Below are 56070 nucleotides of genomic sequence, written 5' to 3'. Positions count from 1 at the left end.
CCTTGAGGGTGTCCTGCAGCGTGGCGACGACCCCGGTTGGTCCGCGGACTATCTGCGGTCCCGGCTCGTCGAGAAGCCGGCCACCGGCTACCGGGCGTGGGGTGAGCGGCCGTGAAGAAGCGGTGGCCCATCCCGCGTCCGACGGAGTACGCCGCGCTGCGTGCCTGCGACCGCACAGCTCGGCCGGCGCCGAACGTTCCGGCGATCCTCGCCGACCTGATCACCGCGAAGCGGCTCGGAGACCAGCACGGGATGAACCTGTGCGGTCACCGCGTCGCCCGCGCTGCCCTCCCGGAGGTGGGCGAATAGTGAAGCGACTCAATGCACGCCAGACTCTGGCCGGCGGTGCCGGTCTCGTGACCGTCACCCTGACGGCCGCCGCGTTCTGGCTGTCGTATGAGCACCTGCACGACGTCGCCGACGACAACGGCCTTGACGACGCCCGCGCATGGGCGTGGCCCGGCACGGTCGACCTGTTCATCGTCGCCGGCGAACTGCTGATCCTGCGGGCCGCACTCCGCGGCCGCGCGGACTGGTTCGCCTACCTGCTCGCCGGGGTCGGCTCGCTCGGCTCCATCGCGCTGAACGTCGCCGGAGTCGGTACGGGAGCGGACCCGCTCGAGTACATCGTCGCCGCCGTGCCTCCGGTGGCCGCGCTGCTCGCGTTCGCCGCCATCATGCGGCAGGTACACGAGCAGCTGGTTCCGGACGTCGACGAACCTGCTTTGGATGTTATCCAAGGCACTCCGGACGTCGAAGTCGAGCGCGTACCCGAGGTGTACCCGGAGATCGAGGCGGCTGTACCTGCCGTACCCGAGGCCGTACCCGCGGGGGTCCGAACGTTGCCCCTGATGACCGTCTGCGGGCTCCCCCCTGAGCCGTCCGTGGACCCGGAGCCGGTGCCCGTACTCGCTGCCGAGCAGCCGCGTACCCGCCCCGAGGTGCACGCCGAGTACGTACCCGAGCCTCCCGAGGAGGACCCGCTCACCGCAGCCGGCCTCGGCCTGGCCGCGGAGCACTTCAAGGATGAGCTGTTGGCCGGTGAGATCCCGTCCATCCGCGACATCAAGTCCTGTCTGAAGGTTGGCCAGGACCGTGCCAAGGAGATTCAAGACGGCTTCCGTGAGGCCCTGCCGAAGCTCGTCGGAGCGGGGGCGACGTCATGAAGTGGATCCTCCTGGGCATCCTGCTGGGCCTGCTCCTCGCCTTCCCGTCGCTGCTCACCGCCATCGTCGGCGCGGTGGCGTGGCTGGCCGTAAAGCCCGTCGTCGTAGCGTTCGCGCTCGGCCTGATCGTCCGCCCGCATCTGCCGCGGAGGTGGGCCCGGTGAGTGACGCTCTCGACAAGGCCGAGGCCGCGGTGAGGGAAGCCTCGACGGACACGGCCGCCGTGCAGCTGGCGTTCGCCGCGATGGAGTTGGCCAAGCTGTCCGCTCAGCAGCCGCAGCACCAGGGCTGCCAGCACCAGGCGCCGAAGCCCGAGTTCAACGCGAAGAAGTGGCTGACGATCGGTGGCCTGGCCATCGTCGGCGGCTGCGTGGCCTGCGCACTCGCCCTCGCGTTTGCCCTCGCCTCCATCGCGGTCGCCATCGGCGGCACCTGCGCAACCGTCTGTCTGCTCGTCCTGCGCTCGATGTGGCGCGACTTCACCAAGACCCGCTGACCGGACAGCCCACAACCCGGGAGGAAGCCAATGACCGACACCGAGACCTTCGAGACCATCCGCTACACCGCCGACGTCGTCGTCACCACGACCGACAGGTACGTCCTGTTGATCGAACGCGGCTGGGACCCGTTCAAGGGCCAGTGGGCGCTGCCCGGCGGCCACGTCGACCCGGGTGAGACGAGTCGCGCCGCCGCTGCACGTGAGCTCGCCGAAGAGGCCGGTGTGCACGCGGCACCGGAAGAGCTGGACCAGATCGGCACGTTCGACCAGCCCGACCGTGACCCGCGCGGCAGGTACGTCACCGTCGCCTACCACCTGACCGTCATCCCCGGAACGACCGTCGAGGCAGGCGATGACGCGACCAACGCTCAGTGGTGGCCCCTGAGCGACCTGCCGCCGCTCGCGTTCGACCACGCCGACATCCTCCGCGCCGCCCGCACCGAGACGGAGCACTGACCCATGGCCGACGACCTCAAGTTCTCCGACTTCACCACCGGCGAGAAGGTCCGCATCGCTGGCTTGGTCGCCCGCATGGGCAAGCGCGGCCTCGCCGACGACGGCACCGGCAACGTCGACCTCAGCGACCTGCAGCGCCGCGTCGAGCGCATCGAGAGGGCCGCCCTCCGCCGCAAGCACAAGAAGTAGCTACGCCACGGGGCGCCCGTACCCGGCCAAGGAATCCGGGCGCCCCGTGTACCCGACCGCCCATCGAGCAACCGGAGAGATCAGCATGACGGATGTTCACGCACCCGCCAACGCAGAGGCGCCAGGTACACCTGTACCCGTCGTACTCGACAAGCCAGGTACACCGAGTACACCCGTACCCGAGACGCACCCTGCGGCCGTCGAGGACAAGCCGCGCGCCCGCCGCCGGGTACGCATCGACCACCTTCGCCGGGTCGTCGTCGAGACCCGCTCGAACCCCGTGTACCGCTTCACCGTCCGCCACGGATCGTACGTTTTCGGCGGCACCCGCATCCTCACCCGACGTACCTGGGACGCCCGCACCACGGCCCGGCACGAGCGGTTCATGCGCATCGCCGAAGCCTCCGGCAACGAGGAAGTTGCCCGCGACTGGGAGCAGCGCGCGTACATCTACCGCATGTCCCGGCACCGCCGGCGTATGGAGCTCCTGCAGCTGGCCATCAACGCCCCGAAGGCGGTCGCCACGGCCACGGCGGCCGGCGCGGGCGTGCTGCTGATGCTCGGCATCATGCTCGCCTGGTACAACCGCGATCTCTCCGATGTGCTCACCCCGTTGAACACCGTGGTTGAGCTGATCGGCTGGGCTGCGTTCATCGCCGGCATCGTGTGGGATCCGCTGCTCGTCTCCCTGCCGTTCATCGCGCTCGCCGGAGTGTGGGCGGTCGGCCGCAACCAGAAGACTGCACCGGTGTGGGCGCTGCCCGTCGATACTGGCGAGCAGGGCGTCATCCCCGACGAGAACGCCATCAAGCGCGCCCTAGGCAAGCTGGGCATCGCGCCACTCAACGCGGCCATCAAGGAGGGCTGGCAGCCCCGTTGGGTGCAGCCCACGACCCGGCTCGGCAACGGGTACCACACGCAGGTACAGCTGCCGCTCGGCGTCACTGTCGAGATGGTCAACGGCAAGAAGAACGTGCTCGCCCACAACCTGATGCGCAAGCCCGTCGAGGCGTGGCCGACCGAGCCGCCCAACCAGCCCGGTGTGCTTGACCTCTGGGTTGCCGACCAGGGTTCCTTGAACGGCCCCGTGCCCGACTGGCCGCTGCTCACGGAGGGCACGACCGACTACTTCAAGGGCGTCCCGGTCGCTGTCAGCCAGCGCGGTGAGCCGATCATCGGCAAGCTCATGGCCGCGAACTGGATCGTCGGCGGAATCATGGGCTCCGGGAAGACGTCCATCGTCGTCTCGCTGCTGCTCGGCGCGATCCTCGACCCGCTCGTCGAGGCCGAGGTGTACGTGATGGCGACGAACATCGACTATGACCCGCTCAAGCCGCGGCTGAAGACGCTGGTCAAGGGCGACGACGACGAGCAGTTGAAGGCGGCCCTCGACCGGCTGCGGAGTCTGACCAACGAGGTGACCGAGCGCGGGAAGCTGCTGGAAGAACTCGGCGGGGAGTCGCCCAAGCTCACGCGTGAACTGGCCCTGAGGGACAAGCGGATGCGGCCCCGGGTGGTCGTGTTCGACGAGTGCCACGAGCTGTTCATGAGCAAGGAGTACGGCAAGGAGGCTGCTCAGCTGGCCATCCGGGTCATGAAGAAGGCCCGCAAGGTCGGCATCACCCTGATCTGGGTCACGGTCTCCCCGACCGCTGATTCGATTCCGCGGGATGTCACCCGCAATACGTCGCATCGTGTGGCGTTCGCGGTGGGCGACCAGGTCGCCAATGACGGTCTGCTCGGCTCCGGCAAGTACAAGGCCGGCATCCGGGCGACTGAGTTGGTTCCCGGCCAGGACGTCGGTACTGCGGTCACCTACGGGTTCACGAGCAAGCCGTTCGAGGTGATCCGGGCGCACTACGTCCAGCGGGACCCCGAGAAGGGTGTCGACGAGGTGACGCCGGTCGTCGAGCGGGCCATGGGCCTGTACGAGGGCGGGCCGGCCGACACCGCTACGTTCGCCCCCGTCGACCATCTCGCCGACATCGCGGCCGTCCTCGGACACGAGACGAAGATGCTCACCCTGGACGTGCTGCACGGCCTCAAGGACCGCAACACCGTCACCTACGGGGACTGGTCACCCCGCGACCTCAAGGCCGTCCTGGACGACGCCGGACACGGCGACTACAAGACCAACGGCGGCAAGATGCACGTCAGCCTCGACCGGATCCTCGACGCCATCGCGGCCAGGGATGACGACGATCTCGACGAGGGAGCCGGCGAGGACTGAGGGAGTTCTCCCTACCCGCCTCCCTGCACCGCCTCCCTGTACATGGCCTGCAGAAATGGCCAGTCAGGGAGGCAAGGGAGGCAGCGTCGGAGAGACGTCGAGACCCCCGAAAACGGGGTCTTGGCCTCCCCCTCGCCGCCTCCCTCCCCCGTCCAACTAGCCGAGAACCACTACACGAATCGGCTTCCCTGTAGTACGGTACGCGCCAAATAGAACACCGAGTTCTAGCCCCCAGGGGCATCCCCCGGCCGACATGGGCGGGAGCCGCGATGGCGACAGGATGCAGGCAAGGGCGAACGGTGAAGCGGCGTAGCGCGATGCAGCCGTAGTACCTGACACAGGGAGCCGAGACGACTTAGACCCGAGATGGGTCAGTCGTGCTCGGCGTTTGTGTTTTCAGGAGACCTACACCATGGCTCGGTCATTCTCTGGCCGGCGGCTCCGTAAAACCCGGAAGGCCGCAGGCGTATCCGTCGAACGACTCGCTCTCAGCATCGGCCGCACCTCCTACTCGATCCACGAGTACGAGCTCGGCCGCGTCACCCCGCCCATCAACGTCCTCGCCGCCATCGCCGACATCATCGGCAGCTCCGTTGACGACCTCCTCGACGAGGAGGAAGCCCATGCCGCGTAGCCAGACCGACATTCCAGCGTCCGCGGCCCTGAAGGCTCGGCCCACGCTCGACGACATCAAGGGCTGGCCCGCAACCGTCAACGTGCCGCAGGCCGCGCTCGCCCTCGGCATCAGCGAGCGGCACCTGTATTACCTGATCAAGCGTGGCGAAGCGCCCATCAAGGTACTGCCGTTCGGCACCCGCAGCGTCGTGACCACGCAATCCCTCGTGACTCTCCTGGAGTCTGCATGACCATGAACGCAGAGAAGGGCCGCGTCCTAGGCGGCCCATCTCAGGAAGTCCTCGACATCGGCGGCGACGCTCAGACCGATGTCATCGTAACGCCCATCGCCCGCCCGGTACCCGTCCAGACGTCCGGCCGGCTGGAGTTCGCCGCCCGCTGCCCCAAGTGCCGCGACTGGCACCGACACATCGGATTGGGCGAAAAAGACGCGCCCTGCGGTGCGCACTACCTCCTGCAGTTCAAGACCAAGCTCAAGGGGGCGGCATGAGCAACCACGACAAGGCCCGCGCCGCCGCTCTGCACGCCGCTCGCGAGTGGGGCCACGAGGTCTTCCCGCTCAGCATCCACAAGACGCCCATCATCCGATCCCCGCACGAGAAGGGACACAGTTGCCCGGGTCGCGCGTTCTGCGGTTGGTGGGGGCACGGGGTCGGCGACTCCAGCAACGACAGCGTCACGATCAACGAGGGGTTCGACCAGGCCCCCAAGGCGGTCGGCTACGGCACCGCCTGCAACAACATGATCGGCCTCGACCTCGACAAGAAGAACGGGGTCGATGGCGTCGCCACCCTCAACCGGCTCGCCGCAGAGCACGGGTTCAAGGTTCCGCGGACAACGACCGTGTGCACTCCGTCCGGTGGCTTCCATCTGTGGCTGGCCATCCCGGAAGGCATCGCCGTGCCCAACTCCGTGGGCCGCCTCGGACCTGGCATCGACGTGCGTAGCTCCCGCGGCTACGTCGTCGGGCCCGGATCGATCGGCCGCGCGGGTGAGTACGTCCTTCACCCCAAGGTCGGGTACATCGAGCCCCAGCCGATCCCCGAGCAGCTGCTCACGCTCATGCTGCCGCCCGCGCCCCGACAGCAGCCACAGAGGCGAATGGCGGCTATGTCCGTCGACAGCTCTACCCGAGCGCTGCAGGGACTCGTCGACGTCGTCCTCAAGTCCTCCCAGGGCAACCGGAACTCCGCTCTCTACTGGGCTGCCAGCAAAGCGTGGGCGCACGTAGGGGACGGACATGTCGCCGCAGCAGACGTCGAGGCTGAGCTGATCGGAGCGGCTATCCAGATCGGACTCAGCGAGGCAGAAGCACACCGGACCGTCGCATCAGCCGGCCGCGGAGCGGGGGTGACCGCGTGACCGACGAAACGACCGAGCAGGCGACCAAGGAATGGACGGACAACCGTCTCGTTGCCGAGGGCGTCCGCATGCCCGCCGGCTACACCATCAGCTACAGCGGTGTGTGGGTCGAAAAGCAGGTCGGCAAGGAAATGGTCAACGTCCGTGTGGCGTGGGCGCCCTTGGTCATCAAGGCCGTGTACGTCGACCCGATCGGCGACCAGGCCGTAGAGCTGGCGTGGGTCGACCGCGGGCAGGTTGTCACCAGGACCGTGCAGCGCTCCGTCGTAAGGCGGGGCCGCATCCTGGTGGCCACCCTCGGGGATGCGGGCCTGCCCATCATCGAGTCTGACGCCAAGCTGGCAGAGCGGTACCTCGCCGCGTTCGAGTCCATCAATCAGGGGAAGATTCCGCGCGTCCACCTCGCCCGACAACTGGGCTGGCAAAGGGACGGCACGTTCGTCACCGCACAGGACACCCCGCACCGCGTTGAGGTCAAGTACGACGAGCAGAAGCCCGCGCTCGCCGCACACGAACCGGCGGGAACTTTCGCCGGATGGCAGGCCGCCATCAAGCGCATGGAGTCCTACCCGCCCGCACAGATGGCGCTGTACGCCTGCCTCGCCGCACCACTGTTGCAGATCGTCGGTGTGAACTCGTTCGCGGTCGACATCTGCGGACGGTCAACCCGGGGCAAGACAACAGCGGCGGCCGGCGGGATGAGCGCGTGGGCCGACCCGAGCGAGAAGGCTGACGGTCTCTACTCGTGGCGGACGACGATGCTGGCCGCCGAGAAGCGGCTGAACCTCGTCAACGGCCTGCCGGTCGTCTTCGACGAGACCAAGCTCGTCCAGAACCCGGAGATGGTTCACGGCCTGCTCTACGCCATCCCGAAGAACCACGGGGCGGCCCGCGGCGGGGGGTGGCCGTCCGGGCTTCCCTGGCGAACCGTCGTCGTGTCGACCGGCGAACAGTCGGTGCTCACGTTCACCACTGACCAGGGTGCCGGGGCGCGTGTCCTGAGCATCAAGGAAGCCCCCTTCGGTACGGACGGAGCGGAGTCAGCCGCGGCAGCCATCGAGGTACGGGACGGGACGGCAGAGAACTACGGAACGGCTGGCCCCCGGTACATCGAGAAGCTGCTTGACGCCATGGCGGGCGACGGAAAGCGGCGACTGGTCGCCCGGCACAAGGAACTGACGGAAGCTCACCGGTACGACAGTGACATGTCGGCCCGCCGGGCGCCGTTCGTGGCCTGCCTGGCCCTTGCCGCCGAACTCTCCCACCAGTGGGGCATCGTGCCCTTCCCGCCCCCGGAGATGGACGTCTGGCAGCGCCTGTTCGCCATGACGGACCAGACCGACAACCGGGGCGAGATGGCGCTCGATGTCGTACGCGAGTACGTCGCCTCGCACGGCTCGGAGTTGTGGAGCCCCCACACGGAGGAGAAGGCGCCGTTCAGCGGATGGATCGGGAGGGATCTCCAGATCGACGGGGTTCCTACGGTGGCCCTACTTCCGCAGCGTCTCCGTGACGTTCTGCAGCGAGCGAACTACGACCTCGACGCTGTACTGCCCAGCTGGCTGGAGGCGGACGCGCTCGTGAAGAACGAGAAGTCCCGACCGGCCTACCTCATCCCCAAGAAGCTCGGTGGTCGGCTCGCTCGGATGCTGGTCTTCGTGCCCGGCCAGATCGTCAGCACCGAGACCGACCCCGGCGACGGGGAGTGACCGATGAATCTGATCGCTCAGAAAAACGCCCTCTCTCGCGGGCCACATTGCGTAACCCTGCCCGGCAGACGAAAACCCCCAGCTCGGCGCACAAGTGCTGGGGTTACGCAGCCATGCGTAACCCCAGCACGGGCAAGCCCGGGTTACGCGCGGCTGCGTAACCCGCAGGAATCGAGATCAATGCAGGTCAGGGACCCGCTTTCGATCGATAAGGCGGGTTACGCAGATTCGCTGAGAACAGAGCCCGCATTTTCAGCGCCAGGGGAGAGGAGTCACTCAGCGTGAGCCGCAAGCAGGACAAGAAGAGAAGCGGCCGCACATGCCGCCACTGCCACCAGTACGCCGGGAATCGCGCCGTCTGCTCAACATGCAGCCCGAAGCGCGGCACCCGAACCCACCAAGACAAGTACGCACAGACGGCAGCCACCGAAAGGAACTGACATGGCCCTCGACGACACCTCCTTTGCCCGCATCAAGAAGCTCGTCACCGACTATCACGCCAAGATCGGCGACGTCCGCAACGACGACAACCTCAGCGCGACCGGCCAACGCCGCGCCCTCGCCAAGCTGCACGTCACCTACCGCGACGAGATCAAGGGCATCCGCGACAACGCCAACGCCGCGTACCAGGACCGCAAGGGCTACCTCATGGGCGAAGTCTTCGGCGTCCACGGAGCCACCAACCCCGCCGAGATCATGGCCATGCGCGACGCCATGACCCGCGTAGCCGACATCGCCACCCCCGACCAGGCCCGCCGGCTCTTCCAGCAAGCCCACCTCACCGGCGACGAATACATGCGCCGAGCGATCGCCGCCCACGCCTTCTCGCAGCGCAGCGGTGGACCGTTCGGCGGGGCCTGGGAGCAGGTGTTCACCGACTACGCGGGCACCCAGGACGAACGACGGCAGGGCCACATCGCCGAGCTCGACCAGCTGCACCAGGCCGACAGCAAGCGGGCCCGCTTCCAGGAGCAGATCCTGTGCGGCATCAGCCGGCCCACAGAACTCGACGGCTACGGCGACATCGACAGCGTCGCCACCGGCACCACCGACCTCGGGATCGAGACGGAAGGCGACGCCGCATGACCGCCGACCCGGTACGGCAGATGCTCGCCACCCAGCGAGGCATCGTCCGCTACCAACTCCCCGACAGCTACAGGCTCGACGAGGCCGCGCCCGTCAACATTCACGGGCTGCGATCCCCGCTCACACCACCCGCTCAGCCGACCGTCCGCGAGGTGTTCGACAACCACCTCAACAGCTGGCGAGCAGGCGTGTACGGAGCCTGACCCAGACCCTCGCGTGTCAGGCGCGAGAGGCGGCAGTGCAGGCCTTACTCCTTTCACCTGCACGTGGCCGTCAGGGGCGCCCGGTATGCCGCGGCGACCGGGCGCCCCGCACACACAGACAGGAACACGGCATGCAGATCCCCGACCACCTCATCACCTACGACGAGACCCGATGGATGCCCGAGGTCGAAGACGGCATCTGGCTGCCCATGCTGCGAGCCCGAGAGAAATGGCGGCAAGCACAAGACGCATGGGCCGGCGAACACGGCCTCGACCGCACCCAGTTCGAACAGCAGATGCGACAGCAAAAGGATCACCCTGGGGAGGGACCCAAACGATCTTCAAATCTCGGGGATCGGCCACGTTAGCACCTCGCTGTGGATGGCACCTGAAAAGGCCCTACGCGCGCGAGGCTGACCTGCGGAAACGTAACCGGACGGTGAGATGATCACCTCAGGAGCTGACTCGTCATTCAGTAGCCAACGGAGGCCATCTGAAGAATCCGCAGGTCAGAGGCATATAGCCGTAACACATCGGGAGGCAAGTCATGCAGGAAGCGCTAGCGGCGCTCGGCGAGTCAGGCCGCGCCTTGTGGGAGTCGGTCGCGGGGAAGTTCGGCCTGGAGGTGTACGAGCAGCAGCTGTTGCTGCAGGCGTGCCGCTCTGCTGATCTGCTGGACCGGATGGCGGAGAAGACGGCCGTGTCCGGGCTGACGGTGACGAACGCCAAGGGCGACGAGGTGACCGCCCCGTGGATCACGGAGCATCGTCAGCAGTCGGCGAACCTGGCCCGGATGATCGCCTCGCTGCGGATCCCGGACGAGGAGGATGTGCGTCCGCAGCGTCGTGGTGCGGCTCGGAAATCGTACGGAATTCGGGGGTCGGTGGCGTGAGGCGCCTACAGCCCGAGCCGTCCACAGACGAGATCCCGGAGCATCTGCGGGAGTTCGATCCGGAGCGCTACCGGCAGACGGCCGCGCAGTCGCTCAGGGAGCATCCGGGAGACGTGTGGTGCGCGGCAGTGTCCGTCTGGCGGGCCTGGCAGCACGAGGCGCAGGCCTGGCAGGCCGAGCGGGCCATCGTGCGGGGCGTGAAGGGCTTCAGGAAGCAGCTCGGTCCCGGCCGGCCGCCCATGGGGTGGGTGTGTGACGAGTTCGCGCTCACGGTGAACGAGGACTCCACTGCCTGCTCGCCGCGGTGCCGTACTCACGAGCACCAGCGTCCTGCGGCTCGGCTTTAGGGTCGCGTCCGGATGTCTCCGAGGCGTTGTTCGACGACGGTTCCGACGCCGAGGTCGGCGGCGAGTTCCAGGGTGTCGACGATGAGGTCCTCGACTTCCTCGGGGTCCATCAGGCTGACGAAGTTGGACTGTTCGAGGGCGGACCGGACGGCCAGGGCGGCATCGTCGCGTGTGAAGTCGAGATCTGACACCACAGCTGTGGTGGTGGCTTTGCCGCTGTTGAGTCCGCCGAAGGATCGGCCGCACCCACAGCCTCCGTCCGGATTCTCTTCGTCTTCCTCGCAGACGAGCGGGGCGACGATGACGAGTTCTCCCTCGATGCAGAACGTGAAGTCGTTGTCGCGCTGGCCCTGGGTGCGACTGGTCGCCGTAAGAAGCTTCATGCCGTCATCGTGCCAGTGAGGTGCGACAGCGAGAGGAACCAGCAATGTCAGACGGGATCAAGAAGATCACGCTGAAGAACGGAAAGGTCCGATACCGGGCCGTCGTCGACGCCGGCCGTGACGCGGACGGGCACAGGAAACAGATCACCATCACCAAGGACACCAAGACGGAGGTCAAGGAGGAGCGCGCCCGGATCATCTCCCAGCGGGCCGCGGGCACCTTCGTGGCGCCCAACAAGCTCACCGTGAACTACTTGGTCGAGGCGTGGCTGAAGTCCGCGACGCGAGACGTCGAGGCAGCCACGAAGCGCTCTTACGAGGACGCCATGCGGTACGTACAGACGCACCTCGGCGGGAAGCGTCTGCAGGAACTCACGGAGGACGACGTCGAGAGCCTGATCGACTGGATGTTGACAAGCGCACGCCGCCGCGGCGGCAAGCCGGGAACCGGGGTCGGCGAGCGGACCGTGAGCCTCACCCTGGGACGCCTGCGGGCCGCGCTCAACCTCGGGGTGCGCCGCCAGCTAGTGGCCCGCAACGTGGCCGAGCACGTCACCATTCCTCGCGCTGCCCGCAAGGAGGCCAAAGCGAAGAAGAAGACGTACATCCCGTGGACCCTGGCCGAGGTTCAGCAGTTCCTCGGGCACGTCGCCTCCGACCGGATGTACGCGGTATGGCTGCTGTCGCTGATAGGGCTGCGCCCCGCCGAAGTTGCCGGGCTGCGTTGGGTCGACGTCGACCTGAAGGCCGGAACCCTGAAGATTGAAACCACGCGCACCCTGGTTGCCGGGGTGGTGGTCGAGAAGGACGCGAAGTCAGGATCAGGCGAGCGTGGGCTACCGCTGCCGGAGATCGTCCACAAGGCACTGAAGGCTTTCCACAAGCGTCAGATCGCGGAGCAGCTGGCAGCCGGCGAAGGCTGGCACGCCTCCGGCAGGGTGGCGTGCGACGAGCTCGGCCGCGCCGTCAAGACGGACTGGCTACGGCGCCGCGCGTACAAGGCGATGGAGACCGCGGAGGTTCGCAAGGTCCGGTTGTACGACGCCCGGCACGCTTGCCTGTCCTGGATGGCGAACAACGGCGTCCCCGATGTCGTCGTGAGCGCATGGGCCGGACACGCAGACCTCGGCTTCACGAAACGAATCTACGTCCACAGTGATCCGCAGGCTCTCAAGGCCGGTTCGGACAAGCTCGGCGAGCTGCTCGGCTGAGGGGGTCCATACCGGCCGCCCGTGAGAAAATGTGAGACAACGAAACAGGGCCCCGTATCACACGGGGCCCTGACCTGTGCACTCGGCAGGATTCGAACCTGCAACCTTCTGATCCGTAGTCAGATGCTCTATCCGTTAAGCTACGAGTGCTTGTCTGTTCTGTTGTGTTTGCTCTTCCTTCCGGGCTTTTCGGCCCGGTCGGCGTTGCGGGAACAACATTACATGACTGGCGGCGTGAGGCGAAATCCGTTTGTCGAACCCGGCCTGACCTGCGGAAATGGCCTGGAAGTGACCCTGGGAGCGGTCCCGTGAGACCCCCGGGAACGATCAAGGAACGGCCGAAGCCCCGGTCGTCGGTGACCAGGGCTTCGGGATCTTCGGCGGAGGCGGAGGGATTTGAACCCTCGATGGGATTGAAGTCCCAAACCGCATTAGCAGTGCGGCGCCATAGACCGGACTAGGCGACGCCTCCAGCACAACCGCCCGCGCGAGCGCGAGTGGTGCGTGCAGATGATGACACAGCCGAGTGGGGTGTCACCAATCGCCCCCTACGGTACTAGGCGAAAAGGGCCGAGGGCAAAGCACGGCCCCGTGGCGCAACGTCATGGGCCGGACGGCGTTAGAGGAGTGGGGGCGCGCCCCCGACGGAGAAAGAACGGAGTGGGGCGGAAGGAGGACGGCGAGAGATCCGTCAGGACCCGCCAGGACCCGTCAGAGCTGATCAGGACCTGCCGCCAGGGCCGATCAGGTTCCGTCAGGGCTCGCCAGGGTCAGTCAGAGGGTCCGCGTGGAACGCGTGGAGAGAGCTCCTCAAAGGTCCCTCCGGCACCTGTCCACGGTTCCTCCGCCATCCGTCCAAGGTCCCTCCCGTGTCCCTCCGCCGCCCGCTGCCCACTTCCCCGGTCCATCCCGGGCCGACACTCACGAATCCGCCCGCACCCCGTGGAGCCTCCATGCTGCGCCGCCTCGCCCTCACCGTCGCCACCTCCGCCGCCGCTTCCTTCGCCGCGCTGTCCGCGGCGGCCCCGGTCGCGTACGCCGAATCGCTTCCCCTGATGCCGCCGCCGGTGAGCGGTGCGGACGGCACCGACCATCTGACCGTGACCGTGAGCCAGGCGGGCGACGGCATGGACGGGACGTACGAGCTGGACTGTCATCCCGTGGGTGGCAGTCATCCCGACGCCGCGGCCGCCTGCGAACAGTTGGACCAGAAGACTTCGTGGGGCAATGACCCCTTCGCGCCGGCCGCGCCGGGCGGGATGTGCACGATGCAGTACGGCGGTCCTGCCACCGCGCGGGTCACCGGAACCTGGGCCGGGCGGCCCGTCGACGCGACGTACGAACGCCGTGACGGGTGCGAGATCGCGCGGTGGGACGCCCTCGTGCCCCTGCTTCCGGAGCTCGGTTCCCAGGAACGGCAGAGGAGTGACACAGGAATGGCACAGCGCGCTCATGGTTCCGGCGGATGAAAATGGGTGGTCACAGGTTCTCCGTGCCTTCTGCGTCCGTTCTGCGTCCCCTCTGCGTGCGACCTCCCTCTCATCCGGCGTCGCGAGCGCAACCACTGCCCGTAGACTCCCTCGCGTGACACGTCGCGGACCGGTTGGCAAGATGGCCCCCGCGGTCGGCAAGGTGCGGTAACAGGGAGGAAGCGTCTCGTGAGCAGCAGGCCATCCCGAGGCGCTGCTCGCCTCGCAGCCATACTCGACGCGCTTCCCGACGCGTTGGTGCTGGTCAACGCCAATGGAACGGTCGTCAACGCCAACACCATCGCCCTGGAGGCCTTCGAGGCCCCGGGCACCGCGCTCGTCGGACGCGGACTGCTCGATCTGCTGCCGCAGTTCGACTCACGGCTCATCCCCGGCACCATGCGGCGGCCCGACACCGTCGACGCGAGCGGCCGTACCCGGCCGACCCGGATGATCGCCCGCCGCACCGACGGCAGCGAGTTCCCGGTCGAGGTCACGAGCGCGAATCTGGAGAACGGGCAGCAGGCGTACGACGGTTACGGCTACACCAGCGATGAGCTGCTGATGCTCGTCGTACGGGACCTCTCCGGCACCGTCGACACAGAGGCCGAGCTGGCGCGTTCTCAGCGGCAGACGGAGATGATCCTGCGCGCCGCCTCCGAGGGTGTCGTGGGGACGGACACCGAGGGACGAGTCGTTCTCGTCAACCCGGCCGCCGCTCAGATACTCGGCTTCCGTGCCAGCGACCTGGGCGGGCAGGAACTGCACCCGCTGATGCTCCACTCGCGTGCCGACGGCGAGCCCTTCCCGTACGAGGAGTCGCCGCTCGCCGACACGCTGCGCTCCGGGCGCAAGCACCGGGTGCGCGGGCAGGTGGTGTGGTCCAAGAGCGGCGACAAGGTGCCGGTCGATCTGACCACCGCGCCCGTACGGGACGGGGACCAGCTCGTCGGGGCCGTGATGACCTTCACGGACCGGCGTGCGTACGACGCCCTCGCCCAGGAGAAGGACACCGAGGCCAAGCGGCATCAGGAGGAGCTCGCGCGGGCTGCCGAGGAGCACACGGCGGAGCTTGCCTCGCTCCGGGAGGAGCGCGGCAGGGAACTCGCCGAGCTGCGCGAGCAGCACGAGGAGGAACTGGCCGCGGGCGACGACCGGTACGCGGCGCTCGCCGAGCGCGAGAAGGACCGGTTCGAGGCGCTGGCCGCCCGGCACGAGCAGCTGCTCGCCGTCCTGGGGCGTTCCCTGCGCGGACCGCTCGACCAGCTGCGGAGCGAGCTGTCGGCCCTCGCCGCGGACGACGCCGGGCAGTTGTGGCCCGAGGCCAACCAGGTGCTGCACCACCTCTCGGCCGGCTACTCGCGGATCACCACGCTCGTCGACAACGTGCTCGCCTACCAGCGCCTCGACTCCGGGACCGAGGCGGTCACCCGTACGAAGGTGATGCTGGACGCGGTCGTCGCGGCCGGTGTCGACGGGGCGGTCGAGCTGATCGGGCCCGGGCGGGTGCAGTTCGCCGTGCACGCGCCGCCCATCGAGGCCGAGGTCGACCCGCAGCGGCTCGCGACCGCGCTCGCGCATCTCGTCGCGGACGTCGCGGGCGTCGACTCCACGGGCAACGCCCCGGTCTCGGCCGGCGGCTACATGGACAACACGGTCGTCGTGGCGGCCGCGCAGCGCGGTGAGGTCGTACGGATCGAGGTGCGCGGGCCGTACACCGGGGGAGACCCGGTGCACGAGCCGATCGTGCGCGGAATCGTGCGCGCGCACGGCGGGGTGCTGCAGACGCATGAGGTGCCCGGGATGAGCGGCAGTGCGTTCGTCCTTGAGGTGCCTATCGGGGGTGGGGCCGGGGCGGTTCCTGCTCCCGGTGCGGGTGCCGACGCGAGTGTGGGTGCGGACGCGGGTGTGGATTCGGGCTCGGCGTCGGACGGCGGCGGGGCCGGGGGGTCGGGCCCCGGTGGTGCGGTCGGTTCCGCGGTCGCGCTGCCCGAGCAGACTTCCCCGCAGGGGGGCGGGCGACGGCGGGCCAGGCGGGCTTCCGTCGATGCCTTCCTGGAGAGCGAGGTCGGGCCCTCGACGGAGACGGCCGTGCCCACCGGACGGCGCAGGCGCGCCGCCGGGGACGGGGCACAGCCGGCGCTTCCGGCTCAGGCATCTGCGGATGAGGGCGGCGCCGAGGGCTCCGGTGGGACCGGACGGAGGCGTGGGCGGCCCAGTCCTGCCGAAGGCGGTGGAGTCTCCGAGGGCGCGGTCGTGACCGCGGCCGAGCATGCGGCGGGTACCGCGGCTACGGGGCTCGGGGAGACCGTGCCTCCGCAGGGCGTGCCCGCACCCGGTGGCGGACGGCGTGCGCGACGCGACGTCGAGCCGCAGGCACTGCCGGCGGCGTTGCCCGCGGCTCCTTCTCCCTCTGCCTCTCCCTCTGCCTCTCCGGAGGCGAGTGCGGGCGGCAGTGGTGGCGGGGCTGCTCAGCCGACCGGGCGGCGTCGCCGTGCGCTGGCCGCTGCGGCGGAGCGTGCGGCGGCCCAGGAAGCGGGGCCGCGTTCGGTGTTCGCACTGCCGCCGGCCGAGGCGGACCGCTCTCCCGAGTACGCCGCTCAGCACGCCGAAGCCCACGGCCAGGCTCACGCCCAGGCCCAGGCCCAGGCCCAGGCCCAGGCCCAGGCCCAGGCACACGCCCAGGCCCAGGCCGACAACGGGCGCCACGACGCGGCGTTGCACGACCCGGCCGAGGACCACACTCCGCCCCAGCCGCATCCGGTGCAGGCGCCCGGTGGGCGTCGGCGAGCTCGCCAGGGGGCGGGCGAGGGCGATGGGGCCACCGCCGCTGCACCGGGGATTTCCGGGCAGGTGGGCTCGGTGCAGGGTGCTCCCCCCGCGCCCGGTCCGTCTGGTGTGCCCGGTCAGGGCATTCCTGGGCAGCTGATGCCAGGGCAGGCGGTTCCCGGACAAGGGGTGCCTGCGCAGCTGGGCCCCGTGCAAGGCGATCCCGGGCAGGCCATGCCCGGACAGCTGCCCCCCGCGCAAGGCGTCCCCGCCGAGGGCACACCCACGCAGGCTGCCCCCGGACAGCCCGCACCCGCACCCGTACCCGCGCAGGGAACCCCAGGTCAGAGCACCCCTGCCCAGGCCGCTCCCGTTCCCGGGCAGGCCGTTCCTCCGCAGGGCATGCCCCAGCCGGGCACCCCAGGACAGGCTCTCCCGCCGCAGGCTGCCCCTGGTCAGGCCATCCCAGCAGGACCTGTCGGCCCCGCGGGCGGAGTCCCGGTAGCCGCTACGCCCGCCCAGGGCGCTCCCGCGGCCGCGCAGACCGCCCAGCCGCAGCCGCCCCAGATCCCCGCGACCGCAGCCGCGGCCGCGCCCCCGCAGCCCTGGCCGGGCGGCGCAACCGACTCTTCTGGCGCCGGGGTCCCCGTGCAGCAGCCTGAAGCCGCCGCGGCTCCGCAGCCCTGGCCGGGCACGGCCGATGCTCCGGCGGACCCGGAACCCGCTCCCGCCCAGGAGCAGCCCCGCGCCGCCCAGCCGCTCCCCGCCGAGGCCATGCCCCCGCCGGCCATCGACCCCAACTCGACACAGGGCCGCGCGATCAGCGTCCGTACCCTCGGGCAGGGGGTCCCGTTCGGCCGCCGTATGAACGACGCGCAACAGCCCCGGCCGAGCCGGTCCGCGTCCCAGGCGCCCCAGCCGCTGCCCCAGGTCCAGGCGCAGGCCAAGGCCCAGGCCCAGCCCGCGGCGCAGACCGGTGCCGCGCCGCAGCCCCAGGCACCCACGCCTCCCCCGCACGCGACCAACGGCTCCGGGCGTCGCCGTAAGCTCGGCACCCGCACCGAGCCCGTCACCGACGGTGCCGAGCAGACGGAGACGGCCGCCCGCCCGCACCCGCAGGCCGCAGGGCCGCAGTCCCGGCTGGCCAACGCGACCGAGGGCACCGGCCGTTCGTACGCCATAGGGGCCCCCGACGAGAACGCCGACGAAGGCCCCGAGCCGCTCGACGGCCCCGGCGGCGCGGTCGAGGTCGCGAACCAGCCCCAGCCGCAGCCGATGGACGACGAGCTTCCCCCGGAGCCGCTGGACAACCCGCGTCGGCTACTGGTCTGGCCCGCGCCGGACGTCACCACCCAGCAGGCGCTGAGCGACCGCGGCTACCGGCCCGTCATCGTGCACTCGCGCGAGGAGGTCGACGCGCAGATCGCCGCCTTCCCGGCCGCGCTGTTCGTCGACCCGCTCACGGGTCCGATCACGCGTACGGCGCTCCAGTCGCTGCGCCAGGCCGCCGTCGCCGCCGAGGTACCGGTCCTGGTGACGGCAGGCCTCGGCCAGGCGACGCGTGAGGCTGCGTACGGCGCCGACCCCGCCGTACTCCTCAAGGCCCTTGCGCCCCGGGACAGCGAGCAGCACCCGCCGCGCGTCCTGCTCATCGAGGAGCACGCGGAGATCGCCCTCGCGCTGACCTCGACGCTGGAGCGACGCGGGATGCAGGTCGCGCGGGCCTCGTCCGACGCGGACGCCGTCACACTGGCCTCGCAGATGCGGCCGAACCTGGTCGTGATGGACCTGATGCAGGTACGCCGCCGCCGTGCCGGAATCGTCGACTGGCTGCGCGCGAACGGCCAGCTCAACCGCACCCCACTCGTCGTCTACACCGCCGCCGTCGATCAGACGGAACTGCCGCGCCTGGCGGCGGGGGAGACGGTCCTGTTCCTCGCGGAACGGTCGACGAGCGCCGAGGTACAGGGGCGGATCGTGGATCTGCTGGCACGGATCGGCACGAACTGAACGTGTGCTTCGGCACGAACTGGGCGTGTGCGTCGCAGGAACTGAGCGTCGGCTCGCCCTGATCGTTCGCATACGTGGGTTGGGGCGCTGTTTCACGTGAAACAGCGCCCCAACCCACGTACTGGCCTAAAACGCCTCGGAAAACAGGCGGTTCAGCAACCCTCAGATCTGCGTGACGTCCAGCTCGCCCGCCGCGTACTGCCTGCGCAGCACCTTCTTGTCGAACTTGCCGACGCTTGTCTTCGGTACGGACTCGATGATCGTCCAGCGCTCGGGGAGCTGCCATTTGGCGATCTTGCCTTCGTCGGCGAGGAAGGCACGCAGGGTCTCGAAGTCGGCGCTGGAGCCTTCCTTCAACACGACGGTGGCGAGCGGGCGCTCGCCCCACTTGTCGTCCGGGACGGCGACGACGGCGGCCTCCGCGACGTCCGGATGGGACATGAGGGCGTTCTCCAGCTCGACCGAGGAGATCCACTCGCCGCCGGACTTGATGACGTCCTTGGCCCGGTCGGTGAGGGTCAGGAAGCCGTCCGGGCTGATCGTGCCGACGTCGCCGGTCTTGAGCCAGCCGTCCTCGCTGAACTTGTCGGCGGGGCGCAGGACCTCGGCGCCCTGACCGCCGTAGTACGCGCCCGCGATCCACGGACCACGCACCTCCAGCTCACCCGCCGACTCGCCGTCCCACGGCAGCCGCTCGCCGCCCGGGCCGGTCAGCCGGGCTTCGACGCTCGCCGGGAAGCGTCCCTGCGTGAGGCGGTACGCGAACTCCTCGTCCGTACCGATCACATGGGCCGGCGGCCGCGCGATCGTGCCGAGCGGCGAGGTCTCCGTCATGCCCCAGGCGTGGCAGACGCGCATTCCCAACTCGTCGAAGGCCTTCATGAGGGCGGGCGGACAGGCGGAGCCGCCGATGGTGACCTGGGTCAGCGAACTCACGTCCCGGGGCTTGGCGTTGAGCTCCGCGAGCAGGCCCTGCCAGATCGTGGGGACGGCGGCCGCGTGCGTCGGGCGCTCGCTCTCGATCATCTCGGCGAGCGGAGCGGGCTGGAGGAACCGGTCCGGCATCAGCACATTCACGCCGGTCATGAACATCGCGTGCGGCAGGCCCCAGGCGTTCACATGGAACTGCGGGACCACGACGAGGGACGTGTCCTGGTCGGTGAGACCCATGGACTGGGCCATGTTGACCTGCATGGAGTGCAGGTAGATGGAGCGGTGGGAGTAGATGACTCCCTTGGGGTCGCCGGTCGTGCCGGAGGTGTAGCACATGGCCGCGGCCTGGCGTTCGTCCAGTTCCGGCCAGTCGTAGCTGTCCGGCTTGCCCGCGATCAGGTCCTCGTACTCGTGCACCTGGACCGTCGTCCCGTCCAGCAGCGAACGGTCGCCGGGGCCGGAGACGACCACGTGCTCGACCGACTTGAGGTGCGGCAGCAGCGGCGCGAGCAGCGGGAGCAGCGAACAGTTGGCCACGATCACGCGGTCGGCAGCGTGGTTGACGATCCAGACGAGCTGCTCCGGAGGCAGCCGGAGGTTGAGTGTGTGCAGGATCGCGCCCATGGCGGGGATCGCGTAGTACGCCTCGACGTGTTCGGCGTTGTTCCACATCAGCGTGGCGACCCGGTCGTCGTCCCGGACGCCGAGGTCATCGCGCAGCGCGTGCGCCAGCCGGGCCGCCCGCACCCCGATCTCGGCGAACGAGCGCCGTTGCGGCTCGCCCTCACCGGTCCAGGTGATCACCTGAGATGAACCGTGGATCGTCGACCCGTGGGTCAGGATCCTCGAGATCAGCAGCGGTACGTCCTGCATCGTGCTCAGCACGGCGTCCTCCCGGGGGCGACATTGCCTACGCGGTAGTAAGGGTTGGGCTGATTCTGCTCACATACCGCGCGGTATGTCACTAGTCCAGGATGATCGATCACGTCACGACAGGATTGCTTGCCCCGGGATGAGCTCTGTGTTGGGTGCGCCTGAGGTGGGCTCTGTCAGCCCGACGGGCGGTTGAGGACGAGGCCGTTCGGGTCGAACGGGGGGGCCGGGGGGGCCGGGGCGGAGCCCCGGCAGCGGAGCCGGACCAAGGCAACGGCACCGCGCCGTTCAGCGCACTGGGCCGATCACGCGCTGGACCGATCAGCGCACCGGGCCGAGCTCGGGGTCCTCACGCAGCTTTCCCAGCGCTCGCGACACGGCCGACTTGACCGTACCGATCGACACGCCCAGCACCTCCGCTGTCTGCGCTTCGCTCAGGTCCTCGTAGTACCGCAGCACGACCATCGCCCGCTGCCGCGCGGGCAGCTTCAAGATCGCGCGCCACATCGCGTCATGCAGCGCCTGCTGCTCGGCCGGATCCCCCGCCGGCGGAGCCTCCGGCTCCGGCAGCTCGTCGCACGCGAACTCGTCGACCTTCCGCTTCCGCCACTGCGACGTCCGCGTGTTCAGCAGCGCCCGCCGCACATAACCGTCGAGCGCCCGGTGGTCCTCGATCCGCTCCCATGCGACGTACGTCTTCGTCAGCGCGGTCTGCAGCAGATCCTCCGCGTCGCTCGGATTCGCGGTCAGCGAACGCGCGGTACGCAGCAGCACCGGTTGGCGAGCCTTCACGTACGAGGAGAACGACGGGTACGCAAGGGTCCGCGTCGCCGCATTCGAAGCGCTGGTGCAGACGGGTGTGGTCATGGCTCCACGCTAGGAGCGACCCCTACTCCAGCGGATCGGCCGCAGGTCCCGAAGCCGTGTCCGCCTCAGGTTGTAGGAGGGGGGCTGGCCCCACCTACTGAAGGTGGACGCGAGGCCCCGGCCCTCTGAGGGTTCACCCCTGAGAGACGGCTCCCCTGGGAGTAGCCCGGGCCCCGGAGTGGTGCAGGAGTAGTACGGCCGCGCTCCACGGGCAGTCCAGGGGAGTACGGCTGTGCGCCGGCTGTGCAGTACCCGCCTGCCCGCCGGTAGGGCGCCCCGAGGCGGCACGCCCCTCTCACCTCAGCCGATGCGCGCGACGGGCGCGTCCACCAGGTTGTGGTCGATCACCAGCGTACGGTCACCGTGCCGCTGGCATACATTCCCCGCGTACGAGTGGATGCGCCGCACCGGCGCCCCCCGGGGACCGCCGCAACACGGGCTCCCCGTACAGGCGCACGGGCTCTCCGTACAACCCGGCCCACACTCCCCACCGCGCGAACCACATCACCGACGGCAGATCCCGCACCACGCCCACGCACGCTCTCCACAGGGCGAACGCCCACGCACCGCATGCATCCGTCCCACCCTGGAATCAGCCCCGATCGTCCGATCCCAGGATCAGCCCCGATGTGGGAACCCCCGTCCCCGCGGTCACCAGCACCCGGCGGGCGCCGGCTATCTGGTTCACGGACGTACCGCGGAGCTGTCTGACTCCCTCCGCCACCCCGTTCATCCCGTGCAGGTAGGCCTCGCCGAGCTGCCCGCCGTGCGTGTTCAACGGCAGCCGCTCCTCGGCGACGAAGTCCGCGGCCTCGCCCGGCTTGCAGAACCCGAACTCCTCCAGCTGCGTCAGCACGAACGGCGTGAAGTGGTCGTACAGAATCCCGACGTCGATCCCGGCCGGCGTCAGCCCGGACGTGCGCCACAACTGCCGCGCCACCACGCCCATCTCCGGCAGCCCTGTCAGATCGTCCCGGTAGAAGCTGGTCATCTGCTCCTGCGCCCGTCCCGCGCCCTGGGCTGCCGCGGTGATCACGGCGGGCGGCTGCGGCAGGTCGCGCGCCCGCTCCACCGAGGTGACGACCAGGGCCTGACCGCCGTCGGTCTCCTGACAGCAGTCCAGCAGCCGCAACGGCTCGACGATCCAGCGCGAGGTGGCATGGTCGGCGAGTGTGATCGGTTTGCCGTGGAAGTACGCCGCCGGGTTGGTCGCCGCGTACTTCCGGTCGACGACCGCGACCTGCCCGAACGCCTCGGGCGTCAGCCCGTACGTGTGCAGATACCGCTGGGCCGCCATCGCCACCCAGGACGCGGGCGTGAGCAGTCCGAAAGGCAGCGACCAGCCGAGCGCGGCTCCCTCGGCCGACGGCTCCCGCCGCTGTACCCCGGAACCGAATCTCCGTCCCGACCGCTCATTGAACGCCCGGTAGCACACCACCACTTCGGCCACCCCCGTGGCCACCGCGAGCGCGGCCTGCTGGACGGTCGCGCAGGCCGCCCCGCCGCCGTAGTGGATCCGCGAGAAAAAGGACAGCTCGCCCATGCCGGCCGCTTGCGCGACGGTGATCTCCGGGCTGGTGTCCATCGTGAACGTCACCATGCCGTCCACATCACCCGGCGTGAGCCCCGCGTCGTCGAGTGCGGCCCGCACCGCCTCGACCGCCAGCCGCAGCTCACTGCGCCCCGAGTCCTTGGAGAACTCGGTGGCCCCGATCCCGACGATCGCCGCCCGCCCGCCGAGGATGTCCCTCGTCCGTACGCTCATGGCCGGCTCTCCGCTCCCTGGACCGCGGTGCCCTCAGCACCGGCTCCCGCTCCCGGGACAGTGACCGTCACCGTCCCCGTGACATGCCTGCCGATCCCGTTGGCCCCGACGACTTTCACTGTCGCCGTGTCGCCCTGGACGTCCTCCACCGTGCCGGTCAACACCATCGTGTCGCCGGGGTAGTTGGGGGCCCCCAGTCTGATCGCCACCCTGCGGAGCACGGCCCCGGGCCCGAAGTGGTCCGTGATGTAGCGCCCGACCAGCCCGTTGGTCGTCAGGATGTTCATGAAGATGTCCGGCGAACCCTTCTGCCGCGCCAGCTCCGCGTCGTGGTGCACGTCCTGGTAGTCGCGCGAGGCGATCGCCCCGGCCACGATGAGCGTGCGGGTGATCTCGATCTCCAGCGGCGGCAGCGCGTCCCCGGCGCGCACCGGCCCGACCCCCGTGTTCATGCGTCCCCCTCTCCGCGCACGATCAACTCCCCCAGCTCCTGGAGCACTTCGCTCCCGCACCCCAGATACGCGTCCAGCTGCCGCCCCCACAGAAAGTGGCGGTGCACGGGATGGTCGAGGTCGGCTCCCGTGCCGCCGTGCAGATGCTGGCCGGCGTGGACGACGCGGTGCCCCGCCTCCGACGCCCACCAGGCTGCGGTCAGCGCGTGTGTGGCGTAGTCCAGCCCCTCGTCCCGTCGCCACGCCGCTTCGTACGCCGTGACCCGTATCGCCTCCGTGTCCATGTACGCGTCGGCCGCCCGGAGTTGGACTCCTTGCTTGGCCGCGAGCGGCCGCCCGAACTGCTCGCGGGTGTTGGTGTGCGCCACCGCCCGAGCCACCGAACCCGCGCACACTCCGGCCTGCAGCCCCGCGAAAGCAGTGCGGGCGGTGGCCAACACGTCGTCGTATGCCTCTGCCTCCCCTACGTCCCCTACGTCCGCTTCCGGGCCGCCGAGCCGCTCGCCCGACGCGGCGTCCAAGGTCAGCCGTCCCGCCGACCAGGGCGCCATCAGCTCGACGGGTTCGCACCGCGCGTCGACGGTCCGTACCAGCCACAGCCGGCGCTCGTCGTCCGCGACGAGGACATGCGTGGCGTCGCGGAGCCACGGCACCACGGGGACGACACCGCTCAACTCCCCAGCTCCGCCCGCCCGTACGGCCGCCGTGGGCAGGGCGCCGGTCACCACCACCGTCCCGTCCCCGATCCCCGGCAGCAGCCGCTTTCGCTGCTCGGCCGAACCGTGGGCCGACACCGCCAGCAGCCCGTACACACAACTCGCCGCGAACGGCACCTGGGCCGTCGTCCGCCCCTGCTCCTCCAACAGGAGCACCAGCCCGAGAAGCCCTATGTCCTCGACGGCGGCCAGGAGCCCGGCCTCGCACAACGCCTTCCACAGCTCGGCGTCACTGCCGGTACCAGCGGCGGTCAGCCGCTCGTGCGTGGACAGGTCGCCGAAGATCCGCGCGGCCAGATCGCGGGCCGCCGCCTGCTCCTCCGTGGGCGTGAAGTCCATGTCAGCCCCCACTCCCCTCGACAGCCCGGAAGACCGGCAGCTCCAACTCCTCGTCCACCCGCTCGAACTCCAGCCGTACCGGCATCCCGATCCGCACCCGGTCGTGCGGCACCCCCACCACATTGCTGATCATCCGCACCCCCTCGGCGAGTTCGATCAGCCCCACCGCGTACGGAGGATCAAAGGCCGGGAAGGGCGGGTGATGCATCACCACGTACGAGTAGACGGTTCCCTCGCCGCCCGCCTCGACCGTGTCCCACTCCAGGCAACCGCACGCGTTGCACCCCGGCAGCCAGGGGAAACGCAGCGTCTTGCACCCGTCGCAGCGCTGTATGAGCAGCCGGTGCCGGGACACGCCCTCCCAGAAGCCGGCGTTGTCGCGATTGACGACAGGGCGAGGTCTCCGGGGCGGGGCAGCCGTCGCGTCCGCTCCGGCCGCCGGTGCCACCGAGGCCTTCGAAGCCACCGGAGCCACCGGAGCCACGGCCACTGTCGCTGCTGCCGCCTTCGAGCCTGCCGCAGCTGCCGCCGAGCCCTCTGCCTGGAAACCTGCCGCGCCGGCTTTCCCCGTGCCTGCCGCCGCTTCCGCCGAGTCTGCCACCCCCGCTGTCGAGCCCGCCGCCACAGCCCCCGAAGCCGCCGCTCCCCCCGTCCCGCCTCCTCTCCGAACCGCAGGCATGTACTTGAGGATCCGGAACCGATGCGTCCCCGCCGGCTCGCCCCCCGCCCGTACCTCCATCCGCGTCGTGACGAAATACCCCGTCCCCAGCTTGGTCGTCTTGCGCTCGGAGACCGACTCGATCAGCGAGTCGAAGGTGATCTTGTCCCCGGGCCGGAGCGGTCGAAGATACTCCTGCTCGCAGTCGGTGGCGACCACCGAGGTGTATCCCGCGGCGTCGAGCAGCCCGAGCAGTTCGTCGTGCACCTTCGAACGCCCGCCGTGCCCGGACAGACCTCCCATCGTCCACGCCTGGAGCATGGTGGGCGGCGCTATGGCGTCGGCACCCACATACGCCGGATTCGTATCCCCCATCGCCTCGCACCAGTGCCGGATCATCGGCTCGTTGACCAGGTCCTTGCCCACGCCTTCGACGGCGGCCGCCCGCCCCTCGTACGCCTTCGCCCGCGCATACACGTCCTCGTACTCGTGCTCGTCATCGTGCTTGTCCTCGTGACCGCCCTCGCCCAAGGCCGCCGCCCCCTCTCCGCTCGAGGCGGCCCTCTCGCTCACCGCCGCCCCCTGGTCATCCCGAGCCGCATCGTCGCCACGATCTCCCGCTGCACCTCGCTCACCCCGCCCCCGAACGTGTTGATCTGCGCCGCTCTGTTCATCCGCTCCAGCTCGCCGTCCCCGAACACACCCGGCGAACCGGAGCGGACCAGCGCGTCCGATCCGACGACTTCCTGACACATTCGGTACACCGCGACGGCCGATTCGGTTCCCACGACTTTCACGCCGCTCGCATCGCCGGGCGCCAGCCGGCCGGCCCCCACGTCACCCACCAAACGCCAGTTGAGCAGGCGTGTTGCCGCCAACCGGGCATGCACTTCGGCCAGCCGCGATCGCACCCATGGCTCGTCAACTCTGCGCCGCCCTGTCACCGGATCGGGGGTGCGGGCCGCGGCCAGCGCGGCCGCGTAGAAATCCTCGGCCTGCATACCGATCGCCGCGAGCGCGACCCGCTCGTGGTTGAGCTGGTTGGTGATGAGCCCCCAGCCGCCGTTCTCCTCGCCGACGAGGTTGGCCGCCGGGACCCGGATGCCGTCGTAGTACGTGGCCGTCGTGGTCAGCCCGCCCACCGTCTCGATCGGCGTCCACGAGAACCCGGGGGTGTCGGTGGGCACGAGCAGGATCGAGATGCCCTGGTGTTTGGGCGCGTCGGGGTCCGTACGGCAGGCGAGCCAGATCCAGTCGGCGTGCTGGGCGTTGGAGGTGAAGACCTTCTGCCCGTCGACGAGCCACTCACCGCCCCCCTTCCCACGCCCCTGCTCAGCCCCCACTCGTACGGCCCGAGTCCGCAGCGACGCCAGATCCGTCCCCGCCGACGGCTCGCTGTACCCGATCGCGAACACGAGTTCCCCGCGCAGGATCCGCGGCAGGAAGAAGTCCTTCTGCTCCTCGGTCCCGTACTTCATGAGCGTCGGCCCGACCGTGTTCAGCGTGACCATGGAGACCGGCGCGCCAGCCCGGTATGCCTCGTCGAAGAAGACGAACTGCTCGTCGGCGCCGCGTCCCTGGCCCTCGTACGCAACGGGCCAGCCAAGCCCCAGCCACCCGTCGGCACCGATCCGGCGCAGCAGCTCACGCTGTCGGCCCGAGGCCTCAGAGCCCCCTGGGTCGCCCGAGTCCGTGAGCGGCGGCCCGTCCGGCATCAGGTCCCGGAAGTACGTGCGGAGTTCGGCGCGCAGTCGTCGCTGGCGCTCGGTGGGGGCGAGATGCACGACGACGGCCCTCCCGGACCTCGTACGAACAAGGGTTTCTGACTGTCCGTCAGATACGGTCGACTGTCAAGGTCACAGACCTCGCCCACGGAGCTGCGGGCGCCCTCCCGGGCCCACGCACGGCCCGCGCACGGCACATACGCGGCACATACGCGGAAACGTCTGCGCGGCGGCACCGAAGTACCGCCGCGCAGACGTGTTACCACCCCACAAAGCACCCCACTAGGGAGGCGTACGACCGCCGGGGGTCTCCAGTCCCCGGCAGCCGCCGGCTCACCAGAGCTCGGTGAAGTTGACGGCGGTGTTCTTGTTCGACTGGTCGATGGCCGTGAACTCGGAACCGTTCACCTGGGCCGTGTTGCTCTGGTTCGAGGCACCGGAGCCGACGGCCTGCTGCTGGGTCGTGGACGAGGTGCCGTAGTTGTCGCCGCCGACGCCGCTGTTGCCGACGGTCGCCACGGCCGCGTTCGATCCGTTGTCCGCGAAAGCGCCGTTGTCGGCCGTCGCAACACCTGAGAAGAGGGCGGCCGCGAGAGGCAGGGCTGCCACGGCGGCGAGGACGCGGGCTGTACGGATGCTTGCCATGTCTATTCCTCCAGAAGCGGAAGTACGTACCGGCCAGGACCGGCTGAGTACGGCTTGTTCCCGGGCAGTTGGCCGACCGCCTCGGTGTGCGTCACGACGTCGCGAGACCAGAGTTGCCCACCGAATCCCCGGCGAACCACCCCGGAAGCCACTATTCGCTCGCAAGCGTGAGGACATGTCGATAAACCCCCTTCGCGCCTCCGAAACCGCAGTTCAGGGTGGTGCGGGCACCCCAATCCCATACGCCGCAAGGGATGAAGCGTTCCGGCACATTTTCGGCCAATCTCCCCGGACCGGTTTCCACCCCTCCAGGACGTCCTCCCTCAGCCCGACCCTCTTCCCTTTTTCGAACACTCGTACGAACATGGGGTCATGGCCACCATCGACCGGCAGGCCACGACGCTGGCCCTCGCACACGCCCTGTCAGCCGCCGAACGCGGACTGGCCGTCATCCCTCTGTCCCGCACCAAGCTCCCGGCGCTGCGCTCACCGCACCGCGACGACCCGACGGCCCCGCCCTGCCACGGCGAGTGCGGCCGTTTCGGGCACGGGGTGTACGACGCCTCGACCGACCCGCGACGCATCCGCGAGCTCTTCGCCGCCGCCCCCTGGGCCACCGGCTACGGCATCGCGTGCGGACTGGACCCGCACCACCTCATCGGCATCGACCTCGACACCAAATCGGGTACGGACTCGTCGGCGGCTCTCCGGGAACTGGCCCTGCGCCACCTGTTCACGATCCCCGAGACGGTCGTCGTGCTGACCCCCAGCGGCGGCCGCCACCTCTGGCTGAGCGGCCCGCCCGACGTCGTCGTCCCCAACTCCGCGGGCCGCCTCGCCCCCGGCATCGACATCCGCGGCGCCGGCGGCTACCTCGTCGGCCCCGGCTCACGCACCGAACACGGCGCCTACAGCACGGCTCCGGGCACCGCCCACCTGGCTCCCGCCCCCTGCCCGCCCTCTCTCCTGCGCATCCTCCTGCCGCCGCCCCGCACCTCTCAACCCGCCCCCGCCTCGACAGGCCAGCACGGCCAGGGCCTCGTCCAGTTCGTCCGCTCCGCCCACGAGGGCCAGCGCAACACCCGCCTGTTCTGGGCAGCCTGTCGCGCATACGAGAACGGCCTCGGCCCGGAACTGACGGAGGCACTCGTCGACGCCGCCGTCCGCACGGGCCTCACCGAACGCGAGGCCCGCTCGACCATCACGTCGGCGTCCCGCATGACGCGGCACGGTCCAGGCAGTTGAGACCGCACGCTCATGTGTTACTGGCGCCTCGCCCGCTGATGTGGGCCCGCAGCAGCTTCACCGCCAGGTCGTGGCCGTACCGATCGGCCACGTCCATGGGGGTGTCACCGTCTGGATCTGCGAGCTCCGGGTCGGCCCCGAAGGCCAGCAGCACAGCAGTGGTATGCACGGCCAACGGCTGGCCGCTCTGGAGCGAGCCATCGCCCTCGACGTCGATCGCGTGCGTCAGCAGCGTCATGTTGCTGAAGACCTCATTGGGATCGGCACCGTCAGCCAGCAACCGGGCCAGGGTCGCCGCATCCTCGTGCTCAACCGCGTGATGGGCGGGCGTCCAGTAGTCGCTCACCAAGGCATTCAACCGCCACCGCAGCACGTCTGCCAGCGACTATCTACACGGCCACTCACCAATTGAGATGACGTCTCAATTGGCCATGATCACTCGTCCCATGGCAGCTCCCGCCCAAAGCCGCGGAGCCAACCGCGATCACAGCTGAGGGTCGTAGGCGATTTTGGGCCAGTACTCTCGCGATCAATACGCCCAAATATGACAAGAATTGCGAAGTTACCTTCTCAGCGCAGTTGCTCGGCCAGTCCGACGATGATGCTCTCCGGGCCGCGGAGGTAGCAGAGCAGATAGCTGTCCTCGAACCGGGCGATCTCGCCGACGAGTTCGGCGCCGTGAGGGCGCAGGCGGGCAACGGTGTCCTCGATGTCGTCGACGGCGAACATGACGCGGTGCGTGCCCAGAATGTTGTGCGGCCGGTTGCGCGGCCCGGCGCTGATCGCCGCGGGGCTGCGGTACTTCGACAGCTCGAGCCGGCTGTGACCGTCTGGGGTCCGGACCATCGCGATGTCACAGCGGACGCCGTCGAGTCCGGTGCACTGGTCGGCGACGAGGCCCTCGACCTCCGCCCTGTCCTCCAGCTCCATACCGAGTTCCACGAAGAACGCGATGGCGGCATCCATGTCCTCGACGACGATGCCGACGTTGTCCATCCGCTGAATCGCCATGCGGGTTTCTCCTTCTTCCTCGTGCGGCCGGTGGTGGCCGCTTATGTCCCTGGGACGGAGCCGGTGGCACGTTCTCGACATCCGCAGACCGCCGAACTCCGAAAAATCTGGATCGCGCCTCAGGTGAGATCCATCCGGATGTACCAACCCACCGCCAGCACGATGAGAATGGCTCCCACGAAGGCCCACACCGTGGTTGCTGCGCTGTGCGAGGTATAGAGCAGAGCAAGCATGCTCAGCCACGCCTTCTAAGCGCTTGGCCGTAGGTTCGGACTTCTCGGTGTCAATCGTCGGGGCGGGTCCATTCCTCAATGACCCAGGCATCGGCCGCAGTTGAGCGCAGGCGACGGCCAGCTCAGCTCAGCTCAGGCTGCACAGATTCCATGCGGGTGACTGCGTGCAGCAGCGAAGTACAGCAACCACAGCAACCGCCCCGTTCAGCAATGGTCGCTATGGGCTCAACTTCGGCCGGTATGACCATGACCGACCATTCTCTATCGAGCTACGGATCAGAAGGTGCCCGCGCCCCTGCCGTGCCCGATCGACCGGGAACCGGCGGGGAACCACGGTGGTTGACGGATAGCGCACACGAGAAAGGCCCCTGACCGATTTACCTGGTCAGGGGCCATTCAACTGCGGAGGTGGTGGGATTTGAACCCACGGTCACATCGCTGCGACGACGGTTTTCAAGACCGTTCCCTTCGGCCGCTCGGGCACACCTCCCCGCGCCGCACGTGATCCACGGCGCGGAACAAGACTAACGGGTCACCCGCGCGCGCAGGTCAGCTGTCGCCCTCGCGCTGGCCCAGGGTGACGTCGGTCGTGTGCTGCTTGCCGTCGCGGGTGTAGGTGAGCTCGACGGTGTCGCCGGGCTGGTGGGTCCAGATCTCGCCGATCAGGGTGGGGCCGCTGTCGATCACGCGATCGTCGAGCTTGGTGATGACGTCGCCGGGCTTGAGACCGGCCTTGTCGGCGGGGCCGTTCGGAGTGACCGCGTCGGAGCCGCTCGCGCCCTCCTCGGTGATCTTCGCTCCGCCCGTGCCCTCCCCCAGGGAGACCGAGGCACCGATCACCGGGTAGACGGGCTCGCCGGTCTTGATGAGCTGCTGGGCGACGTTCTTCGCCTGGTTGATCGGGATCGCGAAGCCCAGGCCGATGGAACCGGACTGGCTCGTGCCGCCGAGGCCGCCACCGCTCGTCGACTGGATGGCGGAGTTGATGCCGATGACCGAGCCGTTCGCGTCCAGGAGCGGGCCGCCGGAGTTGCCCGGGTTTATCGAGGCGTCGGTCTGCAGGGCGCTCATGTACGAGGCCTTGCTGCTGGAGCTGCCGTCGCTGGAGGCCACCGGGCGGTTCTTGGCGCTGATGATGCCCGTGGTCACCGTGTTCGAGAGGCCGAAGGGCGCGCCGATCGCGATCGTCGAGTCGCCGACGGCGATCTTGTCCGAGTTGCCGAGGGGCAACGGCTGGAGGTTGTTCGGCGCGTCCTTGAGCTTGATGACCGCGACGTCGTAGCCCTGGGCGTGGCCGACCACCTCGGCGTCGTACTTCTTGCCGTTCGAGAAGGTGGCCGTGAGCTTGCCGCTGTCGACCGCCTCCGCCACCACGTGGTTGTTGGTGAGGATGTGGCCCTGCGTGTCGAAGACGAAGCCGGTACCCGTACCGCCCTCGCCGTTGCTGCCCTCGGCCTCTATGGTGACCGTGCTCGGCAGCGCCTTCGCGACCACGCTCGCCACCGCGCCCGAGTCGCGCTTGAGGTCGCCGCCGCTCTCGGAGGCGGAAACCGTCGTGGAGCCCGTCGAGCTGTCGTTCCGGTCGGCCGCCCAGTAGCCGATGCCGCCGCCCACACCACCCGCGACCAGCGCGGCCACCAGGACCGCGGCGACCAGGCCGCCGCGCCCGCCGCCGGACTTGGGCGCGGGCTGCTGGTACGAGGAGCCCCAGGCGTCCCCCGAGCCACCACCGCTCGCGTACGAGGGCGTGGCCGGCGGAGGAGGAGGCGGCCAGGTGCCCGCTTCGGGAGCGGGCCCAGCCCCTGCTGGTGCCCCCGAGGGCACCGGGGGCAACGTGGCCGTCGGTGCGCCTCCTTGGGAAGCGGCGGTCTCCTGGGAGGAGGCCGACCCCTGGGAGGGAGCCGTGCCCTGATGAGGACCCGTGGGGCCCGCTCCCTGCGAAACCGCTTGCTCCGGAGGCGCGGAAGCAGCGGGAGCGTCCACCGGCACGGGAGGTGCAGACGGGGCCGGGGGAACCTCAGTGCCCTCGTTCTCGGTGCTCACAGCTCTTCCTCTCGATCCACGGCTGTTCATTCAGGTCGCACCCGGTCACATTCACTCGCGTGTGATCGACACGCCACTCACGCGTGTTCAGGAACCGGCGCGATTCGGCTATGCGTGTGCTTTTGTACGCCGTCAGCATTTCCCACGGGGCGTCAGGGCACCATAAGCGGTGCCTGTGACTCCGGGATCTTCCTTTATATCGGACAGGTCTGACAAAAACATCGCATGCCTGTGCCACCGCCACCACGCCTACCCACTTGCGATGGCACCATGACGCGGTGACCCACGCACGACAGCACCTGACCCAGGTCGTCGCCCACCGCGGGGCCTCCGAAGAGGCCCCCGAGCACACCCTGGCCGCGTACGAGAAGGCGATCGAGGACGGGGCGGACGCCCTGGAGTGCGATGTACGGCTGACCGCGGACGGACATCTCGTCTGCGTCCACGACCGCCGTGTCAACCGCGTCTCCAACGGCCGCGGCGCCGTCTCCGCCCTGGAACTCTCCGACCTCGCCGCTCTGGACTTCGGCTCCTGGAAGAACCGCGACGAGGCACCCGACTGGGAGCAGCAGCGCCCACCGTCCTGGGAGCAGCAGTCCGTCCTCACACTGGAGCGTCTGCTCGAACTCGTCGCCGACGCCGGTCGCCCCGTGGAGCTCGCCATCGAGACGAAGCACCCCACGCGCTGGGCGGGCCAGGTCGAGGAGCGCCTGCTGGTCCTCCTGAAGCGCTTCGGCCTCGACGCCCCGTCCTCGGCCGCCGAATCGCCCGTACGTGTCATGAGCTTCTCGGCGCGCTCGCTGCACCGCATCCGCGCGGCGTCCCCGATGCTGCCGACGGTCTATCTGCTGCAGTTCGTCTCGCCCCGGTTGCGCGACGGTCGGCTGCCCGCCGGTGTCAGGATCGCGGGCCCCTCGATGAGGATCGTGCGCAATCACCCGGCGTACATCGAGCGTCTGAAGCGGGCCGGGCATCAAGTTCACGTATGGACCGTGAACGAGCCCGAGGACGTCGATCTCTGCGTCGAGCTGGGCGTCGATGCCATCATCACCAACCGCCCGCGCGCGGTACTGCGCCAGCTGGGCCGCTGACCTGCGACCCCCGGGGCCCCGATCACCTCACATCCGCACTCTCGGCCACACCGTCGAATTCAGGCCAGGCAATTACAGGGAGTGCTCCGGCGCGTTCGGTCCGTATTCGATCGTTACGAGTGCGTCACTGCACGTGCATTGGCCGGTTTCCGGTCCAGTCCAGGGGGGCATTCACACCGTGGCGTGGGGCGAAGGAGGTCTCGGGGGTGGCGTTGGTGGTGGCACAGGAGGTGCCCACGTCGTCGAGCATGGCCGTACCCCATGGCCCTGCGGGCGTGGGGGAAGCAAGACACCGGATGCGGGCTCAGCTGCGCACCGGCGGTGTGGCGGAAACGGTCATCGACGATGCCGTACTGATCCTTTCCGAACTACTCAGCAATGCCTGTCGGCACGGCAGGCCGCTGGGCGACGCCCTGGCGGGGGACGGTGACGTCCGGGCCGCATGGCGCGTCGATCCGAGCGGCAGGCTCACGGTCGAGGTGACGGACGGCGGTGGTCCGACCCGTCCGGTTCCGGCCACGCCCTCGGTCACCGCGCACGGCGGCCGCGGGCTGAACATCATCACGGCGCTGGCCGACGACTGGGGCGTCCGGGACGACGCCCGCGGCGAGGTCACGGTATGGGTCGTCGTGCACAAGGACGTGCACGCCGGGCACCGCCGCGACGACTTCGCCGCCCGTGTCACGGCCCCGTCGGTGTCCGCGATACCCGACCTGGACTTCGGGGACGCCTTCGACGACCTGGACTGAAGCAGACCGAGACGGCCTGGACCGAAGCGGACCGAAGCACACCGAAGCGCCGGTTCCCGGACGAACCGGAGCACGGCGTCCGGGACGACTCGGCACGTTGTCCACAGGGTCCCCGTGGGTCCTCGTACGAGCGACTAGGCTCGCGCCCGTACGAGTCGAGCCGTAACCGGGAGACATCCACGATGGCCAAGAAGCGACCCCAGACGAAGGCCAAGCAGCCTCAGCTGACGGATGGAGAAATCCCGGTGGTAGGGGCGCGCGAGCCCTGCCCGTGCGGCAGCGGCCGCCGTTACAAGGCCTGTCACGGACGGGCCGCCGCACACGCGGTGACCGAGCTGGTGCACCGCCCCTTCGAGGGGCTGCCGGGCGAGGCCGACTGGGTCGCGCTGCGCGAGCTCGTGCCGGCGGCCACCGTCGAGCTGCATCTCAAGGAGCCCCTCCCGGAGGGCGTCCCTTCGGTCACGCTCGCCACGGTGCTGCCGATGGCGTGGCCCGCGCTGCGCCGCGACGACGGCTCGGTCATGATCGGCCTGCAGAACGACACCGCGTCCGGCGACATCAGCCGCGACCTGGCCGACACGCTCCGGCGCGCGCTCACCGCGGAGCCCGGCACGCCGGTCCAGGGCCGCCGCGCTCCGGCCGACGGACCGCGGCTGCAGGATCTCCTCGACCCCGAAGGCGCGTTCGAGCCAGTTGTGCACGCGGGCTTCGAATTCTGGGTTCCGGACGCGCAGAACGCGACCACGGAGGTGACCGCTTCCCTGGAGCGGGCGAACGCGGCCGCCATCCCGACGGTGAAGCTCTCCGGCGTCGACGCGGCGTACTGGTGCGAGACCCCGGACAAGAACCACCTGCGCTGGGTCATGCCGCACCCCGAGGAGCAGCTTCTGGACGCACTCGCGCGGCTGCACGCGGCAGGCCGTTCGAGTCTCGGGGAAGGCACCCGCCTCGTGGGCTCCTTCCGTGCCCACGGCCTCACGGTGCCGGTCTGGGACCTGCCGACCGGCGTCACCGCGGAGGACATCGAGAAGCCGGCGGCCGAGTTCGCCGAGCGGCTCGCCGACGCGCTGGCCTCGGACGCGCCGCTCACCGCGGACGAGCGCAGGGCGCGCGGCGGTCTCACCAACCGGCAGGTCACGCTCAGCTGAGGCACAGCGAACGCCCGGGCTCGGCTGACCAACCGGTCAGCCGGCCGACAGGTGCACGGACCAGGTGACTCCTGTCACAACTCCCTGTTCTGACAGGAGAATCGGTGTCCGAATAGCCGAGATCGAATTTGCGAACCGCCGATCTCTTGTTACCGTTCCAGTAGCCCGGTTGCTGGTGCATCCCCCGTCGCCAGCAACCGGGTCTTTTCGTTCCCGAATCCGGACCCGCCGTCGGCGGAAGCCTCAACCCGCAGTCTGCGCAGGTGAGTTGCTCCCCGAGCGCAGCAACAGCGGTCCACCTGAACCCTCCGCGAACTCCGCGACCGCCGTGTACGCCCGCGCGTCTTTCGCCGTGCGCTCCCGCGGTGTCTCGCACGCCCCCGGCTCGTCGTCCGCGCCCATCGCGCAGTGCATCCGCACGGTGCGGCCGTCGGGTCCCATGAGGGTCAGCACGGACGAGAGAGCGTCGCCGGTCGCGTTGCGGTAGTACGTACGCGCCCAGGTGTCCGGTCCCTGCGTCAGCACACAGGTCTGCGCCTCGATGCCGTCCGGGGACGCGAGTTCGGGGCCGCAGCGGGCGGTCGTGACAAGGCCCAGGTCGAGCGTCAGGGGGCTCCTGGACGGGCTCTTGGACGCCGTGGGACGCGGCTCGGGCGCCTTGGCATCGGCGCGACCGGCGGCGGGCGCTTCGTCGGAGGTACGCGCACCCGAGGCACGTGCGGCGCCATCGGAGGTACGTGCGGTCGCGGGATCCCCGCCGCCCACAGGTCCCGCGGAGGCCACGGCCAGCGGCAGCGCGACCGTGAGCGCGACGACGCCTGCCAGCGCCAACAGGCGAAGGTTCATAAAAGGGACGATAACGAGCGAGGGCGGGCGCGCCGTTCGCCGCGCGCCCGATTCGCCTACAACTCGGGGGCGCTCACACCCGTACGGGTGAGGGCCTCCACCACGGCGTCCACCACGGCTTCCACATCGGGCACCCAGGGGGCGGCCGAGCCGGGCAGCGGAGCCCGCTCCCAGCGGATCTGGCCCAGGCCGGTCTCGGACGGGGGCAGCGCCACATAGCCGCCCTCGCCGTGGAAACGCAGCGAGCCCGGCACGTAGTCCTTGGCGTAGAGCAGCTCGCCCAACTGCTCCAGGGAGTACGGCTTCACGAGCAGCGCCCAGCGCGTCGGGGACGCGATCACGGGACCGAGACGCATCCCCATGTGGTCGAGCGCGAGGAGCGCGCGGGAGGCGGCGAGGGCCGGCAGGCTCACCGCGCAGGGGGCCTTGTCACCGGTGGCGAGGACGATCGGCGCCGAGGGGCGGTTCGTCCACCACCAGCGCACCATGCGCTCGTCGGTGGTGGCCGCGAGCAGGCCGGGGTCGAAGGGGTGGGCACCGGGCACCGTGCACTCCGGGTCGGGGCACGCGCATCGGGCCCGCCCCTGCGGGTCCGGTGCCACACCCGGGAGCACAGGCCACTGCCATGCGGTCGCGAAGGTCAGGGCCGCGCTGAGCATCTCAGACTTCCCGCCGTTTCGTTTGGACAGGAGCCTGCGTCGCCTTCCGAGGATCTCGCGCATGAGCGCTCGTTCCTTTCCGTTGCACGCCTGGCAACACCGAGGACCACATCACACCATGTGTCGATCACTTCACTGTGCGTACCTACTGGCGCATCACACCCCTGTCGGAGACAAGGGGAACCCCTATGGGCCGAGCATTGGCTGCGTCCGCGTCCATACTGCGTCTGTCAAAAGCACGGGCATGGCGTGGGGTGGCGGCGCCTGGCGTTTGCCGTCCCGCGTATTTCTCGCCGCCTCCGCCACGGGAGGATGGGGCACGGTCATCGGTGGTTAAGACGCCCGGGTCCGTCGCCAGGTTCCGGGACGAGCCCAACCACCCCTGGCCTTCACCGAGTACGTACCCATCACGACCGCTGTGACGCTCCGTCGAACAAGGCCAGTCGACCTCAATACACCGAGACTCGAGTCAGTTTTAAGCCAACTTTGCATTTCCGCAACAGTCCCACGGACACCAGGAATCCCAGCAGGACAATGCTGGACATCCCCTCACGAGTGCGTGTACATGTGGAGACACTGCTAGCGGCGCAGAATGACATGGGGGTTTGCGATGCTATCGAGCAATACGCACCGGTCGGAAAGCCGGACGCCATGAACGCCCCTCACCTCCCGAAAGTGGCCGGAATCGATTCAACGGTTCCAGCGCCCACACACACTGTCGCGCCGACACGTGCCACCACGGGTACCTCTTCGGCCACTTCTCCGCATGCCCCCGGGGCCGTTCTCCAGGACAGACTCGCAGGTTGGGTCTCCGATCTCACCACTCTGCACGAACTCACCGAGCGCCTGGCCCGCACCGCATCGCTGGCGGACGCACTCCAGGAACTGCTGCGCGCCGGAGCCGCCCTCGTGGGCGCCCAGCGCGGTCTCGTAGTCCTGGAACCGGGCGACGGACTCGGCCCGGACACGACCATCGGCCTGGGACTCGCCCGCGCCGATCTCGGCCACATCGAGACCGTCCCGCGCAGCTCCATGTCGTACGGGAAGATCCTCGACGGACTCCCCGGGGGCGAGGGCGAGATCGCCCAGCCCGATCTCCTCTCCGAGGACGGGCTCGACCCGCGCCACCGCGAGGTCGCCGCCCGGCTCGGCTACGCCGCGAGCTACGCGCTGCCGCTGTCCACGGACGCGGCGGGCCGCCTGGGCGCCGCCGTGTGGCTCTACGACGAGCCCGCCGAACCCGTCGAGCGCCAGCGGCACCTCGTCGGCCTGTACGCCCGCTACGCGGCCGAGCACTTGGCCCGGCTGGTGGAACTGGACCGCACGCGCGCGTGCATGGCGACCATCTCCGAGGAGCTGCTCCCCTCACGACTGCCCCGGGTCTCCGGCGTCCAGCTCGCCGCACGGCACCGCACGGGGCCGCGCGGCGGCGGCGACTGGTACGACGCCCTGCCGCTGCCGGACGCCGCGCTCGGCCTCGCGGTCGGGTCCGTCACCGGGTCGGGGCCCAGCGCGGTCGCCGCGATGGGACGCCTGCGGGCCTCCCTGCGGGCGTACGCCGTGATGGAGGGCGAGGACCCCGTCGCCGTCCTGTCCGACCTCGAACTGCTGCTGCGGCTGACCGAGCCCGCCCGCTCCGCCACCGCTCTGTTCGCGTACTGCGAGCCCGCGCTGCGCAAGATCACGCTGGCGGGGGCCGGACACAGCCCGCCGCTGGTGATCGGCGAGCGCCGCACGGAGTTCGTCGAGACGTCGCTGTCGGCGCCCCTGGGGATGCTCGCCTGCTGGGAGGCGCCCAGCGTGGAGTTCGAGGCGGCGGCCGGAGAGACGGTTCTGCTGTACACGGACGGGCTGCTGCACCGCACCGGCGACCCCATGGACCGGGCCTTCGCGCGGCTGCACGCGGCCGCCGCGAGTGTGCCCAGGGCGCTGCGCACGGACCCGGGCGCGGTCGCCGATCACGTCCTGCGGAGTGTCCTGCCGGACGGGCTCGACACCGCCGACAGCGAGGAGGACGTGGTGCTCCTCGCGGCCCGCTTCGAGTGAGCCCCTCGTAAGGGGTCTTCCGGCCCTGGGCGCCCTTCCGTACGACCGTACGATGGAGGGCGTCCAGAGTCGTATCTAGGAGGCAGACCGTGTCGGAGGCGCTCAACCCGGAGACCCCGGAAGCTGTGCTTGACGATGCCGCCGACCAGGCGGACGAAGAGAAGCCGATCAAGCAGCGCAAGAACGGCCTGTACCCGGGCGTGTCCGACGAGCTGGCCGAGAGCATGAAGTCCGGCTGGGCCGACACCGAACTGCACGGCCTGGAGCCGATCCCGCAGGCCGAGTACACCGCCGCCCGCCGTGCCGCGCTCTCCGCGCGCTTCCCGGGCGATCGCCTGGTGATCCCGGCGGGCAACCTGAAGACCCGCTCGAACGACACGGAGTACCCCTTCCGCGCGTCGGTCGAGTACGCGTACCTGACCGGCAACCTGACCGAGGACGGCGTCCTCGTCATGGAGCCCACCGCGGCCGGGCACAAGGCCACGATCTACCTGCTGCCGCGCTCCGACCGCGAGAACGGCGAGTTCTGGCTCTCCGGCCAGGGCGAGCTCTGGGTCGGCCGCCGCCACTCCCTGACCGAGGCCGAGCAGCTCTACGGCATCCCGGCCTCCGACGTCCGCGAGCTCGCCGACAAGCTGCGCGAGGCGACCGGCCCGGTCCGGGTCGTACGCGGCTACGACGCCGGCATCGAGACGGCGCTCACCGACAAGGTGACCGCCGAACGCGACGATGAGCTGCGCGTCTTCCTCTCCGAGGCGCGGCTGGTCAAGGACGAGTTCGAGGCCGGCGAGCTGCAGAAGGCCGTGGACTCGACGGTCCGCGGTTTCGAGGACGTGGTGAAGGTCCTCGACAAGGCCGAAGCCACGTCCGAGCGCTACATCGAGGGCACGTTCTTCCTGCGCGCACGGGTCGAGGGCAACGACGTCGGATACGGCTCGATCTGCGCCGCCGGGCCGCACGCGTGCACGCTGCACTGGGTGCGCAACGACGGTCCCGTGCGCTCCGGGGACCTGCTTCTGCTGGACGCGGGCGTGGAGACGCACACGCTCTACACCGCCGACGTCACGCGCACGCTGCCGATCAACGGCACGTACAGCGAGATCCAGAAGAAGATCTACGACGCCGTGTACGAGGCCCAGGAGGCCGGTATCGCGGCCGTGCAGCCGGGCGCCAAGTACCGCGACTTCCACGACGCCGCGCAGCGCGTGCTGGCCGAGAGGCTTGTCGAGTGGGGGCTCGTCGAGGGCCCGGTCGAGCGTGTTCTGGAGCTGGGGCTGCAGCGCCGCTGGACGCTGCACGGCACCGGCCACATGCTCGGCATGGACGTCCACGACTGCGCGGCCGCGAGGACGGAGACGTACGTGGACGGCACGCTGGAGCCGGGTATGTGCCTGACGGTCGAGCCGGGGCTGTACTTCCAGGCGGACGATCTGACCGTGCCGGAGGAGTACCGAGGCATCGGGGTGCGGATCGAGGACGACATCCTGGTGACCGAGGACGGCAACCGGAACCTCTCGGCAGGGCTGCCGCGCCGCTCCGACGAGGTCGAGGCGTGGATGGCTTCGCTGAAGGGCTGATACGGAGCTGATGGCCGGGTACCAGAGGGGTGCCCGGCCATTTTCGTCTGCGGGTGTTCTGTGGCTCGTCGCGCCCACAAGGCGCGGAGCCCTGCAAGGCCACGGCCCCGCGCCTCTGAAAGAAGAGGCGCGTTCTACTCGGGGGAGCTGATCGGTGGACGTGTTCTGGGCCGGTGTCGGGGTCGACCTCCATCTTGAACCCGACGCTGCCGACGGGCGCCGCGCCGGGCTCGAGCGGGCGTTGCGCGATGCCGTACGGGACGGACGGCTGGCACCCGGGTCGCGGTTGCCGGCGACGCGGCGGCTCGCGGCCGAGCTGGGGATCTCGCGGGGGACGGCCAAAGCGGCGTACGACCAGCTGGTCGCCGAGGGATATCTCACCGCGCGGCAGGGGTCCGGCACCCAGGTCGCCCCACTGCCCTCGCTGAACGCGGATGCGCCGGAAACATCCACACACGCGCGTGCACCCCGTCTCGATCTGCGGCCGGGGAGCCCCGACGTCGGTACGTTCCCGGCGGCGGCCTGGCTGCGGGCGCTGCGGCGGGCGATCGCGAGCGCCCCCTCCTTGGCGTACGACTACGGGGACCCGCGCGGCCGGATCGAGCTGCGTACGGCCTTGTCGGGGTATCTGGGGCGGGCACGCGGGGTGATCGCGCCGCCCGAGCGGATCGTGGTCACGTCCGGGTATGTGCAGGGCCTCGCGCTCCTCACGCGCGTGCTGAACGCCGGTGTGATCGCCATGGAGGACCCCGGGCTGCCCTTCCACCGGGACGTGGTCCGGCACAACGGCGGGACCGTGGCCCCTGTAGAGGTCGACGAACGGGGTGCTTCCGTACGGGGGTTGGCTGACGCGGCGGCCGTCGTCGTCACGCCCGCGCACCAGTACCCGACCGGGGTGACGCTGCACCCGGAGCGGCGGCGGGCGCTCACGGACTGGGCACGCGCGCGTGGAGGGCTGATCGTCGAGGACGACTACGACGGGGAGTTCCGTTACGACCGGCAGCCCGTGGGCGCCCTCCAGGGGATGGCACCCGGGCACGTGGTCTACCTGGGGACGGCGTCCAAGACGCTCGGGCCCGCGCTGCGGCTCGGCTGGATGGTGCTGCCGCCGCACCTCGTCGACGCGATCGCCGACGCCAAGCTGCACAGCGACCATCACACCGAGTCCATCGGCCAGTTGGCGCTCGCCGAGCTGATCAACAGCCACGCGTACGACCGGCACGTACGCGCGTGCCGGCTGCGGTACCGGCGGCGCCGGGACCAGCTGCTCGACCGGCTGGGCACGCGTCGGGGTGTGCGGGGCATCGCGGCGGGTCTGCACGCGCTGATCGACGTGGTGGACGAGGGTGCCGTGCTGGCGCGGGCCGCCGAGGAGGGGCTCGCGGTGGGGAACCTCGGGGAGCACTGGCACACGGCGGGTGACGGGCGGCCGCAAGGGCTCGTGGTGGGTTACGGGACGCCTCGCGAGCGTGTCTATCCGGAGACGCTGGAGGTGTTGGGGCGGGTGCTGGACAGAGCCTGAGACCGAAGTCCTCGCAGGCCCACGACGGATGCCCGCAGTGAAATTGGGCCACAAAAGGGCTTGTAAATTGGCCCTGTTGAGGGGTCCGCATCGCTCGTAGCGTCGTACCCATGACGAACCGAGTCGCACCGGCCGCAGCCCTCGCGAAGACGAGCCGCCTTTTCCCGCCCGCGGGCCCGCGGCGCGTCCTGGCTCTGGCCCAGTTGAGCAACTCCGTCGGGGACGGCGCCTACTACGTCACGTCCGCCCTCTACTTCACCCATGTCGTCGGGCTCGCCCCCGCGCGCGTGGGGCTCGGGCTCACGGTCGCGTGGGCGGTCGGGTCGGTGGTGGGGGTGCCGCTGGGGCGGCTCGCCGACCGGCGCGGGGCGCGCGGCACGGCGGTGCTGCTGGCGCTCGCGACCAGCTTTGCGGTGGCGTCCTTCCTCGTCGTACGCGGCTTCGTGCCGTTCGTGCTCGCGGCGTGCGCGTACGCGTCCGCGCAGTCGGGGCTCGCGGCGGCACGGCAGGCGCTGCTGGCCGGGCTGGTGTCCCGGGAGGAGCGGACAGGGCTGCTCGCGCACCTTCAGTCGACGCTCAACGCCGGTCTCGCGGTGGGGGCGGGGCTCGGCGGACTCGCGCTGCACCTGGGGACGCGGGCGGCCTACCTCGGGGTGTTCGCGCTGGACGCGGTGAGCTTCCTGCTGTGCGCGGCGGTGCTGTTGCGGCTGCCGGTCGTGACGCCGGTGCACGCGCGCGTAGGCGTCGGTCAGAGGCGCGGACGGGGCGGCCGGGGCGATGCCCTCGGAGTGCTGCGCGACCGCCCGTATGCCCTCGTCACGCTCCTCAACACCGTGCTGCTGCTGCGGATGCCGCTGCTGAGCCTGGGCATCCCGCTGTGGATCGCCGAGCGGACCGAGGCGCCGGCGTGGCTGGTCTCCGCGCTGTTCGTGCTGAACACCGGTGCGGTGATGCTCTTCCAGGTGCGGATGGCGCGTGGGGTGACGGGGCCCGCGTCGGCGACGCGCGCGGTGCGGCGTTCGGGGTTCGTGATGCTGGCGTCGTGCGCGGTGTTCGCGCTGTCGGGCGGGGTGTCGTCCTGGGTGGCGGTGGGCGTGCTGATCGCGGGCGCGGTGCTCCAGGTCGTCGCCGAGATGCAGCAGTCTGCGGGTTCCTGGCAGCTCTCCTTCGACCTCGCCCCCGCCGACCGGGTGGGCGAGTACCAGGGCTTCTTCGGTACGGGCGTGACGGTGGCGAGGACCGCGGGGCCGCTGGTCCTGACGGCACTGCTCGTGGGATGGGGCACCCCGGGCTGGCTGCTGCTCGGCGGTCTGATGCTGGCGGCCTCGTGCGCGATGGGGCCGGCGGTGCGGTGGGCGACCGACAGCCGGCCCGCCGCCGCACCTCGGGTCATGCGGCCAGTGCCGGTGAACTGACCCTCACCGGAAGCGAGTCCAGGAACAGGGCCCCCGCGAGCAGACCACTGCTTCCGCGGGGGCTCCACGCGCGCGCGTGGAGGTCGTCGTCGAGAGCGGCCAGGGCCGCGCGGCCCGCCGCGGCGGCCGTACCGCCCGCTGCGAGGACCCCGCGGGCGCCCGCCTGGACGTGCCGCAGCCCGTGTGGGCCCGCCGTGTGGAGCAACTCCGTGTCCTGGAGCGTCGACATGACGGTCAGCAGAGCGTCGAGCCGGGCGCAGGGCTCGGGGGCGCCCGCCGAGCGGGCCGCGGCCAGGGTGTCCAACGCCCGCCGTACGTGCGGGAATCCGGCCCGGGCCTCACCCCTCGCCCCTGCCGCGCCGTACTGCGCGGAGACCGACGAACCACGGGATGGCCGTCGCGGCGCCCTCCGGTCGGGGTGCGCCGCGATCCGCTTGCCGGTCGCGGCGAGGTCGCGGCCCGTGGCGCAGGGTTCCAGTGCCGCCGCGGCGACCAGCAGGCCGAGCACCCACAGGGCCCCTCGGTGGCCGCCGCCCGCGAGGGCCACCGAGTGCTCGGTGGACCGGCCGATCGCACCGAGTTCCGCCCGGAGTTCCGGCGTCGGCGAGCCGGTGCGGCGGGCGGCGGCCGCCATGGCCGCGAGCCCGGGCGCCAGGGCCTTCGCCGACCAGCGCAGGGAGCAGTGGTCCCGTCCGGTCGCGCGGGCGCCGAGATCGCGCGGGTCGGGCAGTCCGGGCTTGGGAGCCAGCGCCAGCTGCCCGGTCAGCGCGGTTACGGCGGCCTGCGCCAGCGTCTCGTCCTCGCTCCTGCTCATCGACGTAAACGTTTACGAGGAGGAGGTGGACGCGGAAGCCGACGCGCTCGGAGCGTCGCTGGGGACATCACTGGGCGCGCCGCTCGGGGGCGTACCGCCATCACCACCACCGCCGCCGCCCGCGCCGGTGTTCTCGGCGTCCGGGTCGATGCCGAGGGTGATGTACCCCTTGTAGCCCTTGGCGGGGTCCTTCTTGTGCACGGGCTTCAGGGTGAGCAGACCGCCGGCGGCGCCTCCGCCGTCGTAGACCATGTCGTCGTCGAGCTTGGTCCAGGTGCCGGTGTGCTGCGCGTACGGCTCCAGTTCGAAGATCTGCTCGGCGACGTCGTCGTCGAAGAAGAGCTGGCCGGTGTAGTTGACCTTGCCGCCCTCGTACGTGCCGTCCTCCTTCGCGCCGCCAGTGTGCACCTTCACGTGGATGTGGCAGGTCCGCGGCGTGTACCAGCCGGGAACGATCGTCTCGAACTTGACGACCCCGTTGGCGTTGGCGATCTGGTAGCCGCGCAGATACGTCTTGTCGTCGGCGGTCGAGCCGTCCTCGCTCTCGGCGGGCGCGGAGCCGCCGGGGTTGGCCGTCGTGTAGCCGGAGTAGTAGCCCCAGGCGTCGCAGTGCCAGATCTCCACGGCCGCGCCCGCGACCGGGGAGCAGGACTCGGTGGTGTCCTGCACAGTGATGCGCAGTGTCAGCGGGACGCCGCTCTTGCCCTCGGTGATGTCCTTCCGCACGAGGGCGCCGTCCAGGTAGTACGGGCCTTCGGTGACGCTGGACATCAGGACGCAGGTGCCGCTGCTCGCACCGGCGGACGCGCTCGCGACGCTCGTCTCCGTGGTCGTGGCGGCCGTCTCGTCGGCGAAGGCGGACCGGTAACCGGTGATCGCGAGCCCGCCGGCCGCGACCGTGCCTCCGGTGACCGTGATCGCGCGGCGCCGGGTGATGCTCGTGTCTTTGTGCTTTCCCGTCATGCCGGGAAAGTTAGGGACGCCACCCGTCAGCGACGTGGGGGACGCTGAGGACGCTGAGGACGCTGGGAGAGCTGAAGCCGGCGGGCAAACACCCTCCCCAGGAGACCCGTTACGTGGCCACCAGCGGCGTGTCCTCGCGCCACTTGAGCATCTTGTCGAAGCTGACCACCGCTCCGCCCCGGCCCGGCTTGTTGCCGATGTGGACGTGGTCGGCGAGCTCCTGGATCAGACACAGGCCCCGGCCGTGCTCGGCATCGCTGTGGACGGGCCGGACAGGGGCACGACCTCGGCCGGACGGGAACCCAGGTCCGGAATCGGCCACTTCGATACGGCACTTCTCGCCGTCCAGATAGGCCGTGACCCGGTAGGCCTCGGCGGGCTCCCCACGGACGGAGTCACCCCCGTGCTCGACGGCGTTGGCGCAGGCCTCGCTCAGCGCGACGGAGAGATCGTAGGAAATATCCGGATCCACCCCCGCCGACTCCATCGTGCCGAGCAGCAGGCGCCGGGCGAGCGGCACGCTCGCCGCCTCACGCCGGAGATGGAGGGACCACCAGATGCTCATGCTCCAGCCTCCTGGCCGCGGCTCGACATACCGTTACGTATTGCCGCGGGGCGCGGGATGTAAGCGTGCTGTTGACGTGATGCCGCCCATTCGGGGGATGTGCCGCCGCCATCGGCCGGTGTATGTGTGGGCGACTCGGGCCAGAACATGATCTTCCGGTCCGTACGTCATCTTGTGGACCTGCCGTATGGAGCGGGTGAGCCCAGTGCGATGATGAGCCCGCCATGACTGCCCCCCACCGGCCCGCGCGCACCGGAGGTGATCTCCGGGTTCTGAGGGCCGCGGTGTTCACCGCGGTCTGTGTCGTGCTGGCCGCGGCCGGTCATGCGATCGCCTCCTGCGACACGGTTCCGCCGTGGTCGCTCGGTGCCGGATTCCTCGCCGTCTTCGCCGTCGCGGCACCGCTCGCCGGGCGTGAGCGCTCGCTGCCGGGCATCGCCGTACTGCTCGCGGTCGGCCAGACCGTGCTGCACACGCTCTTCGGGCTCGGTCAGCACGGCACGGCGGCGACGGCGTCCGGAAGCGTGGACGCCTCACTCGTGGCGCGGGCCGCGCGACTGGTGTGCGGCGCGTCCGTCGCGACGCTCAGCCCCGCCCAGGCGCAGCGGATCCTCGCCGACGCACGGCTCGACACGAGCGGGACGGGCGCGACGGGAAGCACGGCTCACGCCATGCACGACTCCGCGGGCGCTCTGTCCACCGCAGCCGGATCCTCGGCGTCCGTGCTGCCGTCACTGCCCATGCTCCTCACCCACGTTCTCGCGGCCGTCACCACCGGATGGCTGCTGCGCCGTGGGGACATCGCGCTGCGGCGCCTCCTGCGGCTCTCGGCAAACGGTGTGGTCGAAGGGGCGCTCGCCTCCCTGCGCGGGGCCCTGGCGCTCGTACGCGCCCTGCTGGCGGGCCTCCCGGGTACGTCCCAGGACGCGCCACGCGCACCGCACGCCACTGAGTACGCGCCACCGGTCCCGCGTACGACCGCTCTTCGGCACTCGGTCGTCCGGCGCGGCCCGCCGGCCGGCGAGGCCCTCGTCCTCGCCGCCTGACGCGACGCACCACTCCTGGATCCATCACTCCTGGGGGTGCCGTCGTGCGGCACGCGCGCGTGCCCGTCTTCTCGCACGCGCAACCCCGTTCTTTCACCGAACCAGTGCTGAAAGTGGAGTGTTCCCTTCCATGAAGGCTTCCCGTATCGCCGCGACCGGTGTCGTCGCCGCCTCCGCCGTCCTCGTCCTGTCCGGCCCCGCGTTCGCACATGTCAGCGTGCAGCCCGAGGGCACGGCCGCCAAGGGCGGTTACGCGACGGTCAACTTCAAGGTGCCGAACGAGCGCGACAACGCCTCGACCACCAAGCTCGAGATCAACTTCCCGACGGACCACCCGCTCGCCTCGGTCATGCCGCAGGCCGTCGACGGCTGGACCGTCAAGGTCACCAAGTCCAAGCTCGACAAGCCCCTCGAACTGCACGGCGAGAAGATCAACGAGGCCGTCACCAAGGTGACCTGGACCGCCGACGGCAAGGGCATCCAGCCCGGATACTTCGAGAAGTTCCCGCTCTCCATCGGCGCCCTGCCCGAGGACACCGACGAGCTGGTGTTCAAGGCGATCCAGACGTACTCCAACAAGGAGGTCGTGCGCTGGATCGAGATCCCGAAGGAGGGGGAGGAGGAGCCCGAGGCGCCCGCCCCGGTACTCGCGCTGTCCGCCGCCGAGGACGACCACCACGGGTCCGCCGACTCCGCATCCGACGACTCCGAAGAGGCCGACGACGCGCAGGCCGCCGCCAACAGCTCGAACACCGAGGCCGCGTCCTCCGACAGCAGCGACACCACGGCCCGCGTGCTGGGCATCGTGGGCATCGTCGTCGGCGTGGCGGGCGTGGCGTACGGCGTCCTCGCCGGTCGTCGACGTACCAACGCCTGAGGCCCAAGCACTCCTCTGGCGCGCGTCGTGGGGTCGTACGGTCTCGTACGACCCCGGTGCGGGCCGGAGCTCTCACATCTGGGACATTTTTCTATGCGCAAGAAGACATACGCCGTCGCCGCCCTGTTCGCCGCGGCCGCTCTGACCCTCTCCGCCTGCGGCAGCGGTGACGCCGACAGCGGCAACGCCGTCGCCGAGGTGTCCGCCGAGGCCGGTTCCGACAAGGCCGCGACGGTCCTCGACAAGCCGTTCGAGAAGCCGGACCTCGTCCTCACCGACACGCAGGGCAAGAAGTACGACCTCCGCGCGGCGACCAAGGGCAAGCCGACGCTGATCTACTTCGGCTACACCAACTGCCCCGACATCTGCCCGCTGACGATGAACAACGTCGCGGTCGCCAAGAAGCAGCTGGCCCAGGACAAGCAGTTGTCCCAGGCCGAGAAGGACTCGCTGCAGATCGTGTTCGTCACCACCGACCCGGAGCGGGACACCCCCGCCGCGCTCGGCAAGTGGCTCAAGGGCATCGACCCGGATGTCGTCGGCCTGACCGGCTCCTTCGCGACGATCCAGGGGGGTGCCCGGACGCTCGGCATCACCATCGAGGCGCCGAAGAAGGAGAAGAACGGCAAGGTCACCTCGATGCACGGCACGCAGGTCATCGCCTTCTCCCCGAAGACCGACGGCGGTTACGTGCTGTACGGCGAGGACGCCACCGTCGACGACTACACCAAGGACCTGCCCAAGCTGATCAAGGGCGAGAAGCCGTGACCCGTCGTACGGCGTCCGCGGGTGCCCTCGTCATGGCGGCGGCCCTCACCCTGGCGGGCTGCGGCGACTCGGACTCCGGCAAGTCGGGGCCCGAACTGTCCGTCGGCTCGGCCTACATGCCGCAGCCGGTCTCGGACTCCATGGCGGCCGGTTTCCTCGTCATCGCCAACGACAGCGGGGCCGACGACAGGTTGTCCTCCGTCACCAGCGACATCGCCGGCGAGGTCACGCTCCACGCGACATCCGGGCAGTCGATGACGGAGGTCAAGGCCCTCGACATCCCGGCCCACGGCAAGCTCGCCCTAGAGAGCGGCGGCAACCACCTCATGTTCGAGAAGCTGAAGCGCAAGCCGAAGGAGGGCGAGAAGGTGTCCCTGGAGCTGCACTTCACGAAGTCCGAGGCGATCAAGGTCGAGATGCCGGTGAAGTCCGCCACCTACCGGCCGGCGGCGGCCACGAAGTCGTCTCCGCAATCGTCCACGAAGTCGCACCACTGAGGGAGGGACCACCGTTGAGTCAGGCCATCGCTCCCCGCGTCCGGACGCTGCTGTTGCTGCTCCTCGCCGTCACCGGCGCGCTCCTCGCCGGGGCCGTGCCCGTCTCCGCGCACGCCGCGCTGACCGGGAGCGACCCCCAGCAGGGAGCGGTGGTCGACGAGGCGCCCTCCCAGGTGTCGCTCACCTTCTCCGAGAAGGTCGCGATGTCCGACGGCTCGGTCCGCGTGCTCGACCCCAAGGGCGAGCGCGTCGACGCCGGCAAGACGTCCGAACAGGGCACGAACACATACGCCGTGAAGCTGCACTCGGGCCTGCCCGACGGCACGTTCACCGTCACCTACCAGGTGGTGTCGGCGGACAGCCACCCCGTCTCCGGGGCCTTCACCTTCTCCATCGGAGCACCCTCGAAGACCTCCGTCGCCGTGTCCGACCAGGAGGCGGGCGGCGGAGTCGTAGGCGGACTCTATGGATTCGCACGCTATGTCTCGTACGCGGGATTCGTTCTCCTGGTCGGCGGCGCGGCCTTCGTGCTGGCCTGCTGGCAGCGGGGCGCCGGCGTGCGGCCGGTGCAGCGGCTCGTGGTCTCGGGATGGCTCGCGCTGACCGGGGCCACGCTCGCCATGCTGCTGCTGCGCGGCTCGTACACCGGCTCGGGGAAGGTCGGGGACATCTTCGACCTGACCCTGCTCAGTCAGGTGCTGCAGACCAAGACGGGTGCGGCCCTGGTCTCGCGGCTGCTGCTGCTCGCCGCGGCCGCGCTGTTCATCGCCGTGCTCTTCGGAGCGTATGAGAAGCGCGACGACGACAAGGAGAAGGGCGATCTGACCTTCGGGCTGGCCATCGGAGGGTTCGTCGTGGCGGCAGGTCTTGCCGCGACCTGGGCGATGGCCGAGCACGCCTCGACCGGCATCCAGACAGGGATCGCGATGCCCGTCGACGTGCTGCATCTGCTCGCCGTCGCCGTCTGGCTCGGCGGTCTGTCGACGCTGCTCATGGCCCTCTACCGCGCGCCGTCCCTCGAACCGTCCGCCGTACGCCGCTTCTCCCGCCTCGCGTTCGGCAGCGTGGCCGTACTGATCGCGACCGGGATCTACCAGTCGTGGCGGCAGGTCGGCTCCTGGTCGGCGCTCACGGGGACGTCGTACGGGCAGTTGCTCCTGGTCAAGGTCGGCCTGGTGGTCGTCCTGGTCGGCATCGCGTGGATCTCGCGGCGCTGGACCACGCAGTTGTCGCAGGCACCCGCCGCGGAGACCGTGAAGGCCTCGGCGAAGGCTTCAGTGACGGCCTCGTCCGCTGCCTCGGCGAAGGACGACCGCAAAGCCGAGAAGGAGCCGGCCGCCGTACGGGCGGGCGGCGGGGACAGCAAGCGGGCCGCCCAACTGGCCCGGCAGCGGGCCGCGGTGGCCACCACGCGCGAGAAGCGCCTCCGGGACGCCGACCCGCTCCGCTCGGGCCTGCGCCGCTCGGTGCTCGCCGAGGCGGGCGTCGCGGTGGTCCTGCTGGCCGTCACGACCGTACTGACCTCCACGGAGCCGGGGCGCACGGAGGAGGACGCGAAGGCCGCCACCGCCACCTCGCAGGAGCCCGGTGCGGCACTGTCCCTGGACATCCCCTTCGACACGGGCGGCCAGGACGGCAAGGGCATCGCCCGCGTCGAAATCGACCCGGCCCGCGTCGGCGGCAACGAAATGCACGTCTTCGTGGAGCGACCGAACGGCAGGGCCTTCGACATCCCCGAGGTCAAGGTCGCCTTCACCCTCGAGTCGAAGGACATCGGGCCGCTGCCCGTGGTCCCCGACCGCATCGCCACCGGGCACTGGACGGCGAACGGGGTGCAGATCCCTATGGCGGGCAACTGGAATGTCGCGGTCACCGTGCGGACCTCCGACATCGACCAGGTGACCGTGGACAAGAACGCGCAGATCGGCTGAACGACACCATGGCTGAACAGTCCACTCCGGAGACGTCGCCCTCGGGTACCTCCAAGTCTTCAGGCACCTCGAAGTCTTCAGGTACCGCTTCGTCTTCGAGTACCGCTACGTCTTCGAGTGCCGCTGGCGAAGGGGCCCTTGGTCAGGGGGGTGCCTCCCAGGGAGCCCCGGCCCAAAAGGCCTCCCCCAAGAAAGCTTCTTCCGGAAACGGGCCCCTTGGGGAGGCCGTTTCTCAGGAATCGCAGGAGGCCTCTCCCAAGGGGGCCATTTCGCGGCGCCGTCTGCTCGGTACCGCCGGTGCCACCGGGCTCGCGCTCGGCGCTGCGGGCGGGGCGGCCGGGTATGCCGCCGCGCCCTCCGACCAGACCGCGCCCCTCACCTCGCTCGGCGCGGACGAGGTGATGTTTCACGGGAAACATCAGCCCGGCATCACGACCGCCCTGCAGGCCCGCGGCCACCTCGTCGCCTTCGACCTGGCGGCGGGCGCGGGCCGGAAGGAGGCGGCCGCCCTGCTGCGACGCTGGTCGGCGACCGCCCAGCGCCTGATGGCGGGCGAGGCGGCCGCGAACGGCGACACGGACGTGGCACGCGACGCCGGGCCCTCGTCCCTCACGGTCACCTTCGGCTTCGGCCACAGTTTCTTCGCCCGTACGGGACTGGAGAAGCAGCGCCCGATCGCCCTCGACCCGCTGCCCGACTTCTCCTCGGACCACCTCGACAAGGCGCGCAGCAACGGCGATCTGTGGGTGCAGATCGGCGCGAACGACGCCCTGGTCGCCTTCCACGCCCTGCGCGCGATCCAGAAGGACGCGGGGCAGGCGGCCAGGGTGCGCTGGCAGATGAACGGCTTCAACCGCTCGCCCGGCGCCACCTCCCACCCGATGACGGCCCGCAACCTGATGGGACAGATCGACGGCACACGCAATCCCAAGCCGTCGGAGTCCGACTTCGACCAGCGGATCTTCGTACCCGACGCGGGCGACCCGTCGTGGATGGCCGGCGGCTCGTACGCCGTCGTACGCCGCATCCGGATGCTCCTCGACGACTGGGAGAAGCTCTCGGTCAAGGACCAGGAGGACGTGATCGGGCGCCGGAAGTCGGACGGGGCACCGCTGTCCGGCGGCACCGAGACGACCGAGATGGACCTGGAGAAGACCGACGCCGACGGCAAGCTGGTCGTCCCCATCAACGCGCACGCCCGCATCACCCGGCCCGACGAGAACGGCGGCGCCGCGATGCTCCGCAGGCCGTTCTCCTTCCACGACGGCTTCGACGCCGACGGTGTACCGGACGCGGGCCTGCTCTTCGTCTGCTGGCAGGCCGACCCGCTGCGCGGCTTCGTCCCGGTGCAGCGCAAGCTCGACCGCGGTGACGCGCTCTCCACGTTCATCCGGCACGAGGCAAGCGGACTGTTCGCGGTGCCGGGCGGGGCGGCGAAGGGGGAGTACGTGGGGCAGAAGTTGCTGGAGGGGTGAGAATCGCCCGCTGAGGCGACCGGGCCCGGAAGCATGAGCCGGGCTTCGCAAGGCCCATTAGGGTGAGGCCATGCCAGCCAGCTACGCGTATCTCGGCCCCGAGGGCACCTTCACCGAAGTCGCCCTGCGGACGCTTCCGGAGTCGGCCACCCGGCAGCTCATCCCGATGGTGTCCGTGCCCGCCGCCCTCGACGCGGTCCGGGCCGGCGAGGCCGAGGCCGCGTTCGTGCCGATCGAGAACTCCGTCGAGGGTGGCATCACCACGACGGTCGACGAACTGGCCGTCGGTGAGCCGCTGATGATCTACCGTGAGGTGCTCCTCTCGATCACCTTCGCGCTGCTGGCCCGCCCCGGCACGAAGCTCTCGGAGATCAAGACGGTCACCGCGCACCCGGCCGCGCAACCGCAGGTGCGCAACTGGATGAAGAGCAACCTCCCGGACGTCATCTGGGAGTCGGCGGCCTCCAACGCGGACGGCGCCCGCCTCGTGCAGGAGGGGCGTTACGACGCGGCCTTCGCGGGCGAGTTCGCGGCGGCACGGTACGGCCTGGAGGCGCTCGAGACCGGGATCCACGACGCGGAGAACGCGCAGACCCGGTTCGTGCTGGTGGGCAAGCCCGCGCGGCCCGCGGCGCCGACCGGCGCGGACAAGACGTCCGTGGTCATCTGGCAGCGCGACGACCACCCGGGTGCTCTGCTCGAACTGCTCCAGGAATTCGCAGGACGCGGGGTCAACCTGATGCTGCTGCAGTCCCGGCCGACCGGCGAGGGCATCGGCAACTACTGCTTCGCCATCGACGCGGAGGGGCACATCGCGGACCGGCGGTTGGGCGAGGCGCTGATGGGGCTCAAGCGGGTCTGTGCGCAGGTGCGGTATCTCGGGTCCTATCCACGGGCCGAGGTCGACCCCAAGGACGTAAGCGCACCGCGGGCCGGTACATCGGACGGCGAGTTCGCAGCGGCCTCGGACTGGCTGGCGCGCTGCCAGGACGGCCGGTTCTAGTCAGTCCTACCTGCAGATTGTCTTCGTCCACAGAAGTTATCCACAGGGGTGCTTCTCGACCTGGGGACAAGTCGACAACGAAGCACGACTCAGTCGACAAATCGGCCTACAACCCACATCTGCGTCCACAGCCCGGCACGTCACCCTTCGTCCACCCGTTTCTGTGCACCAATCCCTTAGAGCGAACCATTTCCACTCGAAAGTGCGTGTAAGGCGGGTTTGGCTCGGGAATTCCCCGTCCCGGACACGGCATTCAGAATGATCACTTCCGATGTCCACAGATCTTTCGCACAGCCTGTGGATAACTTCTCGGAGGTGTGGAGTTCTGTGGACAACCCCGCTCCCAAGTCCCGTTCTCCACAAGGGAATCGAGTCAACCCGCTGCTTCCCGGGTGCCCCATTCAAGGGAACCGAGCTTCTTTCATTGACACAACATGGCAATTCCCCCATAACGTGACAGACACGACAGATCGGAATACCGAGTCGTGGGCCGGAACACCGCACCGGTAGCCTTGAGGGGTGATTGACCTTCGCCTGCTCCGTGAGGACCCCGACCGTGTTCGCGCCTCCCAGCGCGCCCGTGGAGAGGATGTCGCCCTCGTCGACACCCTGCTCTCCGCCGACGAGCGGCGCAGGTCGTCCGGCGTCCGCTTCGACAAGCTCCGTTCCGAGCAGAGGGCGCTCGGCAAGCTGATCCCCAAGGCCTCGGGCGACGAGAAGGCCGAGCTGCTGAAGAAGGCAGGTCAGCTCGCCGCCGACGTCAAGGCGGCGGACGCCGAGCAGCACGAGGCGGACGAGGAGACCAAGCGCCTCCTGCTCCAGCTCGGCAACCTCGTGCACCCCGACGTCCCGGTCGGCGGCGAGGAGGACTTCGTCGTCCTGGAGACGCACGGCACGATCCGCGACTTCGGTGCCGAGGGCTTCGAGCCCAAGGACCACCTGGAGCTCGGCGAGGCACTGGGCGCCATCGACGTCGAGCGCGGCGCCAAGGTGTCCGGCTCGCGCTTCTACTACCTCACGGGCGTCGGCGCGCTCCTGGAGCTGGCGCTCGTCAACGCGGCGATCGCGCAGGCCACGGAGGCCGGCTTCGTCCCGATGCTGACCCCGGCGCTGGTCCGCCCGCGCGCCATGGAGGGCACCGGCTTCCTCGGCCAGGCCGCGGACAACGTGTACCACCTGGAGAAGGACGACTACTACCTGGTCGGCACCTCCGAGGTCCCGCTCGCGGCGTACCACATGGACGAGATCCTCGACGCCGACCAGCTGCCGATGCGCTACGCGGGCTTCTCGCCGTGCTTCCGCCGCGAGGCCGGGACGTATGGCAAGGACACCCGCGGCATCTTCCGTGTGCACCAGTTCGACAAGGTCGAGATGTTCTCGTACGTCGCTCCCGAGGACGCGGAGAACGAGCACAAGCGGCTCCTGGAGTGGGAGAAGCAGTGGCTGACCGGCCTCGGGCTGCCCTTCCAGGTCATCGACGTGGCATCGGGCGACCTGGGCGCGTCCGCCTCGCGCAAGTACGACTGCGAGGCGTGGATCCCGACCCAGGGCAAGTACCGCGAGCTGACGTCGGCCTCCAACTGCGACGGCTTCCAGGCCCGCCGACTTTCGGTGCGCATGCGCGACGGCAAGAAGGTGCAGCCCCTTGCGACGCTGAACGGCACGCTGTGCGCCGTACCGCGCACGATCGTGGCGATCCTGGAGAACCACCAGCAGGCCGACGGCTCCGTACGGGTGCCCGAGGTGCTGCGTCCGTATCTGGGCGGCCGTGAGGTGCTGGAGCCGATCTCCAAGTGACCGGCGCCACTGGGTCGACCGCGTCGACCGGATCCGCTGGGTCGAGCGGGTCCTTCCCTTACAAGCTTGTCGCGACCGACCTCGACGGAACGTTGCTGCGCTCCGACGACACGGTCTCGGAGCGTACGCGCGAGGCGCTCGCCGCGGTCACCGTGGCGGGCGCCGCGCACCTCGTCGTCACCGGCCGGGCGGTGCCCTGGACGCGGCACATCCTCGACGAACTCGGATACGAGGGGCTCGCGGTGTGCGGTCAGGGCGCGCAGCTGTACGACGCGGGGGCGCGCCGTCTGCTCACATCGGTGACCCTCGACCGGCAGCTGGCCGGTCTCGCCCTCGCCAAGATCGAGGCGGAGGTCGGCCCGCTGGCCCTCGCCGCGAGTCGTGACGGCGTCGACGGTGACGTCCTGATCGGCCCCGGCTACCGGGTGCAGGGCCAGCTGAAGGCCGTCCCGTTCACCGACGTGGCCGAGCTCTGGGCCGCGCCCCTGACCAAGATGTACATCCAGCGCCCCGACCTCACGGACGACGAGCTGGCTTCCGCCGCGCGGGTGGCAGCGGGGGGTCTGGTGAGCGTCGTGATGGCCGGCGAGGGCATCGTGGAGATCCTCCCCCTCGGCCTGTCGAAGGCCACGGGCCTGTCTCTGGCCGCCCGCCGACTGGGCGTGAAGGCCACCGACACGATCGCCTTCGGCGACATGCCGAACGACATACCGATGTTCGCGTGGTCGGCATACGGGGTGGCGATGGCCAACGCCCACGAGGAACTCAAGGCTGTGGCGGACGAGGTGACCTTGTCCAACGAGGAGGACGGCATCGCGGTGGTGCTGGAGAGGCTGCTCGGCTAGCCGACTCCCTCTGCCATCCACAGCCCGCCGCCCGAGAAGCCGCCGGCACCGCGCGGTGAGCCCGCCCTGAAAGGGCGGGCGGGTGGGGGAAACTCGCCGCGAAGCGGCGTCTCGAAACCCGCCAAGTCAAAGCGACAGCGTCGCGCGGAGGATGCGTGGATCGAACACGCGCAGGGAGACCCTGACCACGGCTTAGCAAGCCGGTGCCTTACCGCTCGGCCAATCCTCCGGGGGGGTGCTTCTATCTGTTTGGTCAAGGTCTGTGGGCTTGGTCAGGCTGTTTGTTGGTGCCCGGGTTGGTAGAGGGTGCGGTGC

Annotated in this window: 55 protein-coding genes and 4 tRNA genes (1 of these 59 only partly in view); 38 read left to right on the top strand and 21 right to left on the bottom strand. The window is 69.8% G+C overall.

The features are described from left to right. The 18 genes from GAS53_RS19385 to GAS53_RS19305 form a co-directional block, all read left to right on the top strand. Positions 1–115, top strand: the final stretch of a protein-coding gene (locus GAS53_RS19385) for a hypothetical protein (protein ID WP_151478893.1). 128 nt of this gene lie to the left of the window's left edge; the window shows 115 of its 243 coding nt (coding positions 129–243); its start codon lies beyond the left edge, outside the window; the stop codon is at positions 113–115. Then, positions 112–309 (top strand): hypothetical protein, encoded by a 198-nt coding sequence (locus tag GAS53_RS19380; RefSeq protein WP_151478892.1) that lies wholly within the window; start codon positions 112–114, stop codon positions 307–309. Before GAS53_RS19385 ends, GAS53_RS19380 begins: the two co-directional genes overlap by 4 nt. Next, positions 309–1166, top strand: coding sequence for a DUF2637 domain-containing protein (locus tag GAS53_RS19375; RefSeq protein WP_225858997.1), 858 nt, complete (start codon positions 309–311; stop codon positions 1164–1166). Before GAS53_RS19380 ends, GAS53_RS19375 begins: the two co-directional genes overlap by 1 nt. After that, positions 1163–1330 carry a hypothetical protein gene (locus GAS53_RS55230; protein ID WP_192583176.1) on the top strand — a complete coding sequence of 56 codons (168 nt, stop codon included), beginning with the start codon at positions 1163–1165 and terminating at the stop codon, positions 1328–1330. Before GAS53_RS19375 ends, GAS53_RS55230 begins: the two co-directional genes overlap by 4 nt. Further along, entirely contained in the window at positions 1327–1662 is a 336-nt protein-coding gene (locus GAS53_RS19370) for a hypothetical protein (RefSeq protein WP_151478891.1), read from the top strand. The genes GAS53_RS55230 and GAS53_RS19370 overlap by 4 nt, the downstream gene beginning before the upstream one ends. Before the next feature lie 30 nt (positions 1663–1692). Beyond that, positions 1693–2121 (top strand): NUDIX domain-containing protein, encoded by a 429-nt coding sequence (locus GAS53_RS19365; RefSeq protein WP_151478890.1) that lies wholly within the window; start codon positions 1693–1695, stop codon positions 2119–2121. 3 nt (positions 2122–2124) lie between these two features. Continuing rightward, entirely contained in the window at positions 2125–2310 is a 186-nt protein-coding gene (locus tag GAS53_RS19360) for a DUF6257 family protein (protein ID WP_151478889.1), read from the top strand. Between the two features lie 85 nt (positions 2311–2395). Beyond that, positions 2396–4540: a zonular occludens toxin domain-containing protein gene (locus GAS53_RS19355; protein ID WP_151478888.1), complete on the top strand. Its 2145-nt coding sequence runs from the start codon at positions 2396–2398 to the stop codon at positions 4538–4540. 412 nt (positions 4541–4952) lie between these two features. Further along, positions 4953–5174 carry a helix-turn-helix domain-containing protein gene (locus GAS53_RS19350; RefSeq protein WP_151478887.1) on the top strand — a complete coding sequence of 74 codons (222 nt, stop codon included), beginning with the start codon at positions 4953–4955 and terminating at the stop codon, positions 5172–5174. Further along, the gene (locus GAS53_RS19345; RefSeq protein WP_151478886.1) at positions 5164–5406 is read left to right on the top strand and encodes a helix-turn-helix transcriptional regulator; all 243 of its coding nucleotides are present in this window, start codon (positions 5164–5166) and stop codon (positions 5404–5406) included. Before GAS53_RS19350 ends, GAS53_RS19345 begins: the two co-directional genes overlap by 11 nt. Next, positions 5403–5666: a hypothetical protein gene (locus GAS53_RS19340; protein ID WP_151478885.1), complete on the top strand. Its 264-nt coding sequence runs from the start codon at positions 5403–5405 to the stop codon at positions 5664–5666. Before GAS53_RS19345 ends, GAS53_RS19340 begins: the two co-directional genes overlap by 4 nt. After that, positions 5663–6538, top strand: coding sequence for a bifunctional DNA primase/polymerase (locus GAS53_RS19335; protein WP_151478884.1), 876 nt, complete (start codon positions 5663–5665; stop codon positions 6536–6538). Before GAS53_RS19340 ends, GAS53_RS19335 begins: the two co-directional genes overlap by 4 nt. Further along, complete coding sequence (locus tag GAS53_RS19330; RefSeq protein WP_151478883.1) at positions 6535–8247, top strand: DUF927 domain-containing protein; 1713 nt, start codon at positions 6535–6537, stop codon at positions 8245–8247. Before GAS53_RS19335 ends, GAS53_RS19330 begins: the two co-directional genes overlap by 4 nt. Before the next feature lie 441 nt (positions 8248–8688). Then, positions 8689–9333, top strand: coding sequence for a hypothetical protein (locus GAS53_RS19325; protein ID WP_151478882.1), 645 nt, complete (start codon positions 8689–8691; stop codon positions 9331–9333). Then, positions 9330–9536, top strand: coding sequence for a hypothetical protein (locus GAS53_RS19320; protein WP_151478881.1), 207 nt, complete (start codon positions 9330–9332; stop codon positions 9534–9536). Before GAS53_RS19325 ends, GAS53_RS19320 begins: the two co-directional genes overlap by 4 nt. Before the next feature lie 131 nt (positions 9537–9667). Beyond that, a complete protein-coding gene (locus tag GAS53_RS19315) occupies positions 9668–9904 on the top strand; it encodes a hypothetical protein (RefSeq protein ID WP_151478880.1) in 237 nt (78 codons plus the stop codon). 179 nt (positions 9905–10083) lie between these two features. Beyond that, positions 10084–10428: a hypothetical protein gene (locus tag GAS53_RS19310; RefSeq protein WP_151478879.1), complete on the top strand. Its 345-nt coding sequence runs from the start codon at positions 10084–10086 to the stop codon at positions 10426–10428. Further along, positions 10425–10775: a hypothetical protein gene (locus GAS53_RS19305; protein ID WP_151478878.1), complete on the top strand. Its 351-nt coding sequence runs from the start codon at positions 10425–10427 to the stop codon at positions 10773–10775. Before GAS53_RS19310 ends, GAS53_RS19305 begins: the two co-directional genes overlap by 4 nt. Here the strand turns inward: GAS53_RS19305 and GAS53_RS19300 are convergent. Continuing rightward, entirely contained in the window at positions 10772–11158 is a 387-nt protein-coding gene (locus GAS53_RS19300) for a DUF7715 family protein (protein WP_151478877.1), read from the bottom strand. The two genes, GAS53_RS19305 and GAS53_RS19300, sit on opposite strands and share 4 nt — an antisense overlap. A gap of 44 nt (positions 11159–11202) precedes the next feature. Between GAS53_RS19300 and GAS53_RS19295 the strand changes: the two genes are divergently transcribed. Next, positions 11203–12369 carry a tyrosine-type recombinase/integrase gene (locus GAS53_RS19295; RefSeq protein ID WP_151478876.1) on the top strand — a complete coding sequence of 389 codons (1167 nt, stop codon included), beginning with the start codon at positions 11203–11205 and terminating at the stop codon, positions 12367–12369. Positions 12370–12446: 77 nt separating this feature from the next. On the opposite strand, the gene GAS53_RS19290 is transcribed toward GAS53_RS19295, so the two are convergent. Then, positions 12447–12519, bottom strand: a tRNA-Arg gene (locus GAS53_RS19290). A 231-nt stretch (positions 12520–12750) separates the two neighbouring features. After that, positions 12751–12841: transfer RNA gene (locus GAS53_RS19285), tRNA-Ser, on the bottom strand. A gap of 481 nt (positions 12842–13322) precedes the next feature. Between GAS53_RS19285 and GAS53_RS19280 the strand changes: the two genes are divergently transcribed. Together GAS53_RS19280 and GAS53_RS19275 are read left to right on the top strand one after the other, a co-directional pair. Further along, positions 13323–13838: an SSI family serine proteinase inhibitor gene (locus GAS53_RS19280; protein ID WP_151478875.1), complete on the top strand. Its 516-nt coding sequence runs from the start codon at positions 13323–13325 to the stop codon at positions 13836–13838. 189 nt (positions 13839–14027) lie between these two features. Next, positions 14028–18617 (top strand): PAS domain-containing protein, encoded by a 4590-nt coding sequence (locus tag GAS53_RS19275; protein WP_151478874.1) that lies wholly within the window; start codon positions 14028–14030, stop codon positions 18615–18617. A 162-nt stretch (positions 18618–18779) separates the two neighbouring features. Here GAS53_RS19275 and GAS53_RS19270 read toward each other — a convergent pair whose 3' ends face one another. The 8 genes from GAS53_RS19270 to GAS53_RS19235 form a co-directional block, all read right to left on the bottom strand. Continuing rightward, complete coding sequence (locus tag GAS53_RS19270) at positions 18780–20423, bottom strand: long-chain fatty acid--CoA ligase (RefSeq protein WP_151478987.1); 1644 nt, start codon at positions 20421–20423, stop codon at positions 18780–18782. Between the two features lie 321 nt (positions 20424–20744). Continuing rightward, positions 20745–21290, bottom strand: coding sequence for a SigE family RNA polymerase sigma factor (locus GAS53_RS19265; RefSeq protein WP_151478873.1), 546 nt, complete (start codon positions 21288–21290; stop codon positions 20745–20747). Positions 21291–21882: 592 nt separating this feature from the next. After that, positions 21883–23055 carry a lipid-transfer protein gene (locus GAS53_RS19260; RefSeq protein ID WP_151478872.1) on the bottom strand — a complete coding sequence of 391 codons (1173 nt, stop codon included), beginning with the start codon at positions 23053–23055 and terminating at the stop codon, positions 21883–21885. Next, on the bottom strand, positions 23052–23486 hold the full coding sequence (locus GAS53_RS19255; RefSeq protein ID WP_192583181.1) for a MaoC family dehydratase: 435 nt from the start codon (positions 23484–23486) through the stop codon (positions 23052–23054). Before GAS53_RS19255 ends, GAS53_RS19260 begins: the two co-directional genes overlap by 4 nt. A 17-nt stretch (positions 23487–23503) precedes the next feature. Continuing rightward, a complete protein-coding gene (locus GAS53_RS19250; protein ID WP_151478870.1) occupies positions 23504–24562 on the bottom strand; it encodes an acyl-CoA dehydrogenase family protein in 1059 nt (352 codons plus the stop codon). A gap of 1 nt (position 24563) precedes the next feature. Further along, positions 24564–25697 (bottom strand): bifunctional MaoC family dehydratase N-terminal/OB-fold nucleic acid binding domain-containing protein, encoded by a 1134-nt coding sequence (locus GAS53_RS19245; protein ID WP_404829255.1) that lies wholly within the window; start codon positions 25695–25697, stop codon positions 24564–24566. Positions 25698–25789: 92 nt separating this feature from the next. Beyond that, entirely contained in the window at positions 25790–27004 is a 1215-nt protein-coding gene (locus GAS53_RS19240; protein ID WP_151478869.1) for an acyl-CoA dehydrogenase family protein, read from the bottom strand. Between the two features lie 273 nt (positions 27005–27277). Then, the gene (locus GAS53_RS19235; protein ID WP_151478868.1) at positions 27278–27589 is read right to left on the bottom strand and encodes a hypothetical protein; all 312 of its coding nucleotides are present in this window, start codon (positions 27587–27589) and stop codon (positions 27278–27280) included. A gap of 372 nt (positions 27590–27961) precedes the next feature. Here GAS53_RS19235 and GAS53_RS19230 point away from each other — a divergent pair, with 372 nt between their 5' ends. Next, the gene (locus GAS53_RS19230; RefSeq protein WP_151478867.1) at positions 27962–28834 is read left to right on the top strand and encodes a bifunctional DNA primase/polymerase; all 873 of its coding nucleotides are present in this window, start codon (positions 27962–27964) and stop codon (positions 28832–28834) included. 10 nt (positions 28835–28844) lie between these two features. Here the strand turns inward: GAS53_RS19230 and GAS53_RS19225 are convergent, their stop codons facing one another. The 4 genes from GAS53_RS19225 to GAS53_RS19210 form a co-directional block, all read right to left on the bottom strand. Continuing rightward, on the bottom strand, positions 28845–29180 hold the full coding sequence (locus GAS53_RS19225; protein ID WP_151478866.1) for an ankyrin repeat domain-containing protein: 336 nt from the start codon (positions 29178–29180) through the stop codon (positions 28845–28847). A gap of 224 nt (positions 29181–29404) precedes the next feature. Further along, the gene (locus GAS53_RS19220) at positions 29405–29845 is read right to left on the bottom strand and encodes a VOC family protein (protein WP_151478865.1); all 441 of its coding nucleotides are present in this window, start codon (positions 29843–29845) and stop codon (positions 29405–29407) included. A gap of 636 nt (positions 29846–30481) precedes the next feature. Further along, positions 30482–30568: transfer RNA gene (locus tag GAS53_RS19215), tRNA-Ser, on the bottom strand. A 59-nt stretch (positions 30569–30627) separates the two neighbouring features. Then, positions 30628–32121: a S1C family serine protease gene (locus GAS53_RS19210; RefSeq protein WP_151478864.1), complete on the bottom strand. Its 1494-nt coding sequence runs from the start codon at positions 32119–32121 to the stop codon at positions 30628–30630. Positions 32122–32399: 278 nt separating this feature from the next. Here GAS53_RS19210 and GAS53_RS19200 point away from each other — a divergent pair, with 278 nt between their 5' ends. The 3 genes from GAS53_RS19200 to GAS53_RS19190 all read left to right on the top strand — a co-directional run bounded on the left by GAS53_RS19200 (position 32400) and on the right by GAS53_RS19190 (position 35109). Next, entirely contained in the window at positions 32400–33212 is an 813-nt protein-coding gene (locus GAS53_RS19200) for a glycerophosphodiester phosphodiesterase (RefSeq protein WP_151478863.1), read from the top strand. Positions 33213–33418: 206 nt separating this feature from the next. Next, complete coding sequence (locus tag GAS53_RS19195) at positions 33419–33961, top strand: ATP-binding protein (protein ID WP_225858995.1); 543 nt, start codon at positions 33419–33421, stop codon at positions 33959–33961. A gap of 182 nt (positions 33962–34143) precedes the next feature. After that, positions 34144–35109: a DUF5926 family protein gene (locus tag GAS53_RS19190; protein ID WP_151478861.1), complete on the top strand. Its 966-nt coding sequence runs from the start codon at positions 34144–34146 to the stop codon at positions 35107–35109. Positions 35110–35352: 243 nt separating this feature from the next. Here GAS53_RS19190 and GAS53_RS19185 read toward each other — a convergent pair whose 3' ends face one another. Both GAS53_RS19185 and GAS53_RS19180 read right to left on the bottom strand, forming a co-directional pair. Continuing rightward, on the bottom strand, positions 35353–35955 hold the full coding sequence (locus tag GAS53_RS19185) for a hypothetical protein (protein ID WP_151478860.1): 603 nt from the start codon (positions 35953–35955) through the stop codon (positions 35353–35355). A gap of 56 nt (positions 35956–36011) precedes the next feature. Next, positions 36012–36677, bottom strand: a complete 666-nt coding sequence (locus GAS53_RS19180; protein WP_151478859.1) for a bifunctional DNA primase/polymerase — start codon at positions 36675–36677, stop codon at positions 36012–36014. Positions 36678–37148: 471 nt separating this feature from the next. On the opposite strand from GAS53_RS19180, the gene GAS53_RS19175 reads away from it, so the two are divergent. From GAS53_RS19175 to GAS53_RS19160, 4 genes are all read left to right on the top strand, one after another. Next, positions 37149–38660, top strand: a complete 1512-nt coding sequence (locus GAS53_RS19175) for a PP2C family protein-serine/threonine phosphatase (RefSeq protein WP_151478858.1) — start codon at positions 37149–37151, stop codon at positions 38658–38660. Positions 38661–38749: 89 nt separating this feature from the next. After that, the gene (locus GAS53_RS19170; RefSeq protein ID WP_151478857.1) at positions 38750–40237 is read left to right on the top strand and encodes an aminopeptidase P family protein; all 1488 of its coding nucleotides are present in this window, start codon (positions 38750–38752) and stop codon (positions 40235–40237) included. Positions 40238–40391: 154 nt separating this feature from the next. Next, a complete protein-coding gene (pdxR, locus tag GAS53_RS19165) occupies positions 40392–41759 on the top strand; it encodes a MocR-like pyridoxine biosynthesis transcription factor PdxR (protein ID WP_151478856.1) in 1368 nt (455 codons plus the stop codon). A 110-nt stretch (positions 41760–41869) separates the two neighbouring features. Then, positions 41870–43174: an MFS transporter gene (locus GAS53_RS19160; protein ID WP_151478855.1), complete on the top strand. Its 1305-nt coding sequence runs from the start codon at positions 41870–41872 to the stop codon at positions 43172–43174. Here GAS53_RS19160 and GAS53_RS19155 read toward each other — a convergent pair. The 3 genes from GAS53_RS19155 to GAS53_RS19145 all read right to left on the bottom strand — a co-directional run bounded on the left by GAS53_RS19155 (position 43149) and on the right by GAS53_RS19145 (position 45516). Then, on the bottom strand, positions 43149–43988 hold the full coding sequence (locus GAS53_RS19155) for a triphosphoribosyl-dephospho-CoA synthase (protein WP_151478854.1): 840 nt from the start codon (positions 43986–43988) through the stop codon (positions 43149–43151). The genes GAS53_RS19160 and GAS53_RS19155 overlap by 26 nt on opposite strands. A 12-nt stretch (positions 43989–44000) precedes the next feature. Then, on the bottom strand, positions 44001–44951 hold the full coding sequence (locus tag GAS53_RS19150; RefSeq protein WP_151478853.1) for an intradiol ring-cleavage dioxygenase: 951 nt from the start codon (positions 44949–44951) through the stop codon (positions 44001–44003). 109 nt (positions 44952–45060) lie between these two features. Further along, positions 45061–45516, bottom strand: a complete 456-nt coding sequence (locus GAS53_RS19145) for an ATP-binding protein (protein WP_151478852.1) — start codon at positions 45514–45516, stop codon at positions 45061–45063. 224 nt (positions 45517–45740) lie between these two features. On the opposite strand from GAS53_RS19145, the gene GAS53_RS19140 reads away from it, so the two are divergent. The 9 genes from GAS53_RS19140 (at position 45741) to GAS53_RS19100 (ending at position 55755) form a co-directional block, all read left to right on the top strand. Continuing rightward, on the top strand, positions 45741–46562 hold the full coding sequence (locus GAS53_RS19140) for a hypothetical protein (RefSeq protein ID WP_151478851.1): 822 nt from the start codon (positions 45741–45743) through the stop codon (positions 46560–46562). A gap of 130 nt (positions 46563–46692) precedes the next feature. Then, positions 46693–47439 carry a YcnI family copper-binding membrane protein gene (locus GAS53_RS19135; RefSeq protein ID WP_151478850.1) on the top strand — a complete coding sequence of 249 codons (747 nt, stop codon included), beginning with the start codon at positions 46693–46695 and terminating at the stop codon, positions 47437–47439. A gap of 93 nt (positions 47440–47532) precedes the next feature. Further along, positions 47533–48207, top strand: coding sequence for an SCO family protein (locus tag GAS53_RS19130; protein WP_151478849.1), 675 nt, complete (start codon positions 47533–47535; stop codon positions 48205–48207). Positions 48208–48239: 32 nt separating this feature from the next. Beyond that, on the top strand, positions 48240–48704 hold the full coding sequence (locus GAS53_RS19125; protein WP_151478985.1) for a copper chaperone PCu(A)C: 465 nt from the start codon (positions 48240–48242) through the stop codon (positions 48702–48704). 14 nt (positions 48705–48718) lie between these two features. After that, positions 48719–50635 carry a copper resistance CopC/CopD family protein gene (locus tag GAS53_RS19120; protein WP_151478848.1) on the top strand — a complete coding sequence of 639 codons (1917 nt, stop codon included), beginning with the start codon at positions 48719–48721 and terminating at the stop codon, positions 50633–50635. Positions 50636–50643: 8 nt separating this feature from the next. Beyond that, the gene (efeB, locus tag GAS53_RS19115) at positions 50644–52110 is read left to right on the top strand and encodes an iron uptake transporter deferrochelatase/peroxidase subunit (RefSeq protein WP_225858994.1); all 1467 of its coding nucleotides are present in this window, start codon (positions 50644–50646) and stop codon (positions 52108–52110) included. A gap of 70 nt (positions 52111–52180) precedes the next feature. Further along, positions 52181–53113 (top strand): prephenate dehydratase, encoded by a 933-nt coding sequence (gene pheA / locus GAS53_RS19110; RefSeq protein ID WP_151478847.1) that lies wholly within the window; start codon positions 52181–52183, stop codon positions 53111–53113. Between the two features lie 519 nt (positions 53114–53632). Continuing rightward, positions 53633–54910: a serine--tRNA ligase gene (gene serS, locus GAS53_RS19105; RefSeq protein ID WP_151478846.1), complete on the top strand. Its 1278-nt coding sequence runs from the start codon at positions 53633–53635 to the stop codon at positions 54908–54910. Next, positions 54907–55755: an HAD family hydrolase gene (locus GAS53_RS19100; RefSeq protein WP_151478845.1), complete on the top strand. Its 849-nt coding sequence runs from the start codon at positions 54907–54909 to the stop codon at positions 55753–55755. The genes serS and GAS53_RS19100 overlap by 4 nt, the downstream gene beginning before the upstream one ends. Positions 55756–55900: 145 nt before the next feature. On the opposite strand, the gene GAS53_RS19095 is transcribed toward GAS53_RS19100, so the two are convergent. Then, positions 55901–55984: transfer RNA gene (locus GAS53_RS19095), tRNA-Ser, on the bottom strand. Positions 55985–56070 lie beyond the last annotated feature (86 nt).

It is taken from the genome of Streptomyces albicerus (assembly GCF_008905045.1).
Lineage (GTDB): Bacteria > Actinomycetota > Actinomycetes > Streptomycetales > Streptomycetaceae > Streptomyces > Streptomyces albicerus.
The sequence above is the reverse complement of the archived record's forward strand: the minus strand, read 5'-3'. Positions and strand labels throughout refer to the sequence as shown.

Excerpts from the sequence above, each read along its gene's own strand:
- GAS53_RS55230 (WP_192583176.1), top strand. The coding sequence starts at position 1,163 with ATGAAGTGGATCCTCCTGGGCATCCTGCTGGGCCTGCTCCTCGCCTTC.
- GAS53_RS19365 (WP_151478890.1), top strand. The coding sequence starts at position 1,693 with ATGACCGACACCGAGACCTTCGAGACCATCCGCTACACCGCCGACGTC.
- GAS53_RS19360 (WP_151478889.1), top strand. The coding sequence starts at position 2,125 with ATGGCCGACGACCTCAAGTTCTCCGACTTCACCACCGGCGAGAAGGTC.
- GAS53_RS19355 (WP_151478888.1), top strand. The coding sequence starts at position 2,396 with ATGACGGATGTTCACGCACCCGCCAACGCAGAGGCGCCAGGTACACCT.
- GAS53_RS19350 (WP_151478887.1), top strand. The coding sequence starts at position 4,953 with ATGGCTCGGTCATTCTCTGGCCGGCGGCTCCGTAAAACCCGGAAGGCC.
- GAS53_RS19345 (WP_151478886.1), top strand. The coding sequence starts at position 5,164 with ATGCCGCGTAGCCAGACCGACATTCCAGCGTCCGCGGCCCTGAAGGCT.
- GAS53_RS19340 (WP_151478885.1), top strand. The coding sequence starts at position 5,403 with ATGACCATGAACGCAGAGAAGGGCCGCGTCCTAGGCGGCCCATCTCAG.
- GAS53_RS19335 (WP_151478884.1), top strand. The coding sequence starts at position 5,663 with ATGAGCAACCACGACAAGGCCCGCGCCGCCGCTCTGCACGCCGCTCGC.
- GAS53_RS19325 (WP_151478882.1), top strand. The coding sequence starts at position 8,689 with ATGGCCCTCGACGACACCTCCTTTGCCCGCATCAAGAAGCTCGTCACC.
- GAS53_RS19320 (WP_151478881.1), top strand. The coding sequence starts at position 9,330 with ATGACCGCCGACCCGGTACGGCAGATGCTCGCCACCCAGCGAGGCATC.
- GAS53_RS19315 (WP_151478880.1), top strand. The coding sequence starts at position 9,668 with ATGCAGATCCCCGACCACCTCATCACCTACGACGAGACCCGATGGATG.
- GAS53_RS19310 (WP_151478879.1), top strand. The coding sequence starts at position 10,084 with ATGCAGGAAGCGCTAGCGGCGCTCGGCGAGTCAGGCCGCGCCTTGTGG.
- GAS53_RS19300 (WP_151478877.1), bottom strand. The coding sequence starts at position 11,158 with ATGAAGCTTCTTACGGCGACCAGTCGCACCCAGGGCCAGCGCGACAAC.
- GAS53_RS19295 (WP_151478876.1), top strand. The coding sequence starts at position 11,203 with ATGTCAGACGGGATCAAGAAGATCACGCTGAAGAACGGAAAGGTCCGA.
- GAS53_RS19280 (WP_151478875.1), top strand. The coding sequence starts at position 13,323 with ATGCTGCGCCGCCTCGCCCTCACCGTCGCCACCTCCGCCGCCGCTTCC.
- GAS53_RS19270 (WP_151478987.1), bottom strand. The coding sequence starts at position 20,423 with ATGCAGGACGTACCGCTGCTGATCTCGAGGATCCTGACCCACGGGTCG.
- GAS53_RS19265 (WP_151478873.1), bottom strand. The coding sequence starts at position 21,290 with ATGACCACACCCGTCTGCACCAGCGCTTCGAATGCGGCGACGCGGACC.
- GAS53_RS19260 (WP_151478872.1), bottom strand. The coding sequence starts at position 23,055 with ATGAGCGTACGGACGAGGGACATCCTCGGCGGGCGGGCGGCGATCGTC.
- GAS53_RS19250 (WP_151478870.1), bottom strand. The coding sequence starts at position 24,562 with ATGGACTTCACGCCCACGGAGGAGCAGGCGGCGGCCCGCGATCTGGCC.
- GAS53_RS19235 (WP_151478868.1), bottom strand. The coding sequence starts at position 27,589 with ATGGCAAGCATCCGTACAGCCCGCGTCCTCGCCGCCGTGGCAGCCCTG.
- GAS53_RS19230 (WP_151478867.1), top strand. The coding sequence starts at position 27,962 with ATGGCCACCATCGACCGGCAGGCCACGACGCTGGCCCTCGCACACGCC.
- GAS53_RS19220 (WP_151478865.1), bottom strand. The coding sequence starts at position 29,845 with ATGGCGATTCAGCGGATGGACAACGTCGGCATCGTCGTCGAGGACATG.
- GAS53_RS19190 (WP_151478861.1), top strand. The coding sequence starts at position 34,144 with ATGGCCAAGAAGCGACCCCAGACGAAGGCCAAGCAGCCTCAGCTGACG.
- GAS53_RS19185 (WP_151478860.1), bottom strand. The coding sequence starts at position 35,955 with ATGAACCTTCGCCTGTTGGCGCTGGCAGGCGTCGTCGCGCTCACGGTC.
- GAS53_RS19180 (WP_151478859.1), bottom strand. The coding sequence starts at position 36,677 with ATGCGCGAGATCCTCGGAAGGCGACGCAGGCTCCTGTCCAAACGAAAC.
- GAS53_RS19175 (WP_151478858.1), top strand. The coding sequence starts at position 37,149 with ATGCTGGACATCCCCTCACGAGTGCGTGTACATGTGGAGACACTGCTA.
- GAS53_RS19160 (WP_151478855.1), top strand. The coding sequence starts at position 41,870 with ATGACGAACCGAGTCGCACCGGCCGCAGCCCTCGCGAAGACGAGCCGC.
- GAS53_RS19155 (WP_151478854.1), bottom strand. The coding sequence starts at position 43,988 with ATGAGCAGGAGCGAGGACGAGACGCTGGCGCAGGCCGCCGTAACCGCG.
- GAS53_RS19150 (WP_151478853.1), bottom strand. The coding sequence starts at position 44,951 with ATGACGGGAAAGCACAAAGACACGAGCATCACCCGGCGCCGCGCGATC.
- GAS53_RS19145 (WP_151478852.1), bottom strand. The coding sequence starts at position 45,516 with ATGAGCATCTGGTGGTCCCTCCATCTCCGGCGTGAGGCGGCGAGCGTG.
- GAS53_RS19140 (WP_151478851.1), top strand. The coding sequence starts at position 45,741 with ATGACTGCCCCCCACCGGCCCGCGCGCACCGGAGGTGATCTCCGGGTT.
- GAS53_RS19135 (WP_151478850.1), top strand. The coding sequence starts at position 46,693 with ATGAAGGCTTCCCGTATCGCCGCGACCGGTGTCGTCGCCGCCTCCGCC.
- GAS53_RS19130 (WP_151478849.1), top strand. The coding sequence starts at position 47,533 with ATGCGCAAGAAGACATACGCCGTCGCCGCCCTGTTCGCCGCGGCCGCT.
- GAS53_RS19125 (WP_151478985.1), top strand. The coding sequence starts at position 48,240 with ATGGCGGCGGCCCTCACCCTGGCGGGCTGCGGCGACTCGGACTCCGGC.
- efeB (WP_225858994.1), top strand. The coding sequence starts at position 50,644 with ATGGCTGAACAGTCCACTCCGGAGACGTCGCCCTCGGGTACCTCCAAG.
- pheA (WP_151478847.1), top strand. The coding sequence starts at position 52,181 with ATGCCAGCCAGCTACGCGTATCTCGGCCCCGAGGGCACCTTCACCGAA.